The following is a 57,671-nucleotide window of genomic DNA, read 5'->3' as shown; positions in this document are numbered from 1 at the left end:
CGCCTTGTCCCGCTCGAAGGTGCGCTCGAATGCTGCATCCGACCCGGCACGCCGATACGCTTCGATGCCCTCACGGATCCGATCCTTGGTGACCGGTCGTTCACGCGAGAGCAAAAAGCTGTAGAGAGCGAATAGACGCTCAGGGACCGTGGCTGGCATCCGAGCTACCTACGGTCGAGAGGTTCAGTCACCGTGCGCATCCTTCAGCGTGCGTCAACGAGATCGACGACGAAGACCAGCGCCTGATCCGGGCCGATCACGCTGCCCGCACCCCTTTTTCCGTAAGCCAGGTCGGACGGGATTTCGAGCCTCCGACGGCCGCCGACCTTCATGCCGATCAAGCCTTCATCCCATCCCTGAATCACTTGTCCGACGCCGGCTTGGAATGCCAATGGCTCTCCGCGATTCCACGAGGCGTCGAATTCCTCGCCGTCTTCAAAGGTCACGCCGACGTAATGGCACTGCACTTGGTCCCCTCGTTCAACTGCGCGCCCGGAGCCTTGGATGATGTCGGTGATGCGCAGTTCCTCCGGAACCGGCCCTTCGGGGAAGTCGACTTCAGGCTTTGTTCGGTCAAGATTTCGCTGTCCAAATGACATGGTTTTCCTCTCGGAAGTTCAAGCTGGTGCTGGAATCGCGTGATCCGGTTTCTGGGTCCCGCGTGGGTTGTTCCTATTGTTGGGTGTTGCCTTGCTGGGCCCCCGCCCCGTCTTGCGAACTCTGTGGCGGGTCGGCCTTGGACGTGCCCAGAATGTCGACCACGAAGACCAGAGGCCCCGCCGGTTGCTGGGAATCCGACCCTAGCTGTTCCTGTGTTCCATAAGCCTTGTCCGTGGGGACCTCGAGCAATACTCGGTCACCGACCTTCTTGCCCTTCAGGCCCTCGGACCAGCCCTTGATGACCTGATCCATTTGGAAACCGGTGGGATCCTTGGTCCAGTTGGAATCGAATTGCTGACCGTCGGACCATTTCACGCCCGAGTAATGGACGTAGACTTTTTGATCGTCCTTGATCTCATCGCCCTTGCCGTTGATGAGGTTCTGTGCCGTGATGCTCTTGGGCTCGTCCTGGCCTTCCGGGATCTTGATTTCGGGCCCGCTGTCCTTCATCGTGACGTTCGGCAAGCCCTCCTGCGGGGGCACAGCATCCCCCTCAGCCGACTTGGGCAATTTCTTGGACACCGTGTAGACCTCGACGGCGCTGGCATCCTCGGAGCTGCCTGAGGCCCCACCCGAAGCGTTGTCACTCGGTTTCTTCGCGTAGGCGAAGCTGGTGCCTACCTTGGTGTCCTTGAGAATGTCGTAGACCTTGGGCAGTTTCTCCTTGAGCTGGTCATTGACCGTAATGGTGATCGGAGAACCCGAGTAGGTATCGCCTTCGCTCTTCTGATCGGCGCCGTTGAAGACGGCAGCATCCACCAAGACGGTGTCGCCTTCATGGACCTCGTCGCCATCACCGTCCTTGAGAATCCGAGTCTCGTCGTCATTGACCGACAAAGGAGTATCAAAGGAGACTGAGGGGGCCTTGCCCGAACCCTGGTCCTTGAAATCCACGGAATCCAGGTCCTTGCCTCCCCCGCAGCCTGCCAAGGCAAGGGTGAGAACGACGGCCGCGGCCGAAAGTTTAAGAGTTTTGCGCACTTCTGTGTTCCTCGCTGTCTTGAGTGGGCGGTGCGTGCATCCTTTGTCGAGATACCGCACCGACTCTATTACAGGCACCCGTGGGCACCGGATACGGATCAGATCAAAGGCGGCATAGCCGGTTGGGCACGGCGCGTCGCACCCCGCATGACGCGAATGGACTGTTCGATGTCCTCATCGGTCGTAGCGAAGGGATCCTGGCATACATGCGACAACGCCAACTGTTGGTTGATTTTGTAATGAACCCAGTCAACCGTGTAATCGAGGCCTGCCCCGCGCGCGGCTGCGATGAAGCGTCCTCGCAATGCTGCTCTTGTTCGGGGAGGCTCGGACTGCGCTTTGGTCACGGAATTCTCGTCGACCCAACGTCGTGCAAGCCCCTTGCGTTCAAGAAGGTAATACACGCCGCGATCTCTTTTGATGTCGTGATAAGCAAGGTCGAGCTGAGCAATTCGTGCATGGGAATAGTCGGTTCCGAGCTTGTCCGCGGTGCGGTCAAGGATCTTCTTCTTGATAGCCCAGTCAATCTCCGTATCAATCGACGAGGTGTCCTGGTTTTCGATCGCATCCAGCGTTCTTTCCCACAGATCCAGGATGTATTCGGTCTCCGGTCGGGACGAGCCGGCGTCATCGATATATTTCGATGCTGCCTCCAGGTAGTGCCATTGAAGTTCCAGACCGGACATGCGTCGTCCGTCCTTCAACTCGACCGGCGTACGTCCGGTCATGTCATGGGACAACGCGCGCAACGCTTGGCCGGTATTGGCCAGTTCGAGGTCGTCGAGCCCTCGATGGTCCTCGATCATTCGAAGAATGATGTCTGTCATACCGGCTCTGGCCAACGTCGTCGTCTCCGACATGTTCGAATCCCCGACGATCACATGGAGACGGCGGTAAAGGGAGGCATCTGCGTGCGGCTCGTCGCGGGTATTGATCAGTGGACGAGAACGGGTCGTGGCCGACGACGCCGCTTCCCACACGTAATCGGCGCGCTGGGAGAAGGAATAGGTGGCCTCCCCGTCCCCCGGCGCACCGTTGGCCTGAGGCGGGCCGGTCGGATGGACCCGTCCTGCGCCCACGACGAGTTGTCTGCTCACCAGGAAAGGGACGAGAAAACGAACAAGTCGGGAGAACTCTGCTTTGCGGGACAAAAGGTAGTTCTCGTGAGAACCGAACGAATTTCCGGCAGAATCGGCGTTGTTCTTGAACAGATGCAGTTTGCCCTTGATACCTTGCTGGTTGAGCACGTCTTCGGCTTGAACCGCGAGTTTTTCGAAAAGCCGTTCACCGGCTTTGTCCTGACGGACCAGGTCCGTGAGACCAGAGCACTCGGCTGTCGCGTATTCGGGGTGCGAACCGACGTCAAGATACAACCGGGACCCGTTCTCCAGGAATACGTTCGAAGAGCGGCCCCACTCCACCACCGGCCGAAACAACTTGCGAGCCGCTTCTTCAGGGCCCAGATGGCCCAAGCCGCTCATCGAGTACCGAATACCGAATTCAGTTTCGATACCGAAGATTCTTTGTTGCATGAAGCCTACTGTCCGCCCTTCTGGACGAAACCGCGCACGTAGTCCTCCGCGTTCTCCTCGAGAACGCTGTCGATCTCATCCAGAATGTCATCAGTCTCGCTGACCAGTCCTTGATTGACGGGCTGCTGATTCTGAATCAGTTCCTGCTCCTGCTCGTTGCTCTGTTCCTTCTGCGTCTCTTGAGACGATTCGCGGAATTGCGCCATGTCAAAGGTTCCTTTCGGGTCACGGAATTCTACGGAGGCCGATTTTACTCAAGGCCTGATGAGCGTTTTCGCTTGATTCGAGCGCCCTTTGCACTTGGTCTTTGGTGCAGTCTGCGGGCTCGTCCATGAGCCACCGGTGAGTTCGATCCGTGGTGGGATCAGTCACGGACAAGACTTCCCACCCCGCGGCCGAGACCTGATGCGGCCAGCGAGCGGTCAATTTGCCGCGGAGGTAGGCTCGCGTGTCCTCCGGCGGGCTGGTCACGGCCTCGTCGACGTGTTCGGAATCAACCAGCGTCTTAATACGGCCGAGGGCGACCAGCTTGGAATACAAGCTCTTTTCCGGTCTGAGGTCGGCGTATTGAAGGTCCAAGGCCTGGATTTTGGGGTGGTCCACTCCGATTCCCCTCCCCTCGTACTGTCGTATCAACGCCAATTTCGCGACCCAGTCCAACCGGTCTGCGAGGGACATGGGATTCGTTTCAAGCGCTTCCAGGACCTCGAACCATATTCGGAACGTCGCTGCGGATCTCTCCGAACGCCACCCTTCCCTGTCGGCCAGGTTCTGGGCGGCTTCCGCATAGGACCGTTGGATCTGAACCGCGCTCATGCGCCGACCGTCACGAAGTTCCAGCAGTGTGGTCAGTTCCAGGTCGTGGCTGACTAGTTTCATGGCCTCGACAGGTCGCGCAAGTTGGAGATCGGGCAACGCTCTGTGTTCGATCAATGTCAGTACGGCGGCTGCGCTGGCGAGCTTAAGCAGAATCGATGTGTGGGCAAGGTTGGAATCACCCGTGATCACATGAAGCCGACGGTACCTTTCGGGATCCGCGTGCGGCTCGTCCCGCGTATTGACGATGGGACGCCGGATTGTGGTTTCCAAGCCGATCTCCCGTTCGAAGAAATCGGCACGCTGGCTGATTTGGTAGCCCGGGCGCACGCTGTCCGCCCCGATGCCGGCTCTTCCCGCTCCCGTCATGACTTGACGGGTGGCAAGGTACGGGATGAACTCTCGGGCCAGGACCTGAAAATCCTGGCTCCGAGGAACGAGATAGTTCTCGTGGGCACCATAGGAGACCGACTTATTGTCCGTGTTGTTCTTGTACAGATGGATCGCTTCGGGCCACGTACTGGCGTATCTCTGAGCGACGGACCCCGCCGCGGCCGCGGCGATCTTGTCTCCCGCGAGGTCCCATATCGTGGCGGCCCACGGATCAGTCGTTTCGGGCGCTGAATACTCGGGATGCGCGTGATCCACGTAGAGCCGGGCCCCGTTGGGCAGTATGCGGTTCATGACGGCCCTGTCCCAGAAGGCCGGACTGAGCATGTCCGGCGATTCCTCGTACAGCTCCCGAGCCACGTCTTCACTGGTCAACACGTGACCTTGATGAGTCAATTGACTCGGATGCGCTTCGGAAGCACCCATGTGGAAACCGCGAGCGTCCTCGAGAGGACTTTCCGACTCGTAGTCCCAGCCTGCGTCGGCCGCCGCATTCGGATAGCTGTCCACCACGAGGGTAGAGAGCACCGATTCATTCGCCGCCGGTTTGGCTGGACAGATCACTCCGAATTCGGTTTCGGTCCCCATGATTCGGTCGAAGATCACGAAGCGGCCCTCTCGTCCTCGCGCGCTCGGGTCGCCGATTCCGGCGGTTCGATGCCCGCAAGGGGCACGGAATAACCGATATAGCTCAGCCAGTCCTCGATGTCCCCACGGGAAGCTGAATCACGCTGTTGTTCGAATTCGTCCCGAGCGCTTTCTCTCAGATGCTCGGAGGTCAAACCCTTGTATCCATGGTCCAAGTAGTTCTTGATGGCGAGCTTCTTGGCTCGATCCACGATATTCCGAATGAGCGCACCCGAGAGGAAATCGGACCAGTACGTTTGAATTCGACGGCCATCCGTCAGGACCGCATCAAGGTAACGGTGTTCCTCGTCACGAGTGAAAACGTCCGCAACGAGATCTTGGATCATCGACGCAACAGTGGCCGTTCGATCGCCATCGTGCTGTGCCACTTCGTGTTCACCCAGCGGCAGGTCGGGATGGATGTAAAGGCCGAAGATCTCCCCTGTACCGCGGTAGTCGGGACGGTCGATCCGGACTTTGACGTCCAGTCGACCGGGACGAAGGACGGCCGGATCAATCATGTCCTCACGGTTGGTTGCCCCGATGACAATCACGTTGTCCAAGGATTCGACGCCATCGATCTCGGCCAGCAGCTGCGGAACGATGGTGGTCTCGACGTCCGAGGACTTTCCGGCACCGCGCGTGCGGAACAGGGATTCCATCTCATCGAAGAAGATGACCACGGGATTGCCCGCCGTGGCTTTGTCTCGGGCCCTGGAGAAGATCGCGCGAATCTGACGTTCCGTCTCTCCCACGAATTTGTCCAGCAGCTCGGGGCCCTTGATATTGAGGAAGTAACCCCTGAGTTTGCCTTCCGGTTGTTCGCTGCTCATGCGATCCGCCAGCGCCTTGGCTACCGCTTTGGCGATCAAGGTTTTGCCGTTTCCCGGCGGGCCGTACAGCAGGATCCCTTTGGGGGGCTTGAGATCGTGTTCCCGATAAAGCTCGGGGTGCAGGAAAGGCAGTTCGACGGCGTCGCGGATCTGCTCGATCTGGGTCGAGAGCCCGCCGATGTTCTCGTAAGAAACGTCCGGTGTTTCTTCGAGAACCAGCTCTTCGGCCTCCGTCTTCGGCACCAAGGTCAATGCGACGCCGCTGCTGGAATCATAGGCGACGGCATCGCCGATCTTGATGTCGTGATTCGCGAGTTGACCGGAGCGCAGCACCACGATCTGAGTATTGGCGCCGGTTCCCAGAACCAGACGATCGGATCCGATGAGTTCGCGAACACTCGCGATCTCACCGGTCTGCCGATATCCGACACATGCGCAGGCACCCACGGTTTCGGTCAGCAGGACCGTCATGCCTACCTGGACATCGTCGATATTCAGCACCGGGCTGACCGGTACTCGGACTGTCCGTCCGCCCATGACGACGTCGAGGCTCGCTTGAGTCGTCACGAGCGGCGGGGCTTCTTCCGTCAATGAAGCTGCCGAAAGATTCCGTTTGTTCACCCTGAGAACCTGAGCCTGGTTCATCGGGGCCTCGAGGTCCTGGGAGATGACTTGCTTGAGGCGCTGAATATCTCCCCGCGCGGTCTGGAGGGCGTGCACGAGCTTCTCGTTACGCGCGTTGGTGTCCTTGAGCTGCTTATTGAGCTCTATCCGCTGGTCGCGCAGCGTGTTCACCTGTCGCAACGTCATCTCGAAATCTCGCGGGTTAATTGTTGAGTCAGACTCGGCCATGGCTTAAGCATGGCACTGAGGCAAGGCTACTCTCCACTCGGGTCCGCATCGTGGCCGCTTTCGGCTGAACGTTCCGCAAGATTCTGGGCATCTCGAGCGGCACGCCGAAGCTTCCGATCGGATACATTTCTTTCACCCAGCGCCATCGGAGTCCACGCATTCATGTCTTCCTCGGTGAAGTCCGTCTTCGACGAGCGCCGTTTCGGGGCCAACCTCTGGGAGCCATCCGCTAGACGGCGGGCAGAGATCAGGAATCCGGTGTGCGCGACCATACGGTGGTCCGGTCTGACCGCGAGACCTTCGACGTGCCAACCGCGAACCATGGTTTCGAACGATTCGGGCTCCGTAAAGCGACCATCGGCCCGAATGGCCTCGGCTACACGCGACAACTGCGTCACGGTCGCCACGTAACACATCATGACGCCGCCGGGAACCAGAGCGGTAGCGACCGTAGAAACGCACTCCCATGGTGCAAGCATGTCCAGGACCGCGCGATCGACGGTGCCCGGAGATTCGTATTCACCCCATTGTCCCGCCAAATCGCCCAGGGTCAATTCCCAGGCCGGGTGGGCGCCTCCGAACATGGTTTCCACGTTTCCTTGAGCGATCTGAGCGAACTCTTCTCGCCGTTCGAAAGAGCGCAGATGTCCGGTATCGCCGATCGCGCGGAGAAGAGAAATGCTGAGCGCTCCCGATCCGACACCCGCCTCGATGACTCGGGCCCCCGGGAAGACGTCGGCCATGGTGATGATCTGTCCCGCGTCTTTGGGGTAGACCACGGCGGCGCCCCTGGGCATCGAAAGGACAAAATCTTTGAGCAATGGCCGTAGAGCCTGGTACTGGACACCGGCCGAGTTGGCGATCACAGTGCCCTCCGGTCGGCCTATCAGATCGTCATGTGCCAGAACGCCTCGGTGAGTGTGGAATTCCCCGCCGTCCACCAGGGTAATGGTGTTCATACGGCGACGTTCGTCCGTCAGCTGGACGCGTTCTCCGGGCCTGAACGGGCCTCGCCGGTTCTGAGCGCCGGTAGCCATTTCTCCGTGGTGTTCCGAGGTACCTGAGGCCATGAAAGTGCGGCTCCTTCAAATGGGGGGTGAGGAATTGAAGATCGAGCAACATTCTCTCACGCTTGGTTCCGACCGATGTCGCCTCTCGCGGCCACGGAGCTCTACTGCTGACCTGGCTGCACTCTTTTGACGGCGTCGATGACGTCGGACTCGAACAGGACAGCGCTCAGACCGTTCCATGAGGCCACGGGCCAGATTCTTCCGGGAAGCTGAGCAATGTGGGAGACAAGTGCCTGCCCGTTGAGTCCGGACGGTACGGGACGGTCCCAGGCAACAGCGACCATCAGGGTCTCGGCCGTGGCCGAAGTGTCCCCGGCGGCGTCGGCGGCCATCATCGCTTGACCGTCCACGACTCCGAGCCCCCGACCGTCCTGATCAGTTACGGCGAAGACACCTCTGGCATCGGGCAGGGGCGGAAACTCGCTGAGCGGCAGGGATGCGGCGACGGGCGTGGTGGGACGGGCGAGAGCCGCAACCGACAAACTCCCCACTGCTTTCCGTACCTTGATACTGCGGTAGGCCTGCATGGATCCGGTCATCACGATGAATGCGACCATGAACGTCAGGACGAGAATTCCGACGCTGTGCCAGGCCCCGGAAAGTACAAGCCACACAAGAAGTCCGGCGGCCGTCAGGAACCCGAAAATCGCCGCTGTGCGGGTCCCTGCGTCCCGCTTGCCCGTCATTTTCCACACGATGGCTTCGACGGCGTAACCACCGTCGAGCGGAATGCCCGGGAGTAGGTTGAACACCCCGACGAATCCATTGGATGTGGTGAGAAGGTAGAGCACGAGGGCGGGCCAACCGCTGACTCCGGTCCAGGCCATCGCGGCCCAACCGATACCGGCGAGAATCAGATTCGCGACGGGCCCGGCCAGAGATACCAGGGCGGATCGGCCTGCGTCCGAACGCGCCGACTGAAAAGTCGTGTGTCCGCCCATCAGAGTCAGGTTGATGCCACCGACGGACCAGCCGAACGACTTCGCCGTCAGAGCATGGCTCAGTTCGTGGATCAGAACCGAAGCCGCAAGGAGAACGGCAAAAGCCAGGGCAGCCAGGTAAGCTCCGGGGCCCAGCCAAGAGAAACGATTCGTAAGGTAGCTTCCGTAGCCGAAAACAATCAGAAGCGTGAGAACGAACCAGGAGCGAGAAAGTCGCACGGGTATTCCCGCAATTCGCCCGATGAAGAGCCCTTCAGCTGAATTCATGGTTCTCAGACAGCTACGCCGAGACGGGCACGAATCACATCCGACACGGCCTCCGGATCACCGGACGGCTCCCCGGCCAGTGCCTTCGAAGCCCAGTCGTCAACGGCCCGTAGCGCGGTCGGTGCATCCAAATCCTGCGACAAGGCCTGGCGTACTTCATCGACCAACCGGTCACTCGGGCCGGTGTCTTCTGGAGCGGTTGAACCGGATGTTCGAAGCGCTTTTCGCCAGGACTCGAGTCGTCGAGTGGCCTCGGACAAGAGTTCGTCGCTCCAGGACCAGTCGGATCGATAGTGGTTGGCCAGGATAGCCACACGAATTGCTGCGGGGTCGACGCCCTGCTCGCGCAATGTCGAAACGAGCACCAAATTGCCTTTGGACTTGCTCATCTTTTCGCCGTCGAGCCCAACCATTCCGGTATGAGCGTAATGCTCGGCCATGAGATCGCCCGTCATTGCGAATGCGTGTCCGGCACCCATCTCGTGATGGGGGAAACGCAAGTCATTACCGCCTCCTTGCACCGTATATGGCATGCCGAGATAGCGTTCGGCGATCACGGTGCATTCGATATGCCAACCGGGTCTTCCCGGTCCGAGGGATCCACCGTTCCATTGTGGTTCGCCTTCACGGTGCGCACGCCACAGCAAGGCGTCGAACGGATCATATTTGCCGGGCCGTTGAGGGTCTCCCCCGCGTTCGGCGAAGAGCGGAGCCATCTCACGTTCCGAATAATTGGAAACATATCCAAGGAACCACCGGGCGGGGTCGTTCTGCGTGTCTGCGGCCTTCCGCACGCTGAAGTAGACGTCTCCGCCAGGGTGCTCGTTGCCTTCGTCGTCGACGTAGCCTTCGACTCGATACGCCAAATCGTCGGCGAGCATTTGTTCGACCCACGGAACGATCCAGTCGACCGATTCAGTGGCGCCGATGTAATGCTGCGGAGGGATCACCTCGAGCGCTTCCATGTCCGCACGGAAAAGGTCGGTCTGGCCTTCCGCCAAGGCCTCCCATTCGACTCCGGTCTGTTCGGCCCGTTCGAGCAGCGGATCGTCGACGTCGGTCACGTTCTGCACGTAGTTCACCTCAAAACCCGCGTCACGCCACGCACGGTTCAAGAGGTCGAAAGCAACGTAGGTTGCGGCGTGACCCATATGAGTTGCGTCGTAGGGAGTGATCCCACACACGTACAAGGATGCCGAGGAGCGCTCTCGAGGCAGCTGAACTATCTCGTTGAGACGGGAGTCGAAGATCGACGGCACTGGAGCGTGATCGTCGAGCGCTGGAATGTTGGGGGCGGACCAGGCGCGCATAGGTACCTTTCGAGTGAAGACGTGTGTGGTGGTGCGAGCTTATTAGGCTGCGATGACGCCGGTTCCCAGCAGGATGAAGACGGCGGTGCCGGCCGCGATGCGGTACCAGACGAAAACGTTGTAGCTGTGGGAGGAGATGAACTTCAGCAACCAGCCGATCATGACGTAGCCCACCGCAAAGGCGATGACTGTTGCGAGCAGAGTCGGCCCGAAAGAATAGAAGTCATCGAAGCCATCCGAAAGCGACTTCGCCAACTTGTACAGGCCGGACAAAAAGACAGCCGGGATGGCCAGCAAGAAGGAATACCGTGTGGCAGCCTCACGGGTGTATCCCATGAAGAGGCCCGTCATAATGGTTCCACCCGAACGGGAAACGCCGGGTATCAAGGCCAGTGCCTGGCCCAGGCCGTAGAAAATACCGTGCTTGACCGTGAGGTCTTTGACCTCGAGCTGTTCTCTGCCGATGCGATCCGCAATCGCCAGGAATACGCCGAAGACGATCAGCATCGTCGCGGTAATCCACAGACTACGGAATTCGGTGTCGATGTAATCCTGCAGAAGCAACCCTAGGACACCGATCGGAATGGACCCGATGATGATGAACCAGCCCATTCGGGCATCTGGATCAGACTTCTCGACCTTGCCGAAGAGTGAACCGAACCATCTCGAGATAATGCGGACAATGTCCCGCCAGAAGAACAGGAGAACCGCTACCTCCGTGCCCAACTGGGTCACGGCCGTAAATGCGGAGCCCGGATCCTGCGTATTGGGGAGCAACTGCCCAACAATGCTGATGTGTGCCGATGACGAGATCGGGATGAACTCTGTGAGGCCTTGTACTAGGCCGAGGATAATTGCTTGAAACCATGCCACGGTTCGACTCTACATAAAGGCACGGCGCACCCGCTCCAGGCAGTCCCGGTTGTGTGAGAAGTTACAGCCAACTCCGGGGAGCTACACAGGGCTACCGGTCTCATTGAATCGATCTATCTGAGATCTTCGCCTTCGACATCGTCCAGATCTTCGTCGAGGTCGTCGTCTTCGTTCTCTTCGAGGTCTTCATAGTCCTCGTCGAAGCTGTCCTCCTCGTCCTCATCATCTTCGTCTTCGACGAATACTTCGAGAGGAGTGACCTCGTTGAAGGCAACGTAGATGGCGTCTTCGTAGACTTCGAACGCATCCGCGATGCCCAAATAGGCGTTTTCGACGGCGGTGTCCTGCTCGCCGCGCTTGGCGGCCAGGGCAGTGAGGTGTTCTTCGAATGCCTGGATGAGCGAGTTGAGCGCGACGCGCGGATCGGTAGTCATACCTCTAAACTATCCGACTTTCCCCCGCGTGGAAACACCGGCGCCCGGGCTCGGGAGGGCCGCGGGCTGACCCGCCCGACGCGCCCGGGCGTCGCTTCGGTATTGAGTCTCACATCATCCGTGCAGCTGAGAGCTGAAACCGAGACTGCGCAGCGAGGACTCCAATGTTTCAGCCGATCGTTGTAGAAGTTCGATTTCCAGCTCGTCCATGGGCACTTGCAGAGGCCTTTGGGCTCCGCCGTAACCGACCAAGGTGGGGACCGAAAGGGCGATACCGGAAACACCGTAGTAGCCGTCCAGAACCGTTGAGACCGGCAACACCGAATTCTGGCCTGTGAGAACGGCCTCGGCGATACGTGCACCCGAGAGGCCTATCGCATAATTGGTTGACCCCTTTCCCTGGATGACGAGGTAGGCCGCACGCATGGCCTGTTCCGCCAACGCGGATTTTTTCTCTTCGGAGAACAGCCGTTCCCCAGAGGTCGTGGTCCACTCATCGATGGGAACCTGCCCGATATTCGCCTGGGACCACAACGGGAATTCGGAATCTCCGTGCTCGCCGACAATCATCGCGTGCACGCTACTGGTGGATACTTCGGCCGCGCGACCGACCATCCACCGCAAACGGGAGGAGTCAAGTACGGTCCCGGACGAGAACACCCGCTCCCGAGGCAGACCCGTGATCTGTTGAGCGACCACTGTGAGCACGTCACAGGGGTTCGTCACGAACATGTAGACCGCTTCGGGCGAGACCTTCATGAGCTGCGGCAAGAGGCTCTCCAGGATTCTGACGTTTGCGCCGGCCAATTCGAGCCGTGGTTGTCCTGGCGCCTGACGCGCACCCGCGGTCACAATAATCATGTCGCAGTCGCGAAGTATTTCTAGGTCTCCCCCGCCAACCACCGGTGTTCCTCCGGCGAACATCGAACCATGAGCGATATCGAGCGCTTCCGCTTCAGCGCGCTCGGCGGCGACATCGTAGAGAACTACTTCGCTGGCCGAATTTCGTATCACGGATGCATACGCCATCGCGCTGCCGACGCCACCAGCACCGACGATGCCGAGCCTGGTGCGTGCCATTTCCGATGCGGATCCCATGATGGATTTCCTTTCGCCACTCCGGTCCTTTCTCCCTGGAACCGGATCCGCTTCCAGTATCCCACGCAAATCGATTCTTTGGGTGGCTTTATGTTGGATTGCGAGGGTTTTTTAGGGCAGCGGATCTCATGGGTCCCGGGTTGCCCATCAAGCCCAAAAGGTGGACTCGACCTAATGGGAGCCAACTCCTAGGGGATCTTCTCCTCGTGAACGAGCGCAGACCATGTGGAAGTACCCCTAGGCCACGTCAGCTTTCGGTCCGGGACTTGCGAATGGTTGTGATTATCCTCGCCCTCACTCATGCCGGAGTGAAACTCTGCTGAGCAGTCGGACCATTTAAAACGAATTGGGCCGTGACATCACTGTGATGTCACGGCCCAACATTGTTGTGCGCGAGGGGGGACTTGAACCCCCACCCTCTAATACGAGGACTAGCACCTCAAGCTAGCGCGTCTGCCTATTCCGCCACCCGCGCAGGTGACCTCGGAAGCTTGCTTCCGGGCAACGAGTAATAACTTACTTGATGCTCAGGGTGGGCGCAAATCCTTGAGGCCAGCCGGGACGGTGACGCTCGACACAGGCGCTCGGCTCGGGGTCAGTCCTGGTCCGGCCGAGATTCTGGGCCTCGCCACGAGAAATCGAAGTTCTTGCGGTTCTTCTGGCCTATACCGCGCAAGACGACCTCTGAACGAGTCCCACGATCCAGGTCGCGCCATATACCAATCTTGGTCGGCAGGAAGACGGGAGAGCCGAACTCTACGCTCCAGGAGCAGGGTGCGGCCGGGTCTCGAGTCGCCTGAGTCAGAGCCCGAGAAGCGCAGTACATGCCGTGAGCGATGGCGCCCTTCATTCCGAAGATCTTGGCCGTGGCGTTGCTGAGATGGATCGGGTTGGCGTCACCTGACGCTTTCGCGTAGGAACGCCCAGTCTCCGCGGGCAGGCGCCAGATTCCGATCAGAGTGAATCCGTCGCGCGGGTCGGGCCGTTGCTCCCGATCCTTCGACTTGTCGGAAGTCGAGGTATCGTTTTTCCGGTTGTTCGACGCGGGTGCTTCCTTGGACAGGTAGACAGACTCGTCCGTGAACGCCAATTCACCGGACTCATCCCAAATCTCGGCAAGAATGGTGACGGTCGTGCCGCGAAGGTGTTTTCCGAATTCCTTGACTTGCACCCTGATTTTGGCAGTCGAGTCCACCGCGACCGCCCGATGGTGGACGACAGAATTTTTCAGGTGGATCAGGCCGAGCAGGCGCAGAGGAAAAGATTTCTTCGTCATCAGCTCAGTCGCCAACGGGAACGTCACGGCGTGTAGGTATCCCCCGTGCGCGTGGCCTGTAGCGCTGGCTCCAACCACCTCGCAGAATTTCCGGTTATCGGCCGAGCCCAATCTGATACGGTGCTCGATCACAGGTAACGCGGACGGGCTGGGCGGCACTGCTCGAGGAGACGATGTCTCGGAACCGTGCCCTGGTCGCCGCTTCTCCACGGCGGCCCCCAGCTCCTTTCCCAGTATGTTCAGGTACATACCTGCGGGGCCGGCCTTGTCTCGGAGAGACTTCGAATTCAACGCGGGCACGTCGCGGCCTACGAACTGCTTCGCTGAAATGCGTGGAAGTTTCATTACGCCCCCACCATGGACTGTCCGCAGACACGCAAAGTTTGACCGTTGATGCCGGCCGCCGCATTTGACGCCAGGAAACCGACCGCCTGCGCTACGTCTTCGGGCTTTCCGCCCTGTTGCATAGAATTGAGCCTTCGAGCGACTTCACGGGTCACAGTCGGCATTGCCTTGGTCATCTCGGTTTCGATGAATCCGGGTGCCACGGCATTGATCGTGCCGCCGGCCTGGGCGAAATCGACTGCCAGAGCAGAGACCATGCCAATGATTCCAGCCTTCGAGGCCCCATAGTTGGTCTGTCCCCGGTTGCCGGCGATACCGCTCGTCGATGCCAGGGACACGACGCGCGGATTAGGTCCCAAGGCGCCCGAGTCCAGCAGTTGGCGATTCATGGCCAGTTGTGAAGCCAGATTGACGGTCAGGACTGATCCCCATTTGGCTTCGTCCATATTGGCCAGCATCTTGTCGCGGGTGATCCCGGCGTTATGAATCACGATGTCGAGGCGACCGAAGTGCTTCTTGGCGGCCTCCGCAATCCTTGCACCGGCATCGTCCTGGGTAATATCCAGCTGGAGGGCTAGACCACCAATACTGTTGGCGACCTTGGACAGCGACTCCCCCGCGGCCGGGACGTCGACCAGGATAATGTGTGCACCGTCATCGTGGAGTCGACGCACGATCGCCTCACCAATGCCGCGAGCCGCGCCCGTGACCACGGCGACCTGTCCACTGACGGGTACATCGGTGTCGACCGTATGTGGCTTCGCTGGTTCAACTTTCATAGGCTGACCGCTGACGTATGCCGAACGCGCGGAAAGGAGAAAGCGAAGTGGCCCCTCGACGCTCTCGTCATGGGGTCGAAGTTCTGGCGAGAGGTTCAATTGATTGCACGTTGCCCCCTTGCGCATCTCGTGGGCCAAGGACCGCATGAACCCGATCACGGCCGCTTGAGTAGCTGTGATCTCCGCAGCGTTCGGGGACTCGATGCCTTCCGTCGATCGACCGAGGACGATCACGCGGCCCGAGCTGCCTAGGCTTCGCAAGGCAGCGCCGACCGTCAAGGCACCTTTTTGCAGGTCACCAGGCTTCTCTGCCTCGGTGAAATCAGCGATGATCGCACCGTAACGGGTGTTCGTTTCCGGATGTCGGCGAACTTCCAAGCCCCAATTGAGCAATTTGTCGGCCAACCCATCGGCGCTCTGACCTCCAACGACAAGAACCTTGCGGTCTTTCAGCAAGTCCTGATGGGGCTCGTAGCGTCGAAGCTCCACAGGCTGAGGCAGACCCAACGCCCCTGCCACCTTCTTGCCCACGGACGAGTTCACAATCTGGGCGTATGAATCCTTCATCATTTGGCTGTCTCCTCGCAGAATTCTTTGGTTTGCTACTTGGCAGGCTGATCCGCTTCGAGGATCATGGTTACGCCGAGACCTCCGGCAGCGCACACCGAGATCAGTCCGCGCTGGGATTTGCCTGTCTCGTGGGCAGACTCGTGCAGTTGCTTGGCGAGTGTCGCGACAATGCGTCCCCCCGTCGCGGCAAAAGGGTGCCCGGCGGCCAGAGAAGATCCATTCACGTTGAGCTTGCTCCGATCGATCGATCCCACGGCGGAGTCGCGGCCCAATTTCTCGTGAGCGAACTCTTCGGATTCCCAAGCCTTGAGATGGCACAGGACCGTCGAAGCGAATGCCTCATGTATCTCGTAGTAGTCGAAATCGGCCAGTTCAAGATTGTTCCGTTCAAGCAACTTCGGTACGGCGTATGCCGGGGCCATGAGAAGCCCTTCTTCGCCATTGACGAAGTCGACCGCAGCCGCCTGAGCATCGACGATGCGTGCGAGCGGCGTGAGCTGACGCTCCGCGGCCCACTCCGGGCTTCCTAGGAGAACCGCCGAGGCGCCATCCGTCAGCGGCGTGGAATTTCCGGCCGTCATGGTCGCTTCTTCGGGCAGGCTGCGCCCGAAGGCCGGATTCAATTTCCCCAATTTCTCAAGACTCGAATCCGCACGAAGGTTGTTGTCCTTGCCGAGACCACGGAAACCCGTCAGGAGATCGTCGAAGAACCCCCGCTCGTACGCGGCGGCCAGGTTCTTGTGACTGGTCAGAGCCAACTCATCCTGGTCTTCACGCGAAATGCCCCAGGAGGCCGTGGTGATCGCCTGGTGTTCACCCATCGACAGCCCTGTACGGGGTTCCCCGGTGCTCGGGGCGGAAGGTTTGATGTCCGCCGGACGGATCTTGGATACGGCAGCCAAGCGCTGTTTCAACGTTTTGGCCCGAGACAGCTCCAAGAGCCCGCGACGAAGCCCCTCGGAGACGACGATCGGCGCGTCGGAGGCGGAATCGACACCGCCGGCAACCGCGGAGTCCATCTGGCCGAGCCTGATCTTATTGCTCAGACCCCAAACGGTCTCCAAGCCCGTTGCACAGGCCTGCTGGACGTCATAGGCCGGCGTCGACGAGGCGAACGCAGAGCCGAGCACGGCCTCACGGGTCAGATTGAAATCCTTCGAATGTTTGAGGACGGCTCCAGCGGCGACCTCACCCACCTGCTGACCCGCGAGTCCGTAACGAGCCGCCAGCCCGTCGAAGGCTGTGGTGAGCATATCGAGGTTGCTTGCCGAGGCGTAGGCCCCATTGGAACGCGCGAAAGGAATTCGGTTGCCGCCGAGTACGTAGGCCTGAGACATGGATCCTCCGGATCGTAGATGCAGGGCGATCGTGCCGCGACGGGCCGAATGGCTCGTCATCGTGCTCCGGTTGGATGCCACGCGGCATCGCCCTTGTGACTGGGGTTACAAAATACAAGAGTACCTGATACTCTGCGTATCGTGAATACCAAAGAGAGCCTTGATGAGCGGAAAGATGATTCCGCTCCGGTAACTTCCCTGGACGGCAGGGTCACACGGTGGGACACACATCGGCGTGTCCGCCGCCGGCAGCTCCTACGCGAAGCCAGAAAGGCGATCCACAAGCTCGGGCCTCAGGCCTCGATGGAAGAGATTGCGCAGCATTCGGGAACCTCCAAGTCGGTGTTCTACCGATACTTCACGGACAAAGCGGGACTCAGCCAGGCGCTCGGAGAATTCCTCCTAGCCGGAATCGAGCCGAAGATCGCGGAGGCAGCCCGCGGCGGCTCCACGCCCCAGGATGTTGTCCAACGCATGATCGATGTTTACTTGACAATGGTCCAGCGATCGCCCGCCATTCATGAATTCGTCACGACTCAGGCGGGATTGGGTTGGACGCGGGCGGATGACGACGAGAATCCCACCGCTTCCCTGGGCCATTTCGCAGACCACATGGCGACCCTGCTTCTCGGCTCCCTGCGTTCCATACCCAACGGGCTGGACACGACATCCATCGAAGACGAGTTGGTTTTGGACTACTGGGCCCGCGCGGTCGTCGGAATGGTCAACTCGGTGACCGACAAGTGGAGCCGCTCCAACGCGCTGGGCGAGGGACCTCCACGAGAAATCGTCGTCGAGAAACTGACCCAATGGATTCTCATGCCGCTCCAGGACTCTCGATGAAACCCACTCATCCAATCCACGAACCCACATTCAGCCCCAAGACCACAGGAGGAACCATGCCCCTCAACGAAAACGTCACGACCGCCGGCAATGACACTGACAACCTCTCGGAGCACCGCGCACCTCAGAAGGGTTCTCCCGCGCCCCTCTCACAGGGACCGACCGAAGAAGTTCAGACCGTGCAGGATCCGCAGGCCGCCGGCGCAATAGACGTCGCGGCGATCCATGACGAGCTCATGGGCAAGTGGAAGGATATCCGTCAGTACACGCGGGACATCATCGAAGATCCGGAACTTCACAAGATCGACACCGACTCGTACCAGGACCAGCGCAAGCGCGTCTCACGGCAACTCGAGGTCCTTGTCAACAAAGGGGTTGTTCACCGCGCTTACCCAAAGTACGTCGGCGGCCAAGAAAACCCGGGCGGCAACATCGCTGGATTCGAGGAATTGGTCGCCGCGGACCCGTCTCTGCAGATCAAGGCCGGGGTCCAGTGGGGATTGTTCGGAGCTGCGGTTCATCAGCTCGGCTCGGAAGAGCATCATCGGAAATGGCTTCCGGACATCATGTCCTTGAAGACACCCGGTGTTTTCGCGATGACGGAGATCGGCCACGGATCTGACGTCGCCTCGGTCGGTACGACAGCGACCTTCGACGCCGAAAGCGGCGAATTCGTCATCAACACGCCTTTCAAAGCCGCATGGAAGGACTACCTCGGCAACGCGGCCCAGGACGGCAAGGCAGCGGTGGTTTTCGCACAACTCATCACTCGCGGAGTGAACCATGGTGTGCACGCGTTCTACGTCCCCATTCGGGATGAGGAGGGCTATAACCTGCCGGGAATCACCTCGGAGGACGACGGCCGCAAAGGCGGGTTGAATGGCGTGGACAACGGCAGGCTCGCGTTTGACCACGTCAGGATCCCCCGGACCAATCTGCTCAACCGGTACGGCGAGGTCGCCGAAGACGGTACATACTCCTCCCCCATCGATTCGCCAGGTCGCCGCTTCTTCACAACCCTTGGCACTTTGGTTCAGGGCCGTGTCTCGCTGGACGGCTCGGCGATCAACGCGGCGAAGATAGGTCTGAGCATTGCGATTCGATACGCCTACGAACGCCGCCAATTTTCCGCGGGCGGGGATGCGGAAGCCACACTCATGAGCTATCAGCTGCATCGCCGCCGACTCCTGCCGTTGTTGGCCACGACCTACGCACAGGCCTTCGCGCACCACGATCTGTTGGAGACTTTCGACGAAGTGTTCTCAGGACGCCAAGACACCCCTGAGAACCGCGCCGAACTCGAGACCTTGGCGGCGGCGTTGAAGCCGATGTCGACGTGGAACGCGCTGGAAACCCTCCAGGAGTGCAGGGAAGCCTGCGGAGGATCCGGGTTCATGACGAAGAACCGGTTCACCTCCCTGTACCAGGACCTCGACGTCTACGCGACCTTCGAAGGTGACAACCACGTTCTGCTCCAGCTCGTTGCCAAACGTCTGCTCGGCGATTATTCGAAGGAATTCGCCGCACTCGATTTCGGGACCATCACCAAATACGTGTCGTCCCGCGCCGAGGATCTCGCGGTCAATCGGACAGGATTGCGCCGCGCCGCACAAATACTTCAGGACACGGGAGGCCAGCGGAAGTCTGCTAAGGCACTCAAAGATCCAAAGCTGCAGAGGGATCTCCTGGGCGACAGGGTCCACACCTTGGTCGCAGAGGCTGCGGACGCGTTACGTCCGGCAAAGAAGATGCGCCCCGAGGACGCAACCCAAGTTTTCAACACGCAACAGGTCAAATTGATCGAGGCGGCTAGATCGCACGCGGAACTGCTTCAGTGGGAGGCCATGACGGAGTCCCTGACCAAACTCGAGGGCAAGACTGCGGAAGTTATGACATCTCTGCGAGATCTCTTCGGGATGACCCTGATCGAGAAGAACCTGGGTTGGTACATTTCCTACGGCCTGGTTTCCACGCAGCGCGGACGCGCCCTGGGCGAATACATCAACCACTTGCTCGAGAAGATCGAACCATTTTCGTTGCAGTTGGTCGAGGCTTTCGGCTTCAAACAGGTGCATTTGCGAGCCGAAATCTCGAGCGGAATCGAGGCCGTACGCCAGTCCGATGCCTCGGAGTACTTCCGGAAGCTCAGGGCTTCGTCCGATGCGCCCGTGGATGAAAAGACCTTGAACAAAATGAAGCACAAACAGAAGGCTCAGCATTCTTCGAAGAAAAAGCGCTGAACCGGAACTTCACGAGGTTGAAGCGGACCGTCTTTCTGCTGAGGCGGTCCGCTTTTCTTCCGCGGCCGAGGCCGAGGGAATGACGTGAAACACTTTTGACGCCTATAATTTGATGGTGCGCAACGACAACCTCACTGATGAAGAAGCCCTCTCGCGATCCCAATTGCTCGACGTCGAGCAATACGAGGTCCACGTGGATCTCACCTATGCCGCGGACCCCAGTATGCCCGCGTTTCCGACCACGACAACCGTAACCTTCCGGGCCGACGTCCCGACGTCCGGTGAAGCCGAAACGTTCATCGAATACATCCACCACAGCGTCGACTCCGTTGAATTGAACGGACAGAAACTGCGGATCTCGGACGTCGTCCAAGGCAGCCGTATTCTTTTGCCCCGCCTGGCCCCTACCAATCGCCTGGTCATTCACGGACGGTCTTTGTACTCCCGCTCCGGCGAAGGGCTCCACCGTTTCATCGATCCCGAAGACGGCCGCACTTATCTTTACACTCAATACGAGCCCAGCGACTGCCGACGCGTTTTCCCAACTTTCGAACAGCCCGACCTGAAGGCAGTTTTTCGATTTTCCGTAACGGCGCCAAGCGATTGGGAAGTCGCTTCGAATACCGAGATCGTGTCCACCCAGGAAGACCCGGTCCTTGAGGGCTTCAGCAAGAGGATTTTCGCCCCAACGCGTCGAATGTCCACGTACATCACCACATTGCTCGCAGGGCAATATCACGCGGTCAGCAAGCTGTACCGGCCCTCGATAGAGAATTCTGCGGTCGCCCCCATGACTCTGTATTGCCGGCAGTCGATGGCCCAATACATGGAATCGGAAGCGATCTTCGATCTCGTCGCCAAAGGACTGGACTACTTCCAGGAGCTGTTCGCCTATCCCTACCCCTGGGGAAAGTACGACCAGGCCTTCGTACCCGAATACAACCTCGGTGCGATGGAGAATCCCGGACTCGTGACGTTCACGGAGTCTTATCTTTTCCCCGGCGGTTCGACTCTGGCCCAGCGGGAAGGACGAGCGAACGTCATCATGCACGAGATGTCGCACATGTGGTTCGGTGACCTCGTGACCATGCGCTGGTGGTCCGATCTGTGGCTCAAGGAGTCGTTCGCCGAATTCATGGGCGCCCTCGCGGCCGAAGTAGTCGGTGGCTTCAACGAATCGTGGGTTACTTTTGCCCACCGTCGCAAGGACTGGGCCTACGCTCAAGACCTTTACTCGACGACCCACCCCATAGTGGCCGATATCCCTGACGTCGAAGCTGCCAAGCAGAATTTCGATGGCATCACCTACGCGAAGGGCGCATCGGTCCTCAAACAATTGGTTGCATACGTCGGCTTTGATCGTTTTGTCACCGCGGCCAGGTCGTATTTCGTCCGACACGAATTCGGGACGGCCGAGCTATCCGATTTTCTTTGCGCCCTCGAAGAATCGTGCGGCAGGGATCTCGGCCAATGGTCTCGGGCCTGGCTCGAGTCTCAAGGCGTTACCTCCTTGAAGTACGACGCGGATCGCGGCGTCCTTGAGCAGAGTCTTCCGGACTCGGTCTCTCCGGGCCTCGGCCGCCCCCACGTCCTGAACGTGGCCTCATTCGTCCTCGAGAACGGGGCTCTCAAGAAGAAACAAGGGCAGGAGGCCGAGATCCCGTCCGGTCGCGATGGACTTGCTCTGGAACTCACCGACTTCGGTCACGAGCGGGACGACGCAATCGTACTGGTCAATCAGGACGATCAGACCTACGCGCTGACCTCGTTCAATCCCGCAGAGATCGGGCTCGCCGTGAACTACGGGCACACGCTCGCTGAGCCAATTGACCGAGCCGTTCTCGGCAGCGCACTCTGGAACATGGTCCGCGCCGGCGAACTCGACCCTCGGATCTACACGAATCACGTGGCCGTAGGCCTCGGCGTCGAGACCTCGGCAACTCTCCTGGATACCATGCTGGTTCACGCAGAATCCGCGCTTTTCCACTATATGTCCCCGGACGGTCGCAGCGAATGCCTGCACAAGTTCTCCACCGCGGTGGCCGAGCAACTTCCGTTGTGCGAGCCAGGCAGCGATCGACAAAGTATCCTGACGCGCCACGGGCTGCGTCTCGCGAGAGAAGATGCGCACCTTCTGGGCTTTGCGCAAGAACTCGTCGAATCCGCCGAGCAGAACCCTGGTGACGACAAATGGAACGGCTTGGAACTGAGCGACGAACTCGTGTGGTCGGCACGTACCGCGCTCGCGGCCAGAGGAGTCGTGTCACGTGAATATCTCGACCGCGCCCTCGATTCCCACCGGAGCCAACATGCCGCCATCGGTGCGGCCCGTTCGAAAGCCGCGCTTCCTCATGTCGAGGAAAAGCAGCGGGCCTGGACCAGCATTTTCACCGACGAGCTGTCCAACGACATCCTGTCGGCAACGGCAGCAGGTATTCGGACGGGAACACCGGCTTTGCGCGACGGCCTCGCCGCCGATTACTTCGAACGGCTGGGGAACGTGTGGGAGAAGCACTCGATCGGAATGGCCACGAGAATTGTCAAAGGACTGTACCCGGGGCTGGACGACGACGTCGACCCACAGGTCGAGACGGAGACTTGGCTTTCAGAAAATCCCGGCGCGCCACGGGCATTGCGTCGAGAGCTGACCGAAAGGCTCGAGGACGCCAAGAGGGCGGCTCGGATCCGTTCATTATGGGACTGAAGGTCCTCAGGCGGGCCACGCCAAAACGTACGTTGCGCCTGTTGCGGGCAACACGATCCCGCATCTCACGAGGCAATACCGGTGCCACGGCGCGAAGTTGTGAGATTCTAGTAAAACCTGCTTCGGGTATTGAGGGACATTAGAGGAGTATCGCCGTGACTGAATACGCGCTCAATGATCGTGGATCCTTGGAGCTTGTCACCGAGGACTACTACGACGCCGAGATCTTGCGGATGTTCGACGGTCGTCGCTTGGATCGAGAGCAGGTCTTGGATGCCGTGGCCCATTTGGTGCCGGAACCGGACAATCCGTTGTTCCCCGACAGCGTCGCCGTCTGGGTCGATGGGCACAAGGTTGCTCGTATGACTCCGGAAGACTCCGAGCGATATTGGAAGCCTCTGGCCCGGATCGTGGTCTCCGGCTACATCCCGGTAGCTCCGATTCGATATTGGGCGACGCAACGCAGGGAGAACGGTCATTCCCGCCTCGAGACCAAAGCCGTACTTTCCGTCTCGCGCCCCGAGTTGCTCTTCCCCATCAACTCTTCACCCGTACGCGCCGCTCTCCTCCCCCAAGGTCCGAGCGTCAAAGTGCTCGACGAGAACGACTATGCCGAGTACTTGCACGATGTCCTGCCTGTTTCAGGGGAAGGGCGTGTGATTCTGACACTCGAGGCGAATCGTCACAAGATGGTCGACGGCCATGAGGTCGACGTGGTGGACGTCCTCCATGATCGACGCGTCGTCGGACGTCTCAGCACGCAGATGTCGGAGCAACTGGCTCCGGTGGTGCGCTACGTCTTCGAGAACAACAAGTTGACCGCCGTGTGGGGGACCATCCGTGGCAGCTCCTACGAATTGTCGTTGACCGTACAGGCCGTGCGGGCCGACGACATTCCCCGTTCTTGGTATCTTGACCTGCCGAATTCTGTTCCGCAGCTCAAGCCGCGGCAAGAGACCTATGAACTCGACCCTGCGTACGTTCCGACTGAGGCAGAAGCAAACCCTGATCTCACGCGCCCTCCCAAGCCTGGCGAGGAGCCCTACCGTGCATATCCATTGACGCACGGCAGCACTGCCGCAAGCGGAAGCCGTTCTTCGAGGCATGGCGATTATCGGACAGCGATTGGCTTGGGCATACTCGGGGTACTCCTTGTGGTCCTCGGTATCGTTTTCGTCTTCTTCAAACCAGTCCTTGGTGTTCTGGGCATTCTGATCGGGGCGTCCATCGCGTTCTTCGGGCTCTACATCGGCCGTATTCAGGGTCCCGCGCGGCTCGAGGACTTCACCTATGATGAGCCTTACTCCGACGCTGAGCAGGTCCCCGAGGACGACGAATCCGAAGGCCCGCATGACCAAGCCGTCGAGGCTCCGTATCCAGATGCCGAGGGCACTTTCGACGAATACTCTCCCGTGGACTCGCCAGAGGCAGATGGTCCCGAACAAGACCTCGAGGCCGAAACCGCTGAGGAATACGACGTGGAGGACGTCACGGACGAGAATCGCGGTCACGGACGTCATCTGGACGCGGCTCGCTACTTCCATGATCAGACGAGCCTGGATTCCTCGGACGGTTATGAAACCATCGGCCATGAGTCGTCTTCCGCGCCTCAACGCGAGTACAGGGACTGATTGATTTCCATGCTCGAGCGGGCCCGCTCTCGTACCGATCGTTTTCTCCAGATCGGCGAGGTCTTCGTCAAACACGGTCTGGGCTTCCTCGTCGAGGGTCTGGGCTCGCCTCTGGCCAGCTCATTGCGACGGGTGCGCCGGTTGGACCCACAGTCTCGTCACACTCAGCCCGAGCATCTTCGTATGGCCTTGGAGGAACTTGGCCCCACGTTCATCAAAGTCGGCCAGTTGATTTCGACGCGGCAAGATCTTCTGCCACCGGCCTATACCGATGAGCTCGCCAAACTTCAAGACGATTCGACTCAGGTTCCTTTTGAACGTCTGATCAAAACGCTTGCCGGCCAGCCTGAAGAAGCGATGCTGGGCCAGTTCGATTCCCTCGACGAAGAACCCCTGGCCAGCGGTTCCATCGGACAAGTGCACGCCGGAGTCCTCCACGGCGAAAAGGTAGTGGTCAAATTCCGGAAGCCCGGAGTCCTCGAGGACGTCGAGCAGGATTTGGACATCATCGCCGACATCGCCGCGTTGCTGAGCCGCTACGTGCCGATCGCCAAGCAGTACGACGTCGTCGAGCTCAGCCGACAATTCGCCCGAACGTTACGCGAGGAGCTCAATTACACGGTCGAAGCCGCCCATTGTGATCGGTTCGCAAGTTTTTTCGAGGACGATCCCGAACTGCATATACCCAAGATCTACTGGGAAGCCACGACCTCGCGCATCCTGACCCAAGAACGTGTAGGCGGCATCAAGATCAGCGACGTCGAGCAGCTAGAGGCCCAGGGGGTCGACCGGCATCGCTTGGCGGTGAACGCAACCGGGGCCATGTGCCGCATGGTCTTCGAATTCGGACTCTTCCACGCGGACCCGCATCCTGGGAACCTTTTCGTACGCCCTGACGGAACGATCAACCTCATCGACTTCGGTATGTGCGGAGAGCTCAGCGAAGAATTCCGTGACAATATGCTGCCGCTCTTCATCGGCGTAACCACCGAGAACCCACGTCAATGCAGCAGAGCCATCGTTCGCCTCACGGATTCACATGGCCGTAACGTCACGCCCCAAGAGCTTGAACCTGAGCTGTCACGTCTCATCCGTCAATACGCCGGCCAGAGTCTCGAGGACCTGAATATCGGTCGCGTTCTGGCCGACGTGATGGGAATGCTGCACCGCCACCAGCTGAGCCTCCCGCCCGAAGCGGCGTTGCTGATTCGGATGATCGCTACGGCCGAATCGCTGGGCGAACTGATCGACCCCGATTTCGATTTCATCGCGGTCTTGTCTCCGTATGCATCGGCCTTCGTGACCAGCAGGATTTCCGTGGATGCGCTGGCCAAGCGTCTGTCCAAGCTGACGCGCGAAGCCGTCGAATTCGGCATCGAGGTGCCCAGCTCTTTCCGCAAGATCATGGGCGTCGTCGAAAACGGCGGTTTCGATGTGCACCTGCGCGCCGACGAGCTCGAAGAGCTGATCGATCGTGTGGAGGTTGCTGGGAACAGGCTCGTCGCCGGGGCCGTTCTCGCGGCAGTGATCAACGGTTCCGCGAAAATTATTTCCTATCAGCCGGACCGCTTCAAGAATTGGCGGACAATGCTGATCGGCGGCAGTGCCGGCAGTGCGGGCCTCTTAGGAGGATACCTGCTAAGCACCGTAAAACTGCGGCTCCGCAACCCCAAACGTCGCCGGAGTGTGCGGAGCCGCTAGAGATCATCCGATCAGTCGGTTTCGGCTGTCTTGGCGAAATCCTCCATCGTGCCGTTTTCCATCGCCTTGCTCAAGTTGTCGATCGCGTTCTGGTCGACGTTGACGATGGATTGGCCATCCGGTGACCAACCTGTTCCCGAGTTCGGGAGTGTCATCATCTTCATGTTGCGGAGCCCGCTGGGCCCGATCTTCGTGGCGATCTTGGCGGCTCGAGAAGCGGTCATCGAATCGTCGACCTGCATATATGGCGAGAACTCTTTGACGAGGTCATTGACCTTGGCGGGATTGGCCAGCGTCTGCGGGTCCCCGATTTTCTTCAGGACTCCGCGCATATAAGCCCGTTGGTCCCGGACGCGCTGGTAGTCACCGTCGGTGAAGCTGTATCGCTCGCGCACGAACGTGAGGGCACGGTCGCCGTTCATCTTCTGCGGCCCCTGCTCGAAGGTCTCTCCATGGCCATTCGTGAACCCGACCGGCACATCGACAGTCACGCCTCCCAATGCGTTGGTGAGGTCCCTGAATCCTTCGAAGTTGATTCCGACGACGTTGTCGATGCGCGTGTTGAGCAGATTTTCAATGGTTTTGACCTCGAGCGGAATCCCACCCTCGTCCAGTGCCGCGTTGATCTTTGCCTGACCGTGTCCGGGAATATCGACCCACGTATCGCGCATGATCGATATGACGTAGGCCTGTCCCCCGTCTGCCGGGACGTGAAGGAGCATGATCGTGTCGGCACGTTCGCCGGAGACCTTGGCCTCGTCGTCTTCTCCCTTTCGGGAGTCGCTTCCCAGCATCAGAACGTTGTAGGAACCGGTTTCGGAAGGACGATCATCGTCGTCGGTCGGCATGGCGTTATTGAACTTTTGTGTTCCGGCGTCGAAATTATGCGCCAGATTGGCAAAATATGCGCCGATGGCGATCACAGCGACGAGCAGTAGCGTCCCTGCGATCCCCAAGGCGATCAGCCCCTTGCGGTGCTTTTTCCGGCGACGAGGCGTAGGAGGTTGTTCGTCGTTGTCCATGAGGTCGTTCGAGAGCGACATGGGGCTGACTCCGTCGGGTTGAAGGCAATCTGGCTTTCAGATTCCGTTTGATTTTACAGTGCACATACAAAAAGGTGCCGGGAATCGAGCATGATTCCCGGCACCCCTTCGTGGAATGAGGCCCTACTTGCTGGCCTTGCCGAAGTTCTTGAAGCGAGCGTTGAAGCGCTCGACGCGACCGGCGGAGTCCATGATGCGCTGCTTGCCCGTGTAGAACGGGTGGGACTCGGAAGAGATCTCGACCTCGATCAGCGGGTACTCGTTGCCGTCTTCCCAGGTCTCGGTCTTGGAGCTGGTAGCGGTCGAACGGGTCAGGAAGGTCTTGCCGGACGCGAGGTCGCGGAAAAGAACCGGGTGGTAATCCGGGTGAATATCGGTCTGCATAGTGTGTGCCTCTTCTGTGGACTGGATTTTGCCAGGCCTCGGGTCTTGGGATTTTAGGATTCGTTAGTCGCTTTGGGCGCCAACAAACTATGTCGCCGAAGACCGACGACCTGCTTACGCTACCACGCCCCGCCATAACGAGGAAGGAATACGACGCGATTCTTGTGTGGCATGCGTCTAGTCATCTGCCGTCTCCTCCCGGTTCGTCGCGTAGAACGCGACGGCCGATGCCGCCGCAACATTCAAAGAATCGACTCCGTGTCCCATGGGGATCATGACCGTCTCTCTGGCGCCCTCAATGGTTTTCCGCGCCAATCCGTCCCCTTCCGTCCCCAGTATCAAGGCCAGTCTTTCCGGATTGCGGGCGGCGAGGTCGTCTATGGTGATCGAATTCTCCGTCAACGCGAGTGCCGCCGTCGTGAACCCGTGATGATGCAAGACATCGATGTCTTCCGGCCAATTCTCCAGGCGCGCCCACGGGACCTGGAACACTGTTCCCATCGAGACTCGAATGGACCTCCGGTACAACGGGTCGGCGCAACGTGGCGTGACCAGGACCGCGTCCACCCCCAGAGCGGCGGCCGACCGGAAAACGGCGCCCACGTTGGTGTGGTCGACGATGTCTTCCAGAACCGCGATACGTCGAGCGTCTTGGACGACGTCTTCCAACGGTCTAGGCTCGGGTCGCCGCATGACAGCCAGCGCGCCACGGTGAAGGTGGAAACCAGTCAGCTGCTCGAGGACATCGTCCTCGGCCACGTAGGCCGACACATCGGGGTGATCGCGCAACACGTCCTCGAGGTCCACGGCCCATTTGTCCGATGTCAGAAATGACAGCGGCTCATGGCCGGCCTCGAGCGCCCGGCGGAGCACCTTGGAGGATTCCGCGATGTACACACCCCATGCGGATTCCCGCGACGTGCGCATCCGCACGTCCGTCAGGCCCTTGTAGAATCGCAGGTCCCTGAGCACCCGGTCTTCGGCCCGACCGTCCGAGGCGGACAGCTGTTCTCTCGTCACACGAACCACATTCGGAATCGCACTGACGCGTTCTCGTCGTAGAGCGAGGTCTTCAGCGGTGTATTGAGGATTCTTCATAACGTCCTGCAGATAGGGCGGTGGGTCTTCAGTCGAAGAACACCATCTTGATGATCGCGGCCAGACCCAGGATCACGATGATGGTACGCAACGCGACGGGTTTGAGGCGGCGACCGATCTTTGCCCCCGCGAAGGAGCCAATCATCGAGCTGATCGCGATGAGCAAGACGACCCACCAATCGATGCGGTCGAACGCGAAGAGCAAGTACGAGATACCGGCGATGAGATTGACGGCGGCCACCAACACGGTCTTGATCGCATTGGACCCCTGCAATGAAGCCATGAGGAATACCCCGAGGATCCCGAGGAGCAGAACACCTTGAGCGGCCACGAAGTAGCCGCCGTAGATTCCTGCGAAGAAGACCAGGGCGTAGAGGGTCAAAGGCTGGTGCTCATCGTCGCGGGAAGCCGTTCCGGATCGTTCCTGTCTTTTGCGAACGGCCGCTTGCAACTTCGGCTGAAAAATGACAAATAGAAGCGCCACGGCGATCAAAACAGGGCTGATGGATTCGAAGACACTCTCCGGCAGGTGGAGAAGGAGATACGCACCGATGATTCCTCCGACGAGGGAACACGGCAGGAGCTTCCACAGTGTCTTGCCCAGCCCGCGGAGTTCTGTGCGATATCCCCATGCCCCGGTGAAGTTACCGGCGATCAGCCCCATGGCGTTGGAGATGGTAGCCGTCACCGGCGGAACACCCATGGATACCAGGACCGGGAAAGTCACCAAGGTTCCGGAACCGACGATGGTGTTGATCGCACCTGCCCACAGTCCGGCAACCAGGATGATGCATACTTCGAGCAGCGTCATGAGCGAGCAGAAAAGGCCGCGTATCGCCCGTCGATGTTGGTCAGCTTCAATGGCGTCTCGTAAGCTGCGGAAAGATTCTCGCTGGTCAGAACCTCATCAATGGGGCCTTGAGCGACCACCCGTCCGTGGTTGAGCAACAACATGTGGGTCAGTCCCTCCGGCAACTCCTCAATATGGTGTGTCACCAGAATCGTCGTGGGGGCATCAGGGTCGCGTGCCAAATCGGTCAGACGCGACACGAGGTCTTCCCGACCCGCGATATCCATTCCCGCACCGGGCTCGTCGAGAATCATGAGCTCGGGGTCCGTCATGAGCGCCCGCGCCGTCAGGACGCGCTTTCGTTCCCCGTCTGAAAGGGAGCCGAAAGTCCGATCGGCCAATGGGGCAACGCCCCATTGATCCAGCAATTCCGCGGCTCTCTCGTGGTCCATCCGGTCATATCCCTCACGCCAGCGGCCGGTGACCCCGTACGCAGCCGTCACCACGACGTCACGCACGCTCTCTCCGTTGGGGATCTGTTGAGCGATGGCTCCGGAGGTCAAACCAATACGAGGCCTGAGCTCGAATACGTCAACGGCTCCCAAGATTTCATCGAGAATATCGACCATTCCCGTCGTGGGGTGGAGCCGAGCCGCACAAACGCTCATCAACGTGGACTTTCCTGCGCCGTTCGGGCCGAGAACCGCCCAACGTTCGCCTTCGTTGACGGTCCATGTGATTCCATCAATCAATCGGTTTCCCGCTCCGCGGACCACCGAGACGTCGACCAACTCCAAAACAGCACTCATAGTCACGACTTTAAGGCACTCAAGGGGGCTCGGGCTACCTGTGACGCTTTCACCGGCGCGTCATGGCAATCCCTGGGATGTGCGACGGTACCTCCATATGATGGAGACCATGAGCAAAACTCTCCGCGTCGTCGCGACCACACAGCACATCCAGACCGACGATCACCGGTCGCTGTACGCGTTCATCGAGCGCACCGGCGCCAGAATCAAGAACGCCCTTCCCCTGACATCGGCCGCGTTGTCGGAGATGCCCAGGGACGGCAAGAGGCTCCCCCAGGCCGGCGGCCACATGTACACCACCGTGTTGGTCGACGTCGCGTGGAAGAATGACATGAAGGAGCTGCGCCAAACTCTCAGGCCCAATCCCCTGCAGCAGGCAGTCCCCGGCTACGACATCAACGTCGTGGATCCTGCACTGTCACGTGCCGAGAAGCTGATGCTGATCCTGGACGCGGATTCGACGCTGCTCTGTCAGGAAGCCATCGACGAGTTGGCCGCCCGGGCCGGTGTCCGCCACGAGGTCGCCGAAGTCACCGAACGAGCGATGCGGGGAGAACTGGACTTCACTGAATCCTTGAAACACCGAGTATCCACGCTGAAGGGCCAGCCGGTCTCGGTTCTCGCTGCCGTCTCGCGCTCGCTCACGCTCACGCCGGGGGCCAAACAGCTGGTCGACGCTTTTCACGCGCGAGACTTCCCGGTCTGCGTCGTCTCAGGCGGGTTCATCCAGGTTTTGGAGCCTATTGCCCGCCAGCTGGACCTCGAATTCGCCCGGGCGAACCGGCTGGAGATCGAGAGCGAGCAGCTCACGGGAAGCTGCGTAGGCACCGTCGTGGACGCGCATGTCAAACAGCATTCGCTCCAAGAATGGGCCAAGTCGTGCGGAGTGAAAACCAACAATGTGATCGCCGTGGGTGACGGAGCCAATGACCGCCTGATGCTCGACGCGGCCGGCCTCGGCGTTGCGTTCAACGCGAAAGATGCTTTGCGCCAGGGCGCCGACGCGCAGATCAATATTCATCGGCTCGACGCCGTTCGTCATTTCGTGAATCTCTAGTCGGTTCGAGCGTGGGACGGAAAGGGGCGGCCCCGGAATCGGTTCGATTCCGAGGCCGCCCAAATGCGCGGTGACGTCATGGCTCAGTCCAAGAAACCCTGCGCCCCACCGACGAGTTCTACGTGTCCGGTTTCGACGTCGGCGGTCACCATCTTGGCAACCTCCTGGGCGAATTCTTCGACCGAGTACAGTTTGCCCGCCTCATTACGTCGTTCCTCCAGGGTTCCCGGGCGCGCCCGATTGAGGAGAGTCGCGGTAACGGTTCCTTCGATCATGTCCCCGGATACGACGACCAGCTCGATGCCTTTTTCCGTGAGAGCCGGGATCTCGGCCGTCAGAGCGTCTTCGCCGGCGCGCTTCGAGCGAGCTACCGCCTCGTATTCGGGCATCGTCTGGACGTCCTTGATGAAGTGGGCCTGGTGGGAGGTCACGTAGACCACCCGCGATCCTGGCTTCATGGCCTCTGCCGCGGTCCGCAGAAGATCCAACTGGGCGTCCCGGTTCAGGCGAAGGGCGTAGTCCTCCCCTAGATCGGTTTCCATCCCGCCCGACGCGTTGAGAACAAGGACATCGAGGCCACCGAAGGATTCCACGGCCGTATTGACAAGATTCTGCACGTCAGCATGTTCAGTGATGTCCGCACCGACGGCGACGGCACGCCCGCCGGCTTCCTCGATCTGCTTCACGACTTTGTTGGCTCGGGGAGCCTTCTGCCGGTAATTGACGACGACGCCAGCTCCCTCACCGGCCAGGATCTTGGCGGTGTCCGCTCCGACCCCGCGGGAGGAACCCGTTACGATAGCGGACTTATTGTCCAACTTTCCCATGTTGTCCTTTCATCTGAGTGCAACGCAGACCGTTGCCAGTTCTCGTTCATTCCGACCACGCAGAGGGGCCGGGTGCCGGTTGTCAGTGACCCATGCCGATGCCACCATCGACCGGGATCACTGCGCCGGTGATGTAGGCGGCTTCGTCGCTCGTGATCCAACGGACCACACGCGCAACCTCTTCGGGCTGTCCAAAACGGTGAGCAGGGATCGCATCCAGATACTTCGCTTGGGTCTCTTCCGGAAGCACCGCGGTCATGTCCGTGTCGATGAACCCAGGGGCCACGACGTTGGCCGTGATGTTCCGTGAGCCAAGCTCGCGGCTGAGCGAACGGGCAATACCGACCAGCCCGGCCTTGGACGCCGAATAGTTGATCTGGCCGGGAGATCCGTAGAGTCCAACCACCGAGGAGATCAGCACGACGCGGCCGAATTTCTTGCGAAGAAAGCCCTTGGCAGCTCGCTGAACGACGCGGTAGGCACCTGTGAGGTTCGTATCGATAACGTCCGTGAAATCTTCCTCCTTCATGCGAAGCAGGAGCGTGTCGCGGGTGACACCTGCGTTGGCGACCAAGACCTCGACGGGACCGTATTCGGCCTCAATTTCCTTGAACGCCCGGTCCACGGACGCGGAATCCGTAACATCAGCCCGCACCGCGAAGAAGCCCTCCGGAGCATCACCCGACCGATAGGTGATACAGACGTTATGTCCTTGGTCACGATAGGCCTCGGCGATGCTTCGACCTATGCCCCTGTTCCCGCCCGTCACCAAGACGGTGCGAGGTTGAAGGCCTTTCTCGGAACCGCCGGTAGTGTTCTCTGCTGTCATGGTGTCCTTCCGGAGTTTGACCAGCTGAATAGCTAATGTCCGCCTAAAGTATTCAATCAGCCATCCTAGCGGAGGGGCCCGACGGGACGTCGCATGCGAAGCGCGATCGCCAGCCGGATCGCGTCAACAAAGTCTTGACCGGGGTGGAACAATAGGTAGTCGAAAGGTCTTCGCACCACAGAATTCGAGAGGAGGGACGCACTATGGCTCGACGCGGTCAACCTCATGTCCCTCAAGAAGAAGCGGAGGACCTCCACACCATCACGGAGGCCCAGGCCCCGCACAGCGAGGGCATCGATCATCGGATGAAACGGTACGCGCTTCAGATGGGCCTGCGTATTGTCTGCCTCATCATCGCTGTGATCTTCGACGGATGGATACGCTGGGTCGCCGTGGTCGGGGTCGCCGTACTCCCCTGGGTCGCCGTGGTTTTGGCCAATGGCAACGACAGAGCGGAGGTCAAGGACGTCTCCTACGTACCCGGCGCGACTCCCAGAGAGTTGATCCCGGGCAGGGACTACGACAAGGAGCGGGAGTCCCCCTCCGGGGACGAGTCGGACAAGCCACCGCGTGATCGGCCCGTAAGCGAGGAGGCCCCGATCTACGAGGACGAAGTCATCGAAGGGGAATACCGTCCCGGCCACGATTCACGGTGAAGCTGATTCCCGCGCACTTTGAGCACTCGACGACAAGGAGCCACGAGTGAACCTCGACGATCTCTTGGGTACCACACGGGAGCCCGAACGTGCACTGTGCTCACGCAAGGGTTGCTCGAAACCGGCCGCTTTCCGGGTCGAATGGAACAACCCCAAAATTCACACGCCTGATAGGCGTAAAGTATGGCTGGCGTGCCCGGAGCACCGTGACTGGCTCGCGGATTTCCTGAAGGCACGTGGCTTCTTGAAGGACGTCGTGCCATTCGAGGATGCCCAAGACTGACTAGGCCCCCATACGGGCCACCGTGAGAGAGATCCTACGTGTACAAATTCCTACTGTCCGGCAAATGGATCGGTGCGTTTGCCCTGTGCATTCTGTTCTCCCTGATCTGCGTTTACCTTGCGGGCTGGCAAATGGATCGCAAGGAAGCTCTCGACTACCGCAACAGCCGGATCAGCCAGAACTACAACGCGGAGCCAGAGTCCTTTGACGAGGCGGGAAAATACTTCTCTGACTACAGTTCTGACAAACAGTGGACCCCGATTTCCATGAACGGCACCTACCACCCTGAGGATCAGAAGCTCGTCCGCAACCGGCCTCACGACGGCAGCGTAGGTTTCGAAGTCCTCGTACCGTTCACCACAACCGACGGTCATACGGTACTTATCGACCGTGGCTGGGTCGGGGCGGGAGATTCGAATGCAGCACCGGCTTCCGCCGTCCCGCCTCCGCCCGCTGGTGAGGTGGAGGTGACGGCCCGGTTGCAGGCAGGCGAAGCAGACACGGGCAAGGACGCTCCGGAAGGCCAAATCGCCTCGATCAACCTCAAGTCATTCGGAGAACAGCTTTCCTATCCGATGGCGGAATCAGGATACGGAATCATGTCCTCGGAAGATCCAGCTCCTGCAACGTCGCCGAGTCGTCTCAGCGAACCGGAGCAGGACGCCGGCCCCAACCTTTCGTATTCGATGCAGTGGTACGCCTTCGCGATCCTGGTTTACGTGGCATATGCCTGGTGCGCACGCCAAAAGGTCAGAAACGATCGCCTCGATGCCCAGTTGGCGGCCGAACTCGAGGTCTATTACGGGACTTTCTACGACGAAGAAGGCCGATACATCGGCGACGTCGACGAGTCCATCATCCTGCGCCAAATGGAAATGATGGACGACATGCCGTCGCATATGAAGGCCATTGTCCGGCCCAAACCTCAGAAAAAGCGCAAACGTGTGACCGACGAAGAGTTGGAAGACGCCTACCTGGATGCGGCGGAGGAGCAGCGTTCCCGGAAATAGAAAGAGCGCGGAACTGTCGTTCCGCGCTCTCCTCCCTGACCTGGTTCACATCATGCGAGCGTAATCAGATCTTGATAATCCTTGTTCCAGTGATCTTCGATGCCGTCCGGAAGCATCAGAACCCGTTCCGGATCCAGAGCTTCGACCGCGCCTTCATCGTGCGAGACCATGACGATCGCGCCCTCGTAGTTCTTGAGCGCATTGAGGATTTCCTCGCGGCTAGCCGGGTCGAGGTTGTTCGTCGGCTCGTCGAGCAAGAGAACATTCGCACTCGAGGCGACCAGGGTAGCCAACGCCAACCTCGTTTTTTCGCCGCCGGACAATACGCTGGCAGGCTTGTTGACGTCGTCGCCTTGGAAAAGGAATGAACCCAGAATAGTCCTGACCTGGGTGTCCTGAAGATCCGGAGCGGCGGAGCGCATATTCTCCAGAACTGAACGATCGCCCTCGAGGGTGTCGTGCTCCTGAGCAAAATATCCAAGCTTCAGCCCGTGCCCCGGCTCGACCTGGCCCGAATCCGACTCGGTCACGCCAGCCAGCATACGCAGCAGGGTCGTCTTGCCCGCGCCGTTGAGTCCCAGCACCACCACGCGCGAACCGCGGTCGATCGCCAGATCCACGTCGGTGAAGATCTCCAGCGAACCGTAGGATTTCGAAAGCCCGCTCGCTCGCAGAGGGGTCTTGCCGCACGGTGCCGGTGCTGGGAACCGAATGGCCGCGACCTTGTCATGGGCTTGCTCGGGCTCGACTTCACGCATGAGGCGCTCGGCGCGCTTGATCATCTGCTGTGCCGCTACGGCCTTGGTGGCCTTGGCACGCATCTTGTTGGCCTGCTCCATCAAGGAATTGGCTTTCTTCTCAGCGTTGGCCCGCTCACGCTTACGACGGTGTTCATCCTGCTCGCGCTGCTGCAGGTAGTGTTTCCAGTCCATGTTGTAGACATCGACAACGCATCGCATGGCGTCGAGGTAGAGAACCTTGTTGACCACGAGCTCCATGAGTTCGACGTCGTGGCTGATGACGAGTAGACCACCTTGATAGCTGCGGAGGAATTCGCGGAGCCACTCAACCGAATCCGCATCCAAGTGGTTGGTCGGCTCGTCCAGCAGCATCGTGTCAGCGTCCGAGAACAGAATCCTGGCAAGCTCGACGCGGCGTCGTTGACCACCGGAGAGCGTACGGAGGGGCTGGGCCAAAAGCCGGTCCGGCAAGTTGAGGTTGTGCGTGATGGTGGCAGCTTCCGACTCGGCAGCATAACCCCCACCGGAGATGAACTCGGCTTCCAAGCGGTCATAGGACCTCATGCCCTTGGCCTGCACGGCGGCGTCCTCCGAAGCCATCTGCTCTTGTGCCTGACGCATCCGCCCGACGACGCCGGCGAGACCGCGGGCCGAGAAGATTCGGTCCTGGGCGGTCTGATCCATGTCCTCGACCTTGGGGTCCTGAGGGAGGTATCCAATACTGCCGGTCCGTGACACTTCCCCGCTCGCGGGCAGTTCCTGGCCTGCCAAAACCTTGGTCATGGTGGTCTTGCCTGCACCATTGCGCCCTACCAGGCCGATTTTGTCGCCTTTGTTCACACGGAAATTCACCTCGTCCATGAGCAGACGGGCGCCGGCGCGCAGTTCGAGGTTGGAAACGGTAATCAATGGAGTGCAAGAGCCTTTCAACTATTCGGCGGAGCGTGAGACCGGGGCATTGGTTCCCGACGTGCCTGGTGCTCAATCACGCATCCTTTCCATCCTACGGGACAGGGTTGTCTGAGCGGACACTTGGTCACCGTGAGACTGGGAACTCTCTTTTCCGGCCCGGACAAGTTAACCCCGCGTTGTCATCCGCTTTACGGCGAGGCAGGTTCCGAGTCATCGAATACACCTACGTTAAAACTATGGCATGTGTCACGTCAGCCTCATCGATCTATCGCATCCAGGAGAAAACTTGGCTCCTCAAGGCCGTAAACTACTGACCCTTCTCGACTTCACCTCCGGTCGCTCGCACCGTACTTGCGTTTACAAGTGCGGTAACGCATGCGCCAAACCGGTGTCGAATACCTCTAACAACGAATATTTCCGCGACGTCGTACGCCAGCAGTTCGACCGTCGGTCCTTGCTGAAGGGCATCGGCGCTGCCGCGATGACGGCTGGTGGCGCCGGTCTGCTCGCGGCTTGCGGTCAGGACCCAGCCTCCGGGGCCGCCGGTGGTGGCCCGGCCGAGAGCTCGGCCGGGGCGGGAGCGAAAACGCCGGAAGGCTTGCGTTTTGAGATGGTTGCCCCCAATACAGAGGACGCTCTCATTGTCCCGGAAGGATATGTGAGCGACGTGGTCATCAGATGGGGCGACCCGGTGGTCCCCGGGGCGCCCCCATGGGATCTGAACCATCAGTCCCCGGAGTCCGCAGCCCAACAATTCGGATTCAACTGCGATTTCGCCGAACTTATTCCGATTGAAGGTCAGGAGCGTCGCTTTTTGCTGGTGAGCAATCACGAGTACACCACACCCCAGCAAATGTTCCCCGCGTATGACCCCGAGGCGCCCACCCGAGAGCAGGTTCGAACGGAATGGGAATCGCATGGTCTGAGCATTGTCGAGGTGGAGGGCAACGACCGGGACGGCAGGCTCAAGCCCGTCATGGGCAAGTACAACCGGCGTATCACCGGGACGACAGAGTTCCGTTTGGTCGGCCCCGCCGCGGGATCGGACTTGCTCAAGACTTCGATGGATCCGACAGGTACGAGGGTCCGAGGCACTCTCAACAATTGCTCCGGCAGCGTCACACCGTGGGGAACCGTCCTCTCGGGAGAGGAAAACGTCGACCAGTACTTTGCTGGCGGCGGAGACGTCGAAGACGAGAGCACCAAAGAACGTTACAAGCGTTACGGGATGGAAGATTCTCAATCGGCTCGCCGTTGGGAAGATTTCGACGACCGATTCGACATCCGAAAAGAGCCGAACGAACCACACCGTTTCAACTACATCATCGAGGTCGACCCCTGGGACCCCACGTCCACACCGATCAAACACACCGCACTAGGACGCTTCAAACACGAGGCGGCTACGATCCACGTGAGTGAGGACGGGACGATCGTGGCTTATTCGGGCGACGACTCCCGCTTCGAATACATCTACAAATTCGTTTCATCACGCGTTATCGTCCCGGGGAATTCTGATCATGCCCGTCAGGAAAACATGCGTGCTCTGGACGAGGGAACTCTGTACGCTGCCCGGTTCAATGGAAACTCCGCGGACTTCGTCGAAGGTGAGCTGCCGGAAGACGGCGATTACGACGGGGGCGGCCAATGGCTCAAATTGGCGACCTGCACCGCCGACGGGGAAGTCGAATCGCATGTGGACGGTATGGAGGGCGAAGATGTACTCGTCTTCACTCGCCTCGCAGCCGACCAGGCCGGAGCCACCAAGATGGATCGTCCGGAGGACATCCAGCCCAGTCCCAAAACAGGCAAGGTCTACGCGGCCTTGACCAACAATTCCTACCGTGGCGCCAATCGCCCCGGCAAGGACGACGCTCCCACTGCCGAGTACGCTCCCGTCAAGGAAAACAAGAACGGCATGATCCTGGAGATGGACGATAACCACAAGGGCGAGCAGTTCTCTTGGAAGCTGTTGCTGGTGTGCGGCGACCCGAAGGATGCCGAAACCTATTTCGGAGGGTTCGACAAATCCAGCGTCTCGCCCATCTCCTGTCCTGACAATGTCGCCTTTGATCCGCACGGCAACTTGTGGATCTCGACAGACGGAAACGCGCTCAAATCCAATGATGGCTTGTTCGCGGTGTCCCTCGAGGGGGAAACCCGGGGGCTGACCAAGCAGTTCCTCACGGTCCCCGAAGGAGCCGAGACCTGCGGACCGGTCATCCAGGACAAGCGTGTTCTGGTCAATGTGCAGCATCCGGGTGAAGACGAAGAAGCCACCGTCGAGTCGACAACGTCGCACTGGCCAGACGGTGGGACGTCCGTCGCGCGCCCATCAACGGCGATCGTGTGGAAGAAGGACTACGGTCGCATCGGAACCTGAGGCCGGTGGCCCGGCCCGCAAGGGGATACACGAGGTGGAACGTCTGCGCAAGCATGAGCCGGCGGGTCGCGAGGTAGCTCCACCTCGACAGAGCCGTCGACTCGCGGTCCTCGCGATGCGCATCAGGGCCGGTGCCTGCCTGGAATCAAGCTGGCACCGGCCCTGATCTTCGCCGGAAACGAATCCCCTAGATATTGAATCCGAGGGCGCGCATCTGGTCGCGACCTTCTTCGGTGATGCGTTCGGGTCCCCACGGCGGCATCCAAACCCAGTTCACATGCCATTCGTCGACCAAGGGCTCCAAGTTCTGGGCCACTTGCTCCTCGATGACGTCCTGAAGCGGGCAGGCCGCAGTGGTCAGGGTCATGTCCATGATCAGACCGCCTTGGTCGTCCCAACGCGTTCCGTACAGCAGCCCGAGGTCCACGATATTGACGCCAAGCTCGGGATCGATAACGTTCGCGAGAGCGTCCTCGATTTCCTGTTCAGTGGGTTGCCCTTCCGGTGCTTCGGTTGCGGCTTCACTCATGCTTTTGCTCCCTGAAGGTAGCCGATGTAGCCCTCTTCCTCCAGTCGTTCGGCCAGCTCTGGGCCGCCCTGGTCGGCGACGTGACCGTCGACGAACACATGGACGAAGTCGGGCTTGATGTAGCGCAAAATGCGGGTGTAGTGGGTAATGAGCACGACACCGAGATCGTTGGCCTCGTGGGCGCGGTTGACGCCCTCGGAGACGACCTGCAGCGCGTCAATGTCCAGGCCTGAGTCGGTCTCATCGAGGATCCCGAATTTGGGCTGGAGAAGTTCGAGCTGAAGGATCTCATGGCGCTTCTTCTCGCCGCCGGAGAAACCTTCGTTGACGTTACGCGACACGAAGTCCGGATCGATCTTGAGCTGGTTCATTGCGCCCTTGACGTCCTTGGTCCAGGTGCGCAGCGCCGGGGCCTCCCCGGAGACCGCGGTCTTCGCGGAGCGCAAGAAGTTGGACATCGTCACGCCGGGGATCTCGACCGGGTACTGCATGGCCAGGAACAGGCCAGCGCGAGCTCGCTCGTCCACGGACATCTGGGTGACGTCCTCGCCATCGAGCAAGATCTCGCCAGAATCGACCTTGTACTTGGGGTGCCCTGCAATTGTCGACGCCAAGGTCGACTTGCCCGAGCCGTTGGGCCCCATGATCGCGTGGATCTCGCCCGACTTGATCGTCAGGTTGACGCCTTTGAGAATCGGCTTTGTGTTTTCGTCATCGAGGATGACGGATACGTGCAGATCCTTGATCTCAAGAGTGGACATTGTTCTCCTCTGAAGGTTGTGAAGTTCTTCCGTAGCCAAACGGCATTAGTTGTTGCTGATCGCCAGCTCGTCCTCGAGGGCATCCATCAGGGAATCCTCGAGCTCGGATACGCGGATCTGCTGAATGATTTCGTAGAGGAAGCCACGCACGACCAGACGGCGGGCCTGCTTCTCCGGAATACCGCGAGCCATGAGGTACCAGAGGTGCTCGTCGTCAAGTTGACCGGTCGTCGAGGCGTGACCTGCACCCTCGATGATGCCGGTTTCGATTTCGAGGTTGGGAACCGAGTCCGCGCGGGCACCGTCGGTCAGCACGAGGTTCTGATTTTTCTCGTAGCTGTCCGTTCCTTCTGCGGACTTCTGAATGAGCACGTCACCGACCCACACGGTATGCGCCTTCTCTCCCTGCAACGCGCCCTTGTACAGGACGTTGGAGGTATTGCGTGGAGCGTTGTGATCCACGAACGAGCGATGCTCGAGGTGCTGACCCGAGTCGGCGAAGTACAAACCGAAGAGCTGCGCGTTCGCGCCTTCGTCTGCAAAGCGCACATTCGAGTTCAGTCGAACGACGTCACCGCCCAACGTCACGTTGATGTGCTTGTAGTGAGCGTCTTTGCCGACCTCGGCATCATGTTGCCCGACATGCAAAGTGTCGTTGTTCCAGCGCTGCAGCGAGATGACGGTCAGCGTGGCACCCTGGCCAACGATGACCTCGACGTTCCCGTTGTGCACGGCCGAACCCGTGTGTTCGATCACGACTGTGCTGTGCGAGTTCGCCCCGGCCTCTACCACCAGGTGGTTGTTCGAACGCGCCGATGCGGACTGTCCCTCGATGCGAACCGTTACCGGCTCTCGCCGCTCCTCGTTGTCTGGAACGCGAACGTGCAAGGCTTCAGGAGCGTTGGCGGAACCGACGACCGCCGCGCGGTCCGAGGGCTGCAGTACGGTGTCTCGCGGTCCCTCTCCTTGAGCCAGTTTCCCGGCGAGCCACGATTTCGGCCCGTCGAACGAAACCTTCGCTGCCGGAGCTCCGTCGACCTCTTCGCTGGCCGCATCCTCGAACAGGCGCGCGATCTTCTTGATCGGGGTGAAGCGCCATTCTTCCTCACGCCCGTTGGGCAACGAGAAATCCGCGACGTCGAAGCTCCACGGGCGCTCCGCCCGGGAATGCATGACCTGGGATCCCGTATCTCCCGCGTTAGCGGACTTCCGGGCCCGGATGGTGTCATCCGTTGCGAGGTCCGGGGAAAGCTTTTCGCCTTCCTGGTCCATTCCCGGAATGGCCGGACGTGCTTCGCCGACATGAACGCCGTCGACATTCTCGGGAACCTCGGTCTGCTCCTGTTTGATCTGATCAGTCATGTTTTAGCCTACGGATCCTTCCATCTGGAGTTCGATAAGACGGTTCAACTCGAGCGCGTACTCCATCGGCAGTTCGCGGGCAATCGGCTCGACGAAGCCACGAACGATCATGGCCATCGCCTCGTCTTCGGGCAGACCGCGCTGTTGCAGGTAGAACAGCTGTTCCTCGGACACACGCGAAACCGTCGCCTCGTGTCCCAACGTCACCTCGTCCTCGCGGATATCGATGTAGGGATACGTGTCCGATCGCGAAATCGTGTCGACGAGCAGAGCGTCACAGACCACGTTGTTCTTCGAGTGCTTGGCACCCTCTCTGACCTGGACGAGCCCTCGGTACGCGGCACGTCCGCCGCCGCGAGCCACCGACTTGGAGACGATGGAGCTGGAGGTGTTCGGGGCGATGTGAACCATCTTCGAACCGGTGTCCTGATGCTGTCCTTCGCCCGCGAAGGCAATGGACAGCGTCTCGCCCTTGGCGTGCTCTCCGACCATGTAAACGGCCGGGTATTTCTGTGTGACCTTGGAGCCGATGTTGCCATCGATCCATTCCATGGTCGCGCCCTCGTGAGCAATGGCGCGCTTGGTCACCAGGTTGTAGACGTTATTCGACCAGTTCTGAATGGTCGTGTAGCGAACGCGAGCGTTCTTCTTGCACACGATCTCAACAACCGCCGAGTGCAACGAATCCGACTTGTAAATCGGAGCCGTGCAACCCTCGATGTAGTGAACGTAAGAGTCCTCATCGGCAATGATCAGGGTGCGCTCGAACTGACCCATGTTCTCCGTATTGATACGGAAATAGGCCTGCAACGGGATCTCAACGTGGACTCCCGGCGGAACGTAGACGAATGAACCGCCCGACCATACGGCCGTGTTGAGGGCGGCGAACTTATTGTCGCCCACGGGAATGACAGTACCGAAATACTCCTCGAAGAACTCGGGGTGTTCCTTGAGCGCGGTGTCCGTGTCCATGAAGATCACGCCTTGGCGTTCAAGGTCTTCACGGATCTGGTGGTAGACGACCTCGGACTCGTACTGAGCAGCGACACCGGCAACCAAGCGATTCCGCTCGGCTTCAGGGATGCCCAGCTTCTCGTACGTGTTGCGGATGTCTTCCGGCAAGTCCTCCCAGGACTCAGCCTGGCGCTCCGTCGAACGGACGAAGTATTTGATGTTGTCGAAGTCGATACCGGTGAGGTCTGCACCCCACGTCGGCATGGGCTTGCGATCGAAGAACTTCAGGGCCTTGAGCCTGAGGTTCAGCATCCATTCCGGTTCGCTCTTCTTGTTCGAGATGTCGCGAACGACGTCCTCGTTCAGACCGCGTTTGGCAGATTGGCCGGCGTCGTCGGAGTCATACCAACCGTATTGGTACGTTCCGATGCCTTCGAGTTCCGGGTTCCTCTCCAGAACGTCGGAAATGACATTTCCGTCGGCATTGCGCTCAACTTGTTCAGTCATTGAGACCTTTCCTTACTGAGTGTCGCTTCCCCGAGAGGCAGCGGTGGCTTGATGTGTCCCGCGAGCCAACGGGATGTGTGTGGTGCAGACGTGGGCTCCCCCGGCCATGGTGGAAAGTCTTCGGACATCGACCCCCAGAAGGGAGGCGATGACGCGAGTCTCTTCATCACAGAACTCGGGAAATTCTTGGGCAAGATCACGCACGGGGCAATGACCTTGGCACAACTGGATGCTGGACAGCAGATGCTCAGGCAGTTCGACCGTCTTGGCCGCTTTCCCCATGGCCATCACGGAGGTGCTGGCCACGAATCCATCACGGGTCATGGCATCACCGAGAGCCTTGGCACGGTCGGAGATATCCGGACCGGCGGCATCGACGATGGGGCGGTAACGCCGTTCCATCTCCTTGAACCGCTGGTGCGCGAAGTGCTCCAGGGCTTCATGCCCCAAAGCTCCGCGGATCGTTTTCAGCGAATCGATCGCGATATCAAGGTAGTCGTTGCCGAGCCGGGCATGCCCCTGCGGGGCAATGACATAACGGCGGGCGGGCCTGCCCGCGCCGCCACCTTGCTTGCGAACCATGGTTATTTCGATGAGTTGGTCTTTTTCGAGTGCTTCGAGATGACGCCGGATCGCGGCAGGTGTAAGACCGAGGTTCCGGCCAAGGTCTGCCGCGGACACGGGACCGTGTGCCAGCACTCCTTGGAGGACCCGATCCCGGGTCCTTTCCTCAGTCTCGGCACCTCCCTGCGGGGAGGCGCCCTGGGCTTGGGCTTTTTCCTTCACGAAATACACAACTAAATTATGTCCTAATTTATTCCGGTCCTTCTAGTAAGGGCGGCCTTGCCGCAAGCCAGTAGCGGCCTGCATCACAATGCACCCGGGTGGCCGAGCCACATCGTAGACTGTGAAAGTGCCACATTTAGAAGACCACCGACGGCGATCCCCCTCCTCGGTGACCGATTCCGCCCTTCTGATCGACGATCTGCGCAAGGAATTCCCTGCACCTCGTAGTGCCCGCGTCCAGCCGTCCTCGAACTCTGTGAGTCCGACCACATTTCGGGCCGTCGATGGGATCAGTCTACGTGCGGCCCATGGCAAAGTCACGGCACTTCTGGGAGCCAACGGCGCGGGCAAGTCGACTACTCTCGCCTGCGCACAGGGGCTCCAGAAAGCCACCGCAGGGACGGTCCGCCTTCTGGGCGAAGACCCTTGGTCCGCGGGTCCGGCGCTCAGGGCGCGGGTCGGCATTATGCTTCAGGACGGTGGGCTCCCCCAGGCTATCCGGCCCATTCCGCTTCTTCGGCACGTCGCATCGATGTACAGGCGTCCTGCGGATCTGGATTCCTTGGTATCGCGGCTGGGAATCGACTCGTTCAACCGAACCAATATCCGCCGTCTGTCCGGTGGGCAGAAGCAACGTGTCGCATTGGCTGCGGCCCTGGTGGGAAAACCCGAGGTCCTCTTCCTTGACGAGCCTTCCGCGGGCTTGGATCCTCAATCCCGTCGCGTCGTCTTCGATCTCATCCGGGAAGTCAAGGACGCCGGGACCTGCATCGTACTGACCACCCACCTCATGGACGATGCCCAGCGCCTCGCTGACTACGTGTACATCGTCGATGAAGGCCGCAACGTGATCGAGGGGCAAGTCGAGGAGCTGCTCTACAACGGTCAGGACCATCAGACTCTGCGGTTCTCGATCTCGCGTACCGGTCTTGAACTGTGCGATCTATTTCCCGGCCCCCTCTCGGAAGGTCTCACGGTCAAGGAAGAACATGCGGGTTCGTACGAAGTCTCCGGCGCAATTCGCCCCCAGCACCTGTCACACCTCGCAGATAGATGGGCAGCGGACGAGGAGCTGCCCACGAGCCTCGAACTGAAGCCCCGCAGTCTAGAAGACCTGTTCCTCGACATATCCGGGAGGACCCTCCGATGAGCCAAGATGCCACCATGGCGGACTCGCAGAGCACCGCATGGAATGCCCCAGAATCCTCACCACGCGAGCCTGCATCGGCCTGGATGCGGATCCTAGCGCAGGGGCGGTACGAGACCATCTCGATGCTCAAGAACGGCGAACAGCTCATGCTCCTGATTCTGTTCCCCCTCATGGCCCTCTTCGGACTGGCGTTCACCGGTTTTCTGGATACCTGGGCCGAGTATTTCGGCGGCTCCCGGGTCGATGTCGCGATGCCCGGCGTACTCGCGTTGTGTGCGATGTCGACGGCGCTCTCCGGTCAGGGGATCGCCACTGGATTCGACCGACGCTATGGGGTGCTCCGATTCCTCTCGACGACGCCGCTCGGTCGTGGCGGACTCATCGCGGGAAAAGGAGTTGCCGTTCTTTCGGTCGTGGCCATTCAGTACGTTGTGATGGGCGTGGTCGGCCTCGTTCTCGGATGGAACCCCAGCATTCCCGGCTTCCTTTTGTCTCTTCCTACCCTGGTTGTAGGTGCCGCCGCTTTCACGGCCCTAGGCCTTCTGGTAGCCGGCGTGGTCCGTGCCGAGGCGACCCTCGCCGTGGTCAACACAGTCTGGGTCGTTTTGGCCACCGTGGGAGGTTCTCTGATCCCGGCCCATCAATTCCCGGGCGCCGCTTCATGGCTCATCGAGTTGCTTCCTTCTGGCGCATTGGGCGCCGCGCTTCGCTCTGACATGCTCACCCATCACATTGCTTGGTGGCCGCACTTGGTTCTGATGGTGTGGATTCTCGTCGCGGGACTCGCCGCGAAACGGTGGTTCAAGTGGTCATGACCACTCTCGCCGCGTTCGCATCCGGCGGGGCGGAAAGCGAATAATGAGAAGGGCATTGCACATCCGAAATCATCGCCAGCTATTTGAGGTTCAACCATGACCACGAGATCCCTCCCGACCCGAGGTTCTTTCATTGACCGTTTCATTCCCCTGAATGTCAACGTCTGGGTACGTCTTCTGGGAATTGCATCGATATTGGTGAACTTCCTGCTCGTGCTGACGGGTGGCCTGGTGCGCCTGACCGGATCTGGCTTGGGATGCCCCACGTGGCCTCGTTGCACGTCGGAGACCTGGACGAACGTCCCCGCCATGGGGATCCATGGATTCATCGAATTCGGGAACAGGACCCTCACCGGCGCGGTCGGCATCGTGGCCCTGTTGACTTTCATTTCCGTGTGGCGACTGCGTGGGCGCTACACGGACCTGTTCTACATCGCCCTGGCCCTCGGCCTCGGAGTCATTGTGCAGGCGGTTGTCGGCGGGGTCTCCGTTTGGCTGCGACTCAATCCTTGGATGGTCGGTGTGCACTTCATGCTCTCAGGTGTCATGGTCGCCATGGCCGCAATCTTCTACGCCCGCGTCCGTCGGTATTCGATGCGCCACGTGATCGAGACCGAACGTTTGAGCGACCGCCCGGGTCCGGACAATCTGCAGAGGTTCCTTGGCCTTGTGGTCGCTCTCGTCACCACCATCGCCGTCTATATGGGAACCTTGGTCACCGGTACCGGCCCCCACTCCGGCGACACCGACAGTGCCCGTCACGCGTTCAATCCGGAGATGGTCACCCGATTCCACACCATTCCGGTCTGGATACTATTGGTGCTCATCCTCGCTATCCTATTTCTTGCGAAGCGCAAGAATTGGGCCCCTGCCGTCTCCAAGAGCGCTTGGACCATCGTGATCGTCATGCTTTTCCAGGGCGCGATCGGTTACACACAGTACTTCACGGGCTCACCAGGGGTATTGGTGTGGTTCCACCTGATCGGTGCCGGGCTGTTGATCTGGTCCGTTACCTGCTTGTTCGAGCGCATGGTTGTGCTCGGGACTCCGACGCTCAGGGACCTCGCGGAAAGCCGCGTGGAGATCGCTGAGGCCAACGGCATCGTCTAGGAGCCGAGCAATATTCCACCGCAGGGCCCGCGTGCGCCTCAGGTCTTCCTGGAGCGCATGCGGGCCCTACCTTAACATCGTGGGTGTCGAGCGGACCCTGCTGACCTCGTTGCGCAGGGCCTTGGTCCCTGACGAAGAAGCCGCACCGCTTGGTACGCAAGCGATGCGGCTTTTTGGGTCCAGCTGAGGCGCTGATTCCTCGCGCAATGGGTTAGAGGACTGGGCCTCCGACGAACGGGTCAATGGCCAGTGCGACGAAAACCAACGTCAAATACGTGATGGAGGCATGGAATACCACCATTGCCGTGCGTGATGTAGCCTCTTCGGCAAGCGCTTGCTGGTGCAACTGGTGACACTTCCAGATGAACCAGGCACCGGAAACCAACGCGGTGAGACCGTACACCCAGCCGGCACCGCCGACCGGGATCAGCATCAACGAGCAGATCACGGTGGCCCATGCGTACAGGACGACTTGAACCGAAACGGCCTTTGCCGAGGCAATCGCGCCCAACATAGGAATTCCGGCCCGCTGGTAGTCCTCAGCGTATTTCATGGACAAGGGCCAGTAATGCGGCGGTGTCCACAGGAAGATGATGACGAACAGCACGAGGGACGAGAAGCTGAGCTTGTTCTCGACGGCTGCCCACGCGATGAAGACCGGCATGCACCCGGCGATGCCGCCCCACACGATGTTCTGAGCGGTGCGACGCTTCAGAATCATTGAGTAGAAGACGACGTAAAGCAGGATCGCCGCGAGGCCGAGCGCACCAGCCAAGGGGTTGACCAGCAGCGTCAAGTAAACAACGGAAACTATCGAGAGCCCCCACGCGAAGGTCAACCCTTGACGGTCGGTGATCTCTCCGGTGACCAGGGGCCGCCGTTCCGTGCGTTTCATGAGGCGGTCGGCCTCTCGGTCAATGTAACAGTTGAAGGCGCCGGCACCTCCGGCCGCCATCGCCCCACCGATCATCGTGTTGAGGATGAGCCACAGGTTGGGCAAACCACCCGCTGCGAAGATCATGGTCGGGGCCGTGGTCACCAGGAGAAGTTCGATGACTTGCGGTTTGGTCAACAGGAAGAAACCTTTGAGCTTTCGCCCAAGGCCTATTTTGCCGCTGCCGGACGGACCGTGATCGAGCGGACTGGCGCTGGACCTCCCCGGAAGCGACGCAACGCGGGAATCAGAGCCCGGCGCGGCGGCAGCAGTAGGTGTGCGCGCGGCGGGCGATGTGTCGCTAAAACTTTGGCGCTTCACTCATCGACCCTTCATGATTGACTCCGCTGACCGGCAATGAACCGGATCCCGCGGCGCGAGCGGTACAACGAGTGGTCCGCGGGGTTGAAAGCAACTCTCATCATATAACGGACCCATGTTCCCTCCCTAGAGGAAGCCGTGATATTTCCGTCTCGTCTGCCGATTGTGAACCTGTCTTCCGCTGTCGGCTCACACCGCTGACCTCAAAGGGCCCAGTCAATTATGGTTGTAGAAAGAAGTGGCGGGACCGAGATCACGCTCGACGTGATGGTTATCGCCGATGTCTGCGGAGAAAGGGGCATTTCGTGCCGAATCTGAATGGGAAGCTCGAATGGACGGAAAAGGACCAGCGAGCGGTCGATACCGTCCGTGTATTGGCAGCGGACGCCGTGGAGAAGGTCGGCAACGGGCATCCGGGTACGGCCATGAGCCTCGCACCCTTGGCCTATCTCCTTCATCAGAAGGTCATGCGTCATGACCCGACGGACGATCGTTGGGCCGGACGGGACAGGTTCGTGCTCTCCCCCGGGCATTCGTCACTGACCCTTTATATTCAGCTTTTCCTGTCCGGCTACGGCCTGGAACTCAAAGACCTTGAAGCTCTCCGCACGTGGGGCTCGCTGACTCCCGGCCACCCCGAATACAAGCACACCAAGGGCGTCGAAATCACAACGGGTCCCTTGGGCCAGGGCCTGGCCTCTTCCGTCGGCTTCGCCTATGCGCAACGTCGCATGCGCGGGCTCTTCGATCCCGAGGCCCCTGAAGGCGCAAGCCCCTTCGATCACACCATCTACACGATTGCCTCCGACGGCGATCTGGAGGAGGGCGTCACTTCGGAAGCGTCCTCACTCGCCGGGCACCAGCAGTTGGGCAATCTCATTGTCTTCTACGACCAGAACCAGATCTCGATCGAGGACGACACCGACGTTGCGTTCACCGAAGACGTCGCTCAGCGCTACGAGGCCTACGGTTGGGACGTTCGTTCCGTCGATTGGACCAATGGCGGCAGCGGTTACGCCGAGAACGTCGAGGAGCTCTTCGACCAGATTCGCGAGGCCAAGAAGGTCACCGACAAGCCGACCCTGATCGCTCTGAAGACCATCATTGGCTGGCCTGCTCCCAATAAACAGAACACCGGAGGCATCCACGGTTCCGCCTTGGGCGGCGACGAGGTCAAGGCCGTCAAGGAAATCCTCGACTTCGATCCTGAGAAGTCGTTCCAGATCAAGGACGACATCCTTGCACATACGCGTGAAGTCAAGGAACGTGCTCGCCGCGAACGCGAAGAATGGGAGAAATCCTTCCGCGAATGGCAGGAAGAGAACCCGCAAGCGGCCAAGTTGTACAAGCGCTTGTCCGAGGGCGGGCTGCCCGAGGACTACAAGGAGTCCTTCCCTGTCTTCGAGGCCGGAGCCTCTTTGGCGACCCGCGCTGCGAGCGGCAAGGTCATCAACGCGATCGCTGAAACCTTCCCCGAGCTCTGGGGCGGTTCGGCCGACCTGGCCGGCTCCAACAACACCACGATCGAATCCGCAGACTCCTTCAACCCGTCGAGTCGTTCGACCAAAAAGTTCACCGCGAATCCTTACGGTAGGGTCCTGCACTTCGGGATTCGAGAGCACGCTGCCGCGGCCATCGTCAACGGCATCGTTCTTTCCTCCCCCACCCGCGCCTTCAGCGGAACCTTCCTGATCTTCAGCGACTATCAGCGACCTGCAATCCGTCTGTCGGCCCTGATGGGAGTGCCCTCGATCTACGTGTGGACCCACGACTCGATCGGTCTCGGCGAGGACGGTCCGACTCACCAGCCGGTCGAGCAGCTTTCGACCTTGCGTGCCATCCCGAACCTCGACGTCGTCCGGCCCGCGGATGCCAACGAGACGTCCGTCGCTTGGCGCACGATCCTGGAGCAGAAGGAACGTCCTGCCGGGCTGGCTCTGACCCGTCAAGGCTTGCCGACGCTGCCCCGTGTGGACATCCACCCCGATGCTGACGGCGAGAAATTTGCCTCGGCAGAGGGTGCCGCACGTGGTGGGTACGTTCTTGCAGACACGGAATCGACCCCCGACGTCGTCCTGATCGCGACAGGCTCGGAGGTTGAGCTCGCGCTGGAGGCCCGCAAAGCCCTCGGCCAAGAGGGCGTGGCTGCTCGAGTAGTCTCAATGCCCTGCCGCGAATGGTTCGACCGCCAGGATGCCGGGTACCGCGAATCCGTGATCCCCGCCAGCGTGACCGCGCGCGTTTCCGTTGAAGCCGGATCCGCAATGTCGTGGAACGATCTGATCGGCACCGCCGGACGCGCCGTCGCTCTCGATCATTTCGGTGCTTCGGCCGACTACAAGACGCTATACAAGGAATTTGGAATCACGTCAGAAGCCGTCGTCGAGGCGGCCAAGGAGTCCATTCACGCTTCGAAGGCCTGACCCGCGGTACCGGGGCCGCTCACTTGGACGAGCGGCCCCGGTGCTTTTGGCCAACGCCCTTCAACGTCACGAGGAGAAAATCATGTCAACATCAACTCAGAAACTATCCGACGCCGGCGTCTCGATCTGGCTGGACGATCTGTCCCGCGAACGGCTCGGCACGGGCAACCTTGATGAGCTCATCGAGAACCGCAACGTGGTCGGTGTGACCACCAACCCCACGATTTTCGCGCAGGCTCTCTCCAAGGGAGACGCATATGACGCCCAGGTGAGTGAGCTCGCCCAGGCCGGTGCCGATGTCGAGGACGCCGTTTTCACGGTTACTACCGACGATGTCCGCGATGCGTGCGATGTCTTCGCAACCATTTACGATTCGTCGCAGGGCGTGGACGGCCGCGTTTCGATCGAGGTCGATCCGCGGTTGGCCCACAAGGCCGATGAGACGGTCGCCATGGCGAAGCGTCTTCACGAGTCCGTGGGCCGGGAGAACGTCATGATCAAGATTCCGGCGACGGAAGCCGGTCTCGAACCCATCTCGGCCACCATCGCCGAAGGAATCAGTGTCAACGTGACCCTGATTTTCTCCCTTGAGCGCTACCGTGCGGTGATCAACGCATTCATGATCGGGCTCGAGCGTGCTCTCGAGAACGGTCACGATCTCAGCAAGATCCATTCGGTTGCGTCGTTCTTCGTTTCCCGGGTGGACGCTGAGGTGGACGGTCAATTGGAGAAGATCGGTACCGATGAAGCGCTTCAATTGAAGGGCAAGGCCGGTCTCGCCAATGCGCGTCTCGCCTACCAGGTTTACGAGGAAGCATTCTCTACCGAGCGCTGGAAGCGCCTTGAGGAAGCGGGAGCGAAGCCGCAGCGACCGTTGTGGGCCTCTACGGGCACCAAGGATCCGAATTACCCGGACACGATGTACGTGACCGGACTGGTCGTTGCGAACACGGTCAATACCATGCCCGAGAAAACCCTTGAGGCTACCGCCGATCACGCCGAGATCACGGGCGACACCGTCTCCGGGACGTACGACCAGGCCGAAGCAGACATCAATGCTTTGGAGAAGATCGGTGTCTCCTACAACGAGGTCGTCGAGAAGCTCGAGACCGAAGGCATCAAGAAGTTCGAGGATTCCTGGGAAGAATTGCTCGAGACCGTCTCGAAGGCTCTCGGCAAGTAGGGCGATCCCGTGGAGGGCCTGGGAGCAGGCCCTCCACGGTCCCTCCCGATCGGTGATGATTCACCGATTCACTTTTCGAACAAAGGATTGGTGTGTCCGCTCCACAAGAATCAAACCCCCTGCGTGATCCCCAAGACCGAAGGCTCACGCGGGTAGCCGGCCCGTCTGCTCTGGTTCTCTTCGGGGTCACGGGTGACCTGGCCCGCAAGAAACTTCTCCCCGCGATTTATGATTTGATGAACCGCGGCCTCCTCCCTCCCCGTTTCGCCCTCGTCGGATTCGGCCGTCGCGATTGGTCCGATGACGATTTCCGTGGCCAAGTTCGCGAATCGGTCGAAGCGCATGCGAGAACCCCGTTCCGCGAGGACGTGTGGAACCAGTTGACCGCCGGAATCCGTTTCGTCCAAGGCGCGTTCGACGATGCGGATGCCTTCCGGCGCCTCAAAGAGACTCTGGAGGAATTGGACAAAACGCGCGGAACCCGCGGCAACCATGCTTTCTACCTCTCCATTCCGCCAAACGCCTTCGAAGCGGTCTGCGCCCAGCTCGCTGAGAACGGCCTGGCTGAGCACGATCAAGCCGACGGCTGGCGCCGCGTCGTCATCGAGAAGCCCTTCGGCCACAATCTGGAGTCCGCTCGCGAACTCAATGAGATCGTAGAAAGCGTTTTCCCCGCGGACTCGGTCTTCCGCATCGACCATTACCTCGGCAAGGAAACGGTGCAGAACATCCTGGCGCTCCGCTTCGCCAATGAGATGTTCGAGCCGCTATGGAACTCCAACTACGTGGACCACGTGCAGATCACGATGGCCGAGGACATCGGTATCGGCTCGCGTGCGGGTTACTACGAGGGTGTTGGAGCGGCACGCGACGTCATCCAGAACCACCTGTTGCAGCTTTTGGCTCTGACCGCAATGGAAGAGCCGATCCGCTTCGACGCGGAATACCTACGCGACGAGAAAGCAAAGGTACTGGCAGCTGTGACGCTTCCCGAGGACGTGGAGGGCTATTCATCCCTCGGGCAGTACGCGGCAGGTTTCCAAGGCGGCGAGGAGGTCAAAGGCTTCAAGGAAGAACAGGACATTCCTGCGAATTCCCGAACTGAAACCTTCGCGGCCATCAAACTGGATATCAATAACCGGCGTTGGGCCGGGGTGCCTTTCTACCTGCGCGCCGGCAAACGTCTTGGACGCCGCGTCACCGAAATCGCGGTCGTTTTCAAGCGCTCGCCCAATCTCTTGTTCCGGGAGAATTCGTACGAAGAATTCGGGCAGAACGCAATCGTGATTCGTATCCAGCCCGATGAGGGCGTGACGATCCGATTCGCTTCCAAGGTGCCGGGTACGCAGATGGAACTGCGCGACGTCAGCATGGACTTCGGCTACGGTCATTCCTTCACAGAATCCAGCCCGGAGGCCTACGAGCGCCTGATTCTGGATGTCCTTCTCGGCGAACCGCCGCTGTTCCCCCGGCACGAAGAAGTTGAGCTCTCGTGGAAGATCCTGGATCCCTTTGAGAAGTACTGGGCTGAGAGCGGGATCAAGCCGGAGGAATACGCCCCAGGCTCGTGGGGTCCGGAATCCGCGCATCGACTACTGGCCCGCGACGGGCGCGCCTGGAGGAGGCCATAATGATCCGCACTCTCAAAGACACCACCAGTTCAGAGGTCGACAAGGCCCTCGCGCTGATGCGCGAGGAGACCGGCATTCGCACGCTCGGACGCGTGCTGACGCTCGTCATCATGGCCGACATGGGCCACTCGGAGAAGGCGATCGACGCCGCCATCACTGCCAGTCACGAGCACCCGTGCCGCATCATCGTCCACATCACGCAAGACCCGGATGCCAAGAACCGCTTGGACGCGGAAGTCAGCATGGGCGGAGACGCGGGAGCGAGCGAGATCGTCGTGCTACGCGGGTGGGGAGAATCGGCGCACCCGAGCGAATCTTTGATCGCCGCTCTTCTGCTTCCCGATGCTCCCATCGTCGCTTGGTGGCCTCACTCCCTACCCGAGTGCCCCGCCGAGCATTCGATAGGAAAGATCGCTCACCGACGAATCACTGATTCCGCTCGAGCCGAGGTTCCATGGGACTCACTGAATAATCTGCGCAAACGGTATTCGCCCGGTGACACGGACTTGGCCTGGACCCGACTCACATTGTGGCGCATCCAGCTCGCCGCAGTCATGGACGATCCGAAGAAGCACACGGTCAACAAGGTCATTGTCGAGGGATCCGAGAAATCGCCGTCAGTCCTTCTGCTGGGCACTTGGCTCGGTTACCGGCTCGATGCACGAGTCGAGATTCGGGAAAGCCCGCAACCCCGCGGCCTCTATAGGGTCACCTTGTGTCGAGAAGATGGCGAAGTCACGATCTATCGTCCGGGCCGCAATATTGCGACGCTGTCCATCCCTAAGAGCGCAGATCAGCAGCTGGCTCTGCCGGTTCGTTCACTGGCGGAGTGTCTTGCAGAGGAACTCAGACGGTTGGATCCGGACGAGGTCTTCGGCGAAGTGCTCAACGAGGCGCTGAGCCGCTCGGAAGTCACCCTGACACAGGGGGTTGCTCCGATCCCCGCCGGAGATCCGTCGCGTTACACGGAGGTTTACGATGCCTAATCCTCGCCCCCTCGCCATTGAGTACCCGACGAAAGATCTGGTGGCCGAGGCGGCAGCCGCGAGATTGCTCCTGTACCTCGGCGACCAGACGACCCAGGGCAGGGACGTCCACATCAGCATCACAGGTGGTTCTCTGGGCACGGGAATTTGGGAAGCCGTGAGCCAGAACAATCTCGCCGGAACCGTCGACTGGGCTTCGGTCCATATCTGGTGGTCAGACGAGAGATTCCTGCCATCCGGCGATCCTGAGCGCAATGCGCAGCAGGTTTTCGACGCCTTCTTCGAGCACGGTCCTGTTCCCGAGTCGAACCTGCACGTCATGGGAGCGGCAGAAGAGTATGCCGACCAGTATGAGGCGGCTCAGGCCTACACGGATGAGCTTTCTCGTTATGCAGAGGAAGGCCACAGCTCCCCCCGTTTCGCGTTGTCGCTTTTGGGGATGGGACCTGACGGGCACATTGCATCGTTGTTTCCCGGCAAGGAAGAAATCCACCTGGAGCACGAGGGCGTCGTTGGCGTGGCGAACTCCCCCAAGCCGCCGCCGGAACGGATCAGCATGACACGATCCATGATCAATAATTCTGATCGTATTTGGTTCCTTGTGGCGGGTTCGGACAAAAGGGACGCGTTCGAACGAGTATGGGCTGCTCGGGACCAAAAGCCCGACCGAGATGGCCTGGCCGAAACTCCCGCGTCAGGGGCACGCGGTCTGTCGGAAACCCTGTACTTGATCTCTTCGGATTCGCTCCCGCAGGGCTGAGGCTGACACACATCAAAGGGGCCCGGCCGCCATCTCTGGAGATGGCGGCCGGGCCCCTTTGTCGTCTTCAGCCGTGCGGCAAACCGACCTAGATGGCAGTAAAGCGCAAGAAGAGAGCGTATCCGATAATCGCAAGCACCCAAATGATGGCCGTGGTGACCGTCAATCGGACGAGGTTCTTCGAAGCGACCCCGGATGAATTCAACGAGCTAGTCATGCCTCCGCCGAACATATCGGAGAGGCCGCCGCCCTTGCCTTTGTTTAGCAAGACAAAGAAGACCGTCAAGATGCTGGTCAGCGCGATGATCCCAAGCAGGATCCAACGTACAATATCCACTTCGACCTTTCGGTGCCTACGTTAGGACGCTTGGTGTCTCCGATTGAGGAGCCAAACGATTTCTTTTTCCGACCCGACTATACGCCATGCGTCAAGGACACGCCGAGTCCGGGACGGGCGAGACAAGTTAGACTGAGTCGTGCGCGCCCGAGTGCCCGCGTCACGTCCCCGGTCCTATTCCGAGACGACGTGCTTCTCAAAACGCGCGATGTTAGCGAATTCCTCAGCTTTCAAAGAAGCGCCACCAACCAGTACCCCGTCGACGTCCTTTTCTGACAGCGTGGCCGCCGCATTGGCGGCCTTGACAGAGCCTCCGTACAGGATCCGCACCGCAGAAGCAGTGTCCGCATTGTACAGCTTTTCCAACTCCGCGCGGATGGCTGCCGACATCTCCTGGGCGTCCTCCGGACCAGCGACCTCACCGGTGCCAATGGCCCACACCGGTTCGTACGCTACGACTACGGACTTCGCGTTCTCCGCTGACAATCCCTTGAGGGAACCCCGGAGCTGCTCCAGCGTGTAGTTCACGTGGTTACCGGCCTGACGCTCGTCGAGACCCTCGCCCACGCAGAGAATGGGGGTAAGACCGTGCCGGTATGCGGCCTCGACCTTTTTGGAGCACAGCTCGTCGTCCTCGTGGTGAATTGTCCGTCGTTCAGAGTGGCCGACCAGAACGTATTCGCAATCCAGCTTTTTGAGGAACGCTCCGGAGATGTCGCCGGTGTAGGCGCCGGAATCCTGGTCCGAAAGATCCTGGGCACCGTACCCAATCTTGAGCTTGTCCCCGTTGACGAGCGACTGCACCGATCGGAGATCCGTGGCCGGCGGGAAAACCGCGACTTCGACCCGGTCGTAGTCGAAGTTGGCATCGTCGAGAGTCCACGCAAGTTTTTGCACGAGTGCAACACCCTCAGCGTGGTCCATATTCATTTTCCAGTTTCCGGCGATCAGCGGTGTGCGGTCGAAGGAACCGTTGGTTTGTGTCGTCAAGATCGTGTCCTTTCCGTGGGGCATCGTCCGTGATGCCAGGAAACGGGCTCAGCCCCGTGGAGGTGTCGCAGAGCCCGTGGAGTGAAAAGAGGCGGACCGACCACATCATGGCCGGTCCGCCTAAGATCGGTTAGGCTCCGAGAGCTTCGAGTCCGGGCAGCTCTTTGCCCTCGATGAACTCGAGGGAAGCGCCACCGCCGGTGGAAATATGCCCGAAGTCCTCGTCCTTGAAACCGAGGTTGCGTACAGCAGAAGCAGAGTCCCCGCCGCCGATGACGCTCATTGCGTCCGAGTCGGCGAGAGCTTGAGCGACCGTTGTGGTGCCGCCGGCGAAGGCTTCCATCTCGAAGACCCCCACCGGCCCGTTCCAAAATACGGTTCTGGCCGTCTTGATGTATTCGGCGAAGACTTTCTGTGTCTCCGGGCCGATGTCCAGGCCCAAGCCCTCCGCACCGATCTCGCCCTCTTCAAGAGATTCAATAGGACGGATCTCGTTCTGTGCGTCGGCGGCGAAGGCCGAAGCCCACACCACGTCAGTGGCCAAGACGAACTCCGTGCCTTCGGCCGAACCGCGTTCGAGGTACTTCTTGACGTTCTCGATCTGATCCTTTTCCAGGAGCGATTTGCCAACCTTGTAGCCTTGGGCAGCCGCGAAGGTATAACCCATGCCACCGCCGATCAACAAGGCGTCGGCCTTTCCGATCAGGTTGTCGATAACGGCAAGTTTGTCGGAAACCTTCGACCCTCCCATGACTACCACGAAGGGCCGAGCCGGGTTCTTGATCAATGTCGACAGAACGTTCAGTTCCGTCTTGACCAAATCACCCATATAGGCCGGAAGTTTCTTGGCGACATCATAGACCGACGTGTGCTTACGGTGAACAGCACCGAATGCGTCGTCAACGTACGCGCCGTTTTGCCCGGCAAGAGAAACGAGCTCGTCCGCAAATGCGGCCCGCTCTGCATCGTCCTTGCTTGTCTCGCGGGGATCGAAACGCACGTTCTCGAGAACCAGAACGTCACCGTTCTTCTGTTCCTCGGCCTTGGCATGAGCATCGTCGCCTACAACGTCGTGTGCCGTTGTGACTTGGAAGTCCGCCAGTTCCGCCAGCCTCGCGGCCGCAGGAGCGAGCGAGTACTGCGGGTCAACCTGGCCTTTGGGGCGGCCGAGGTGAGCCATCACGATCACCCGAGCGCCCGCTTT

The 57,671-nt window shown here is 60.0% G+C and carries 51 protein-coding genes and 1 tRNA gene (2 of these 52 running past the window's edge); 18 read left to right on the top strand and 34 right to left on the bottom strand.

Features of this window, described 5'->3' with window-relative positions; all coding sequences use genetic code 11:
• The 17 genes from EWV35_RS04660 to EWV35_RS04580 all read right to left on the bottom strand — a co-directional run.
• Positions 1-159, bottom strand: partial view of a helix-turn-helix transcriptional regulator gene (locus tag EWV35_RS04660; protein WP_129658610.1) — the beginning only. The gene continues 1,869 nt to the left of window position 1, outside the view; only the first 159 of its 2,028 coding nucleotides appear in the window; its start codon is at positions 157-159; the stop codon falls past the left edge of the window.
• 44 nt (positions 160-203) lie between these two features.
• Positions 204-599 (bottom strand): FKBP-type peptidyl-prolyl cis-trans isomerase, encoded by a 396-nt coding sequence (locus EWV35_RS04655; RefSeq protein WP_129658608.1) that lies wholly within the window; start codon positions 597-599, stop codon positions 204-206.
• A gap of 73 nt (positions 600-672) precedes the next feature.
• A complete protein-coding gene (locus tag EWV35_RS04650) occupies positions 673-1,641 on the bottom strand; it encodes an FKBP-type peptidyl-prolyl cis-trans isomerase (RefSeq protein ID WP_129658606.1) in 969 nt (322 codons plus the stop codon).
• 98 nt (positions 1,642-1,739) lie between these two features.
• A complete protein-coding gene (gene pafA / locus EWV35_RS04645) occupies positions 1,740-3,173 on the bottom strand; it encodes a Pup--protein ligase (RefSeq protein ID WP_129658604.1) in 1,434 nt (477 codons plus the stop codon).
• 5 nt (positions 3,174-3,178) lie between these two features.
• Positions 3,179-3,379 carry a ubiquitin-like protein Pup gene (locus tag EWV35_RS04640; protein WP_129658601.1) on the bottom strand — a complete coding sequence of 67 codons (201 nt, stop codon included), beginning with the start codon at positions 3,377-3,379 and terminating at the stop codon, positions 3,179-3,181.
• A 19-nt stretch (positions 3,380-3,398) separates the two neighbouring features.
• On the bottom strand, positions 3,399-4,985 hold the full coding sequence (dop, locus tag EWV35_RS04635) for a depupylase/deamidase Dop (RefSeq protein ID WP_202976030.1): 1,587 nt from the start codon (positions 4,983-4,985) through the stop codon (positions 3,399-3,401).
• Complete coding sequence (gene arc, locus EWV35_RS04630; RefSeq protein ID WP_129658599.1) at positions 4,982-6,691, bottom strand: proteasome ATPase; 1,710 nt, start codon at positions 6,689-6,691, stop codon at positions 4,982-4,984. Before arc ends, dop begins: the two co-directional genes overlap by 4 nt.
• A gap of 26 nt (positions 6,692-6,717) precedes the next feature.
• Complete coding sequence (locus EWV35_RS04625; RefSeq protein WP_238654154.1) at positions 6,718-7,761, bottom strand: tRNA (adenine-N1)-methyltransferase; 1,044 nt, start codon at positions 7,759-7,761, stop codon at positions 6,718-6,720.
• Between the two features lie 101 nt (positions 7,762-7,862).
• A complete protein-coding gene (locus EWV35_RS04620) occupies positions 7,863-8,969 on the bottom strand; it encodes a site-2 protease family protein (protein WP_129658597.1) in 1,107 nt (368 codons plus the stop codon).
• Between the two features lie 5 nt (positions 8,970-8,974).
• Positions 8,975-10,279 carry a cysteine--1-D-myo-inosityl 2-amino-2-deoxy-alpha-D-glucopyranoside ligase gene (gene mshC / locus EWV35_RS04615; RefSeq protein WP_129658595.1) on the bottom strand — a complete coding sequence of 435 codons (1,305 nt, stop codon included), beginning with the start codon at positions 10,277-10,279 and terminating at the stop codon, positions 8,975-8,977.
• A gap of 42 nt (positions 10,280-10,321) precedes the next feature.
• A complete protein-coding gene (locus EWV35_RS04610; protein WP_129658593.1) occupies positions 10,322-11,152 on the bottom strand; it encodes an undecaprenyl-diphosphate phosphatase in 831 nt (276 codons plus the stop codon).
• 113 nt (positions 11,153-11,265) lie between these two features.
• Positions 11,266-11,586 carry a hypothetical protein gene (locus EWV35_RS04605; protein WP_129658591.1) on the bottom strand — a complete coding sequence of 107 codons (321 nt, stop codon included), beginning with the start codon at positions 11,584-11,586 and terminating at the stop codon, positions 11,266-11,268.
• A 114-nt stretch (positions 11,587-11,700) separates the two neighbouring features.
• The gene (locus tag EWV35_RS04600) at positions 11,701-12,684 is read right to left on the bottom strand and encodes an L-lactate dehydrogenase (protein WP_129658589.1); all 984 of its coding nucleotides are present in this window, start codon (positions 12,682-12,684) and stop codon (positions 11,701-11,703) included.
• A 389-nt stretch (positions 12,685-13,073) separates the two neighbouring features.
• Positions 13,074-13,159 (bottom strand) — tRNA-Leu (locus EWV35_RS04595).
• A gap of 120 nt (positions 13,160-13,279) precedes the next feature.
• Positions 13,280-13,960: a MaoC/PaaZ C-terminal domain-containing protein gene (locus tag EWV35_RS04590; protein ID WP_165168343.1), complete on the bottom strand. Its 681-nt coding sequence runs from the start codon at positions 13,958-13,960 to the stop codon at positions 13,280-13,282.
• Positions 13,961-14,304: 344 nt separating this feature from the next.
• Positions 14,305-15,651 (bottom strand): 3-oxoacyl-ACP reductase, encoded by a 1,347-nt coding sequence (locus tag EWV35_RS04585; RefSeq protein ID WP_129659545.1) that lies wholly within the window; start codon positions 15,649-15,651, stop codon positions 14,305-14,307.
• A 35-nt stretch (positions 15,652-15,686) separates the two neighbouring features.
• A complete protein-coding gene (locus tag EWV35_RS04580; protein ID WP_238654220.1) occupies positions 15,687-16,991 on the bottom strand; it encodes an acetyl-CoA C-acetyltransferase in 1,305 nt (434 codons plus the stop codon).
• 141 nt (positions 16,992-17,132) lie between these two features.
• Between EWV35_RS04580 and EWV35_RS04575 the strand changes: the two genes are divergently transcribed.
• The 5 genes from EWV35_RS04575 (at position 17,133) to EWV35_RS04555 (ending at position 26,110) form a co-directional block, all read left to right on the top strand.
• Positions 17,133-17,834, top strand: a complete 702-nt coding sequence (locus EWV35_RS04575) for a TetR/AcrR family transcriptional regulator (RefSeq protein WP_165168341.1) — start codon at positions 17,133-17,135, stop codon at positions 17,832-17,834.
• Between the two features lie 56 nt (positions 17,835-17,890).
• Positions 17,891-20,074, top strand: coding sequence for an acyl-CoA dehydrogenase family protein (locus EWV35_RS04570; RefSeq protein ID WP_129659539.1), 2,184 nt, complete (start codon positions 17,891-17,893; stop codon positions 20,072-20,074).
• Between the two features lie 115 nt (positions 20,075-20,189).
• The gene (gene pepN / locus EWV35_RS04565; protein WP_165168339.1) at positions 20,190-22,778 is read left to right on the top strand and encodes an aminopeptidase N; all 2,589 of its coding nucleotides are present in this window, start codon (positions 20,190-20,192) and stop codon (positions 22,776-22,778) included.
• A 155-nt stretch (positions 22,779-22,933) separates the two neighbouring features.
• Complete coding sequence (locus EWV35_RS04560) at positions 22,934-24,409, top strand: DUF308 domain-containing protein (protein WP_193554078.1); 1,476 nt, start codon at positions 22,934-22,936, stop codon at positions 24,407-24,409.
• Positions 24,410-24,418: 9 nt separating this feature from the next.
• Entirely contained in the window at positions 24,419-26,110 is a 1,692-nt protein-coding gene (locus EWV35_RS04555; RefSeq protein WP_129658581.1) for an ABC1 kinase family protein, read from the top strand.
• A gap of 11 nt (positions 26,111-26,121) precedes the next feature.
• On the opposite strand, the gene EWV35_RS04550 is transcribed toward EWV35_RS04555, so the two are convergent.
• The 5 genes from EWV35_RS04550 to EWV35_RS04530 form a co-directional block, all read right to left on the bottom strand.
• Complete coding sequence (locus tag EWV35_RS04550; RefSeq protein WP_129658579.1) at positions 26,122-27,153, bottom strand: LCP family protein; 1,032 nt, start codon at positions 27,151-27,153, stop codon at positions 26,122-26,124.
• Positions 27,154-27,276: 123 nt separating this feature from the next.
• Positions 27,277-27,537: a type B 50S ribosomal protein L31 gene (locus EWV35_RS04545; protein ID WP_129359673.1), complete on the bottom strand. Its 261-nt coding sequence runs from the start codon at positions 27,535-27,537 to the stop codon at positions 27,277-27,279.
• A gap of 177 nt (positions 27,538-27,714) precedes the next feature.
• Entirely contained in the window at positions 27,715-28,635 is a 921-nt protein-coding gene (locus EWV35_RS04540; protein ID WP_129658577.1) for a TrmH family RNA methyltransferase, read from the bottom strand.
• Between the two features lie 28 nt (positions 28,636-28,663).
• Positions 28,664-29,446, bottom strand: a complete 783-nt coding sequence (locus EWV35_RS04535; protein WP_129658574.1) for a sulfite exporter TauE/SafE family protein — start codon at positions 29,444-29,446, stop codon at positions 28,664-28,666.
• Positions 29,443-30,234, bottom strand: a complete 792-nt coding sequence (locus tag EWV35_RS04530) for an ABC transporter ATP-binding protein (protein WP_129658572.1) — start codon at positions 30,232-30,234, stop codon at positions 29,443-29,445. The genes EWV35_RS04535 and EWV35_RS04530 overlap by 4 nt, the downstream gene beginning before the upstream one ends.
• Before the next feature lie 109 nt (positions 30,235-30,343).
• Between EWV35_RS04530 and serB the strand changes: the two genes are divergently transcribed.
• Positions 30,344-31,291: a phosphoserine phosphatase SerB gene (gene serB, locus EWV35_RS04525; RefSeq protein WP_165168337.1), complete on the top strand. Its 948-nt coding sequence runs from the start codon at positions 30,344-30,346 to the stop codon at positions 31,289-31,291.
• Positions 31,292-31,374: 83 nt separating this feature from the next.
• Here serB and EWV35_RS04520 read toward each other — a convergent pair whose 3' ends face one another.
• Positions 31,375-32,118 carry an SDR family oxidoreductase gene (locus tag EWV35_RS04520; protein WP_129658568.1) on the bottom strand — a complete coding sequence of 248 codons (744 nt, stop codon included), beginning with the start codon at positions 32,116-32,118 and terminating at the stop codon, positions 31,375-31,377.
• An 82-nt stretch (positions 32,119-32,200) separates the two neighbouring features.
• Complete coding sequence (fabG, locus tag EWV35_RS04515; RefSeq protein WP_129658566.1) at positions 32,201-32,947, bottom strand: beta-ketoacyl-ACP reductase; 747 nt, start codon at positions 32,945-32,947, stop codon at positions 32,201-32,203.
• Between the two features lie 203 nt (positions 32,948-33,150).
• Between fabG and EWV35_RS04510 the strand changes: the two genes are divergently transcribed.
• The 3 genes from EWV35_RS04510 to EWV35_RS04500 are packed head-to-tail and all read left to right on the top strand — an operon-like array spanning position 33,151 to position 34,896.
• Positions 33,151-33,603 (top strand): DUF3099 domain-containing protein, encoded by a 453-nt coding sequence (locus tag EWV35_RS04510; RefSeq protein ID WP_129658564.1) that lies wholly within the window; start codon positions 33,151-33,153, stop codon positions 33,601-33,603.
• A gap of 46 nt (positions 33,604-33,649) precedes the next feature.
• Entirely contained in the window at positions 33,650-33,886 is a 237-nt protein-coding gene (locus EWV35_RS04505) for a hypothetical protein (RefSeq protein ID WP_129658562.1), read from the top strand.
• 38 nt (positions 33,887-33,924) lie between these two features.
• Positions 33,925-34,896, top strand: coding sequence for an SURF1 family cytochrome oxidase biogenesis protein (locus tag EWV35_RS04500; protein ID WP_238654149.1), 972 nt, complete (start codon positions 33,925-33,927; stop codon positions 34,894-34,896).
• 50 nt (positions 34,897-34,946) lie between these two features.
• On the opposite strand, the gene EWV35_RS04495 is transcribed toward EWV35_RS04500, so the two are convergent.
• Complete coding sequence (locus EWV35_RS04495) at positions 34,947-36,545, bottom strand: ABC-F family ATP-binding cassette domain-containing protein (RefSeq protein ID WP_129658560.1); 1,599 nt, start codon at positions 36,543-36,545, stop codon at positions 34,947-34,949.
• Between the two features lie 289 nt (positions 36,546-36,834).
• On the opposite strand from EWV35_RS04495, the gene EWV35_RS04490 reads away from it, so the two are divergent.
• Complete coding sequence (locus tag EWV35_RS04490) at positions 36,835-38,928, top strand: PhoX family protein (RefSeq protein ID WP_129658558.1); 2,094 nt, start codon at positions 36,835-36,837, stop codon at positions 38,926-38,928.
• Between the two features lie 187 nt (positions 38,929-39,115).
• Here the strand turns inward: EWV35_RS04490 and EWV35_RS04485 are convergent, their stop codons facing one another.
• The 5 genes from EWV35_RS04485 to EWV35_RS04465 all read right to left on the bottom strand — a co-directional run bounded on the left by EWV35_RS04485 (position 39,116) and on the right by EWV35_RS04465 (position 43,836).
• The gene (locus EWV35_RS04485; protein ID WP_129658556.1) at positions 39,116-39,457 is read right to left on the bottom strand and encodes a metal-sulfur cluster assembly factor; all 342 of its coding nucleotides are present in this window, start codon (positions 39,455-39,457) and stop codon (positions 39,116-39,118) included.
• Positions 39,454-40,218 (bottom strand): Fe-S cluster assembly ATPase SufC, encoded by a 765-nt coding sequence (sufC, locus tag EWV35_RS04480; RefSeq protein ID WP_129359685.1) that lies wholly within the window; start codon positions 40,216-40,218, stop codon positions 39,454-39,456. Before sufC ends, EWV35_RS04485 begins: the two co-directional genes overlap by 4 nt.
• 45 nt (positions 40,219-40,263) lie before the next feature.
• Positions 40,264-41,490, bottom strand: a complete 1,227-nt coding sequence (gene sufD, locus EWV35_RS04475) for a Fe-S cluster assembly protein SufD (protein WP_129659532.1) — start codon at positions 41,488-41,490, stop codon at positions 40,264-40,266.
• A gap of 93 nt (positions 41,491-41,583) precedes the next feature.
• Positions 41,584-43,041, bottom strand: a complete 1,458-nt coding sequence (gene sufB, locus EWV35_RS04470; RefSeq protein ID WP_129359686.1) for a Fe-S cluster assembly protein SufB — start codon at positions 43,039-43,041, stop codon at positions 41,584-41,586.
• 12 nt (positions 43,042-43,053) lie between these two features.
• On the bottom strand, positions 43,054-43,836 hold the full coding sequence (locus EWV35_RS04465; protein ID WP_129658554.1) for a helix-turn-helix transcriptional regulator: 783 nt from the start codon (positions 43,834-43,836) through the stop codon (positions 43,054-43,056).
• Positions 43,837-44,026: 190 nt separating this feature from the next.
• Here EWV35_RS04465 and EWV35_RS04460 point away from each other — a divergent pair, with 190 nt between their 5' ends.
• The 3 genes from EWV35_RS04460 to EWV35_RS04450 all read left to right on the top strand — a co-directional run bounded on the left by EWV35_RS04460 (position 44,027) and on the right by EWV35_RS04450 (position 46,902).
• Positions 44,027-44,977, top strand: a complete 951-nt coding sequence (locus EWV35_RS04460) for an ABC transporter ATP-binding protein (protein ID WP_394342440.1) — start codon at positions 44,027-44,029, stop codon at positions 44,975-44,977.
• Between the two features lie 14 nt (positions 44,978-44,991).
• The gene (locus EWV35_RS04455) at positions 44,992-45,792 is read left to right on the top strand and encodes an ABC transporter permease (RefSeq protein ID WP_129659529.1); all 801 of its coding nucleotides are present in this window, start codon (positions 44,992-44,994) and stop codon (positions 45,790-45,792) included.
• Between the two features lie 96 nt (positions 45,793-45,888).
• Complete coding sequence (locus EWV35_RS04450; protein ID WP_129658552.1) at positions 45,889-46,902, top strand: COX15/CtaA family protein; 1,014 nt, start codon at positions 45,889-45,891, stop codon at positions 46,900-46,902.
• Between the two features lie 211 nt (positions 46,903-47,113).
• Here EWV35_RS04450 and EWV35_RS04445 read toward each other — a convergent pair whose 3' ends face one another.
• Entirely contained in the window at positions 47,114-48,010 is an 897-nt protein-coding gene (locus tag EWV35_RS04445) for a heme o synthase (protein WP_129659524.1), read from the bottom strand.
• A 452-nt stretch (positions 48,011-48,462) separates the two neighbouring features.
• Between EWV35_RS04445 and tkt the strand changes: the two genes are divergently transcribed.
• The 5 genes from tkt (at position 48,463) to pgl (ending at position 55,140) form a co-directional block, all read left to right on the top strand.
• Positions 48,463-50,580, top strand: coding sequence for a transketolase (gene tkt / locus EWV35_RS04440; RefSeq protein ID WP_129658550.1), 2,118 nt, complete (start codon positions 48,463-48,465; stop codon positions 50,578-50,580).
• A gap of 82 nt (positions 50,581-50,662) precedes the next feature.
• Positions 50,663-51,763 carry a transaldolase gene (gene tal / locus EWV35_RS04435; protein ID WP_129658548.1) on the top strand — a complete coding sequence of 367 codons (1,101 nt, stop codon included), beginning with the start codon at positions 50,663-50,665 and terminating at the stop codon, positions 51,761-51,763.
• A 119-nt stretch (positions 51,764-51,882) separates the two neighbouring features.
• Positions 51,883-53,394, top strand: a complete 1,512-nt coding sequence (gene zwf, locus EWV35_RS04430) for a glucose-6-phosphate dehydrogenase (protein WP_129659521.1) — start codon at positions 51,883-51,885, stop codon at positions 53,392-53,394.
• Positions 53,394-54,380, top strand: coding sequence for a glucose-6-phosphate dehydrogenase assembly protein OpcA (locus EWV35_RS04425; protein WP_129658546.1), 987 nt, complete (start codon positions 53,394-53,396; stop codon positions 54,378-54,380). Before zwf ends, EWV35_RS04425 begins: the two co-directional genes overlap by 1 nt.
• Entirely contained in the window at positions 54,373-55,140 is a 768-nt protein-coding gene (gene pgl / locus EWV35_RS04420; protein ID WP_129658544.1) for a 6-phosphogluconolactonase, read from the top strand. The genes EWV35_RS04425 and pgl overlap by 8 nt, the downstream gene beginning before the upstream one ends.
• Positions 55,141-55,228: 88 nt before the next feature.
• Here pgl and secG read toward each other — a convergent pair whose 3' ends face one another.
• The 3 genes from secG to EWV35_RS04405 form a co-directional block, all read right to left on the bottom strand.
• Positions 55,229-55,477 (bottom strand): preprotein translocase subunit SecG, encoded by a 249-nt coding sequence (gene secG / locus EWV35_RS04415; RefSeq protein WP_129359693.1) that lies wholly within the window; start codon positions 55,475-55,477, stop codon positions 55,229-55,231.
• A 174-nt stretch (positions 55,478-55,651) separates the two neighbouring features.
• Positions 55,652-56,467, bottom strand: coding sequence for a triose-phosphate isomerase (gene tpiA, locus EWV35_RS04410; protein ID WP_129658542.1), 816 nt, complete (start codon positions 56,465-56,467; stop codon positions 55,652-55,654).
• 130 nt (positions 56,468-56,597) lie between these two features.
• Positions 56,598-57,671 carry the 3' portion of a phosphoglycerate kinase gene (locus EWV35_RS04405; protein ID WP_129658540.1) on the bottom strand. Its footprint extends 150 nt past the window's final position, so only the last 1,074 of its 1,224 coding nucleotides appear in the window; its start codon lies beyond the right edge, outside the window; it ends in the stop codon at positions 56,598-56,600.

Source organism: Rothia uropygialis (assembly GCF_004137765.1).
Taxonomy (GTDB): Bacteria; Actinomycetota; Actinomycetes; order Actinomycetales; family Micrococcaceae; genus Rothia.
Note: the sequence above shows the minus strand (reverse complement) of the source record. Positions and strands in the feature narration are given on the sequence as shown.

What these genes read in the sequence shown, in the direction of transcription:
- arc (WP_129658599.1), bottom strand. Translation starts at nt 6,691, where the DNA reads ATGGCCGAGTCTGACTCAACAATTAACCCGCGAGATTTCGAGATGACG.
- serB (WP_165168337.1), top strand. Translation starts at nt 30,344, where the DNA reads ATGAGCAAAACTCTCCGCGTCGTCGCGACCACACAGCACATCCAGACC.
- mshC (WP_129658595.1), bottom strand. Translation starts at nt 10,279, where the DNA reads ATGCGCGCCTGGTCCGCCCCCAACATTCCAGCGCTCGACGATCACGCT.
- EWV35_RS04555 (WP_129658581.1), top strand. Translation starts at nt 24,419, where the DNA reads ATGCTCGAGCGGGCCCGCTCTCGTACCGATCGTTTTCTCCAGATCGGC.
- EWV35_RS04540 (WP_129658577.1), bottom strand. Translation starts at nt 28,635, where the DNA reads ATGAAGAATCCTCAATACACCGCTGAAGACCTCGCTCTACGACGAGAA.
- EWV35_RS04450 (WP_129658552.1), top strand. Translation starts at nt 45,889, where the DNA reads ATGACCACGAGATCCCTCCCGACCCGAGGTTCTTTCATTGACCGTTTC.
- fabG (WP_129658566.1), bottom strand. Translation starts at nt 32,947, where the DNA reads ATGACAGCAGAGAACACTACCGGCGGTTCCGAGAAAGGCCTTCAACCT.
- EWV35_RS04510 (WP_129658564.1), top strand. Translation starts at nt 33,151, where the DNA reads ATGGCTCGACGCGGTCAACCTCATGTCCCTCAAGAAGAAGCGGAGGAC.
- EWV35_RS04590 (WP_165168343.1), bottom strand. Translation starts at nt 13,960, where the DNA reads ATGACGAAGAAATCTTTTCCTCTGCGCCTGCTCGGCCTGATCCACCTG.
- EWV35_RS04625 (WP_238654154.1), bottom strand. Translation starts at nt 7,761, where the DNA reads ATGGCCTCAGGTACCTCGGAACACCACGGAGAAATGGCTACCGGCGCT.
- EWV35_RS04580 (WP_238654220.1), bottom strand. Translation starts at nt 16,991, where the DNA reads ATGTCTCAGGCCTACGTACTCGGCGGCAACCGAATTCCTTTCGCGCGT.
- EWV35_RS04600 (WP_129658589.1), bottom strand. Translation starts at nt 12,684, where the DNA reads ATGGGATCCGCATCGGAAATGGCACGCACCAGGCTCGGCATCGTCGGT.
- EWV35_RS04640 (WP_129658601.1), bottom strand. Translation starts at nt 3,379, where the DNA reads ATGGCGCAATTCCGCGAATCGTCTCAAGAGACGCAGAAGGAACAGAGC.
- EWV35_RS04620 (WP_129658597.1), bottom strand. Translation starts at nt 8,969, where the DNA reads ATGAATTCAGCTGAAGGGCTCTTCATCGGGCGAATTGCGGGAATACCC.
- EWV35_RS04455 (WP_129659529.1), top strand. Translation starts at nt 44,992, where the DNA reads ATGGCGGACTCGCAGAGCACCGCATGGAATGCCCCAGAATCCTCACCA.
- tal (WP_129658548.1), top strand. Translation starts at nt 50,663, where the DNA reads ATGTCAACATCAACTCAGAAACTATCCGACGCCGGCGTCTCGATCTGG.
- EWV35_RS04485 (WP_129658556.1), bottom strand. Translation starts at nt 39,457, where the DNA reads ATGAGTGAAGCCGCAACCGAAGCACCGGAAGGGCAACCCACTGAACAG.
- EWV35_RS04655 (WP_129658608.1), bottom strand. Translation starts at nt 599, where the DNA reads ATGTCATTTGGACAGCGAAATCTTGACCGAACAAAGCCTGAAGTCGAC.
- pgl (WP_129658544.1), top strand. Translation starts at nt 54,373, where the DNA reads ATGCCTAATCCTCGCCCCCTCGCCATTGAGTACCCGACGAAAGATCTG.
- EWV35_RS04535 (WP_129658574.1), bottom strand. Translation starts at nt 29,446, where the DNA reads ATGACGCTGCTCGAAGTATGCATCATCCTGGTTGCCGGACTGTGGGCA.
- EWV35_RS04425 (WP_129658546.1), top strand. Translation starts at nt 53,394, where the DNA reads ATGATCCGCACTCTCAAAGACACCACCAGTTCAGAGGTCGACAAGGCC.
- EWV35_RS04585 (WP_129659545.1), bottom strand. Translation starts at nt 15,651, where the DNA reads ATGAAGGATTCATACGCCCAGATTGTGAACTCGTCCGTGGGCAAGAAG.
- EWV35_RS04570 (WP_129659539.1), top strand. Translation starts at nt 17,891, where the DNA reads ATGCCCCTCAACGAAAACGTCACGACCGCCGGCAATGACACTGACAAC.
- sufD (WP_129659532.1), bottom strand. Translation starts at nt 41,490, where the DNA reads ATGGACCAGGAAGGCGAAAAGCTTTCCCCGGACCTCGCAACGGATGAC.
- EWV35_RS04550 (WP_129658579.1), bottom strand. Translation starts at nt 27,153, where the DNA reads ATGTCGCTCTCGAACGACCTCATGGACAACGACGAACAACCTCCTACG.
- sufB (WP_129359686.1), bottom strand. Translation starts at nt 43,041, where the DNA reads ATGACTGAACAAGTTGAGCGCAATGCCGACGGAAATGTCATTTCCGAC.
- sufC (WP_129359685.1), bottom strand. Translation starts at nt 40,218, where the DNA reads ATGTCCACTCTTGAGATCAAGGATCTGCACGTATCCGTCATCCTCGAT.
- EWV35_RS04520 (WP_129658568.1), bottom strand. Translation starts at nt 32,118, where the DNA reads ATGGGAAAGTTGGACAATAAGTCCGCTATCGTAACGGGTTCCTCCCGC.
- EWV35_RS04605 (WP_129658591.1), bottom strand. Translation starts at nt 11,586, where the DNA reads ATGACTACCGATCCGCGCGTCGCGCTCAACTCGCTCATCCAGGCATTC.
- EWV35_RS04545 (WP_129359673.1), bottom strand. Translation starts at nt 27,537, where the DNA reads ATGCAGACCGATATTCACCCGGATTACCACCCGGTTCTTTTCCGCGAC.
- EWV35_RS04530 (WP_129658572.1), bottom strand. Translation starts at nt 30,234, where the DNA reads ATGAGTGCTGTTTTGGAGTTGGTCGACGTCTCGGTGGTCCGCGGAGCG.
- pafA (WP_129658604.1), bottom strand. Translation starts at nt 3,173, where the DNA reads ATGCAACAAAGAATCTTCGGTATCGAAACTGAATTCGGTATTCGGTAC.